The following is a 57671-nucleotide window of genomic DNA, read 5'->3' on the forward strand; positions in this document are numbered from 1 at the left end:
TCCTGAACATCTGCGACATGCCGATCGACCTGGAAGAGAAAATGGCAGATATGTGCGGGCTGTCTTCCAGAAAAGAGATGCAGGTCGGATATTATGGGCTGAACCACTTCGGATGGTGGCATAAGATTTATGACAATAACGGAAATGATCTGATGCCGCAGATTAAAGAGCATATGAAAGCAAACGGTTTTGCGGACGCATTGTCCGATACAAACCAGCATGTGGATGAAAGCTGGGTACATACCTTCCAAAAGGCAAGAGATGTCTACGCAGTAGATCCGGAGACGATCCCGAATACCTACTTAAAATATTATCTGTTCCCTGATTATGTGGTAGAAACCTCTGATCCGGAGTACACAAGGGCCAATGAAGTCATGGACGGACGGGAGAAATTTGTGTTCGGAGAGTGCAGGCGGATTGTAGAAAACGGCACAAGCAAAGGATGTGCGTTTGAGGCGGATGCACATGCAACTTATATCGTTGACCTCGCCTGTGCCATCGCTGAGAATACACAGGAAAGATTCCTCCTGATCGTTCCGAATGAAGGGGCAGTGGAAAACTTTGACCGCACAGCCATGGTTGAGATTCCCTGTATCGTAGGCTGCAACGGATATGAAAAGATCTGCCAGGGAGCAATTCCTCAGTTCCAGAAAGGATTGATGGAACAGCAGGTAAGTGTAGAAAAACTGACAGTGGAAGCGTGGATCGAGGGAAGCTATCAGAAACTGTGGCAGGCGCTGACTCTTTCAAAGACAGTTCCGAGTGCAAGGATTGCAAAACTGATTTTGGATGACCTGATTGAAGCAAACAAAGACTTCTGGCCGGAACTGAAATAAGTCAAATGGGAGGTATGGGATGTTCGGATTTTTAAAGGGAAAAAGTAAAAAAGAGAAGATATTTTATTCCATGGTAACAGGAAAGAGTATTGATCTTTCTGAGGTAGATGATGAAATGTTTGCAGGAAGGGTTCTGGGTGACGGGATTGCTGTCTGGCCGGAGGAGGATGTGTTTTCGGCTCCCTGCACCGGTACAGTGACTACGGTGACGGATACAAAGCATGCCATCGGTCTTGAGAACGGTGACGGTGTTCAGGTGCTCATTCATATCGGACTGGACACGGTAAAACTTGATGGAAAGGGCTTTGAAACTTATGTGGAGCCAGGACAGAAGGTAAAAGTCGGTGATCCCCTTGTAAAGGTGGACCGTCAGATGCTCAGGGAAGAAAAAATTCCGGACGTCTCCATGCTGGTTTTCATAGAACCAAACGGACATAAACTGACTAAATTTTATACACGACAGACAGTGGAGGCGGGAACAAGTCCTCTGGTGGAATACGAGTAGGAAATTTCTCCATTATTGCAAGGCAGGTATCATGAGGATATCTGCCTTCTTGCATCAATGGACAAAATGTGGGAAATAGAGTAAAATTAGGGTAAGATTCAGGAACCAGAAGGCGGCGGAAGCATTTATGAGGTAGATGTCTTTATGAAATTAGATGAACTGGTGAACAAGCATTACGGACAGCTCAATGAAAATGATTTATACATATGGAATTACATATTTTCACACAGGAAAGAGTGTGAAAAGCTTACCATAGACCAGCTGGCTTTTAAGTGCAGTGTGTCGAGGACAACCGTTCTGCGGTTTGCCCAGAAACTGTCCTTAAAAGGTTATGGTGAACTAAAGGTCTTTTTAAAGCTTGATAATCAGGAGGCAAAGGAAAACATCGGGCATGTGGACATGGTCTGTGAGTCTTACCGCCGGGTGATCGACAGCATGAAAGAAAAGGACTGTACAGATATCTTTAGGAAGTTTGATCAGGCAAAGAATATCTACGTGTATGGGATCGGCATGATCCAGTCTTCCATTAAAAAAGAGTTAAAGCGGACCTTCATGATGAGCGGGAGGCTGATCTATGATCTGAGCGGATATGAGGAAGCGGAAAGGCTTCTCAGCATTGTCACGGAGGATGACTTGTTTATCATCATATCTGTTTCAGGAGAGAATGAATTTATCAATAACTTTACTAAAAATCTAAAGATCCGGGGCGTCTCTGTGCTGTCCATCACGAAGCTTCGGGAAAATACGCTGGCACATATGGCGGACTATGCTCTCTACGTTACTGAGACGGTGTTTTCCCAGCCGTTCAGTCACATAGAGTATGATTCTCTCACATCATATTTCATTTTGATTGAGATTTTATTTTTAAAGTACATGGAATATAAGACAAAAAAAGAGGAGATAGCGGATGAGGCTGGAAACCCTGATTGAAGAAAATTATGATAAACTGAATGAAAATGATTTGAGTGTCTGGAACTATATTCTGCGGCATAAGAAGGAGTGTCAGACCATGTCGATCCAGGAGCTGGCAAAACAGTGCCATGTGTCCCACACAACAGTCTCAAGATTTACTCATAAACTGGGGATGGAAGGCTACGGGGAACTGAAGATTTTTTTGAAATGGGACAGCCGGGAGGAGGAATCCTTCGATGTGAGGGAGATCGAGCGGGTCTACCAGGACTACATAAAGACTCTGGATATGATGAAGGACAGGGACTGTTCTGATGTCTCAGAGATGCTTTCCAAGGCCGGAAGCATATATGTATACGGAACAGGAGCGGTCCAGAAAAATGCTGCAAGAGAGTTAAAGAAGAACCTGCTTTTCCTGGACTATTTATGTAATTTGATTGAAGGACGAGATGAAATAAAGATGGTGCTGGAAATCGTAAAAGAGGGAGATGTATTTTTTCTGTTTTCTCTTTCCGGTGAAAATGCCTTTGTCAATGAGCTGACAGGCAGGCTGAAAGCAAAGGGTGTCAAAATCATCTCTGTGACAAAAGTGGGGAATAATGAGCTGTCGCGGCTCAGTGATATCAGCCTTCAGTTCTATGCTCATCCGGTGCTGAAGGGAAGGTGTAATTCCGATGTATATATGACGGCTCAGTTTTTTGTGGTCAATGAGTTTTTACTTTTAAAGGGATTGGAGTATGGAAGAAGTGAAGAGTGAATTCTAAAAGGTACAATAGACGGTCTTTCTCTTTTCTGTTAAAATAAAAAGAAAAATCAGGTGGTGACAGATCATGTTTGTAGAAGAAAGACAGCAAAAGATTCTTGAACTTTTGCATGAAAATCAGAAAGTAAAAGTAAAAGAGCTGAGCCGGATGTTTGAGGTTACAGAAGACTGTATCCGGAAAGATCTGGCCAGTATGGAAGGCCGCGGCCTTTTAAAGCGTGCCTATGGAGGTGCTGTTTTGACGGAAGGCATGCACCCGGGGCACAGCAATGCGGTTTCTTCAAGGAAGGAAACGAACCTGAAAGAAAAACAGAGGATTGCAAAAAAAGCGGTAAAGCTGATCAGCGACGGGGATGTGGTTTTTTTGGACACATCCACAACGAACCTGGAGGTTGCGCGGGAAATCATCCGTTCTAAACGGAAAGTGACGGTCGTAAGCTGTATGCTGGATATCGCAAATCTGTTCGCAGCAGATGTAAACACTGGATTTATACTTTTAGGAGGAGAGTTCAACCGTTCTCAGATTGGGTTCCTGGGTTCGCTGACCCTTTCTATGATGGAGAACTTCAGATTTGATCTCTGCTTTATGGGTGTTGTCGGGGCGGATATAAAAGGAAATGAAGTCACTACCTATGTTCCGGAGGACGGAGCCATGAAGCGGAAGGCCATTGATAAAAGCCGCAGAAGATATCTGGTGATGGAGACAAAAAAGTTTGATTTCCAGGCAAATTATGTCTTCACAGATTTCACACAGGTAGATGGGGTGATCTGTGAGAAGGAGCCTCAGGAAGAGATAAGAGAAGTGCTGAGAGAATATGGAACAGAGATCATAGCATGACAGTTCCTGTATGATCTCCGCTCGATTTTTGAAATGTATGGATAGCAATACAAGGTTAAAATTATTTTTGGATTTGTATCATTCTGTCCACCCAGCCGCGGTAAAAATTCTCTTCATGAGATACAACCAGTACGGTTCCTGTAAAATTTTTCAATGCATTTTTCAATGCTTCTTTAGCCGCTGCATCCAGGTGATTTGTGGGTTCATCCATAATTAAAAAATTACATGGTTTTAGTGTCAGCAGGCATAACTTTACCTTACACTGTTCACCTCCGCTCAATGATCCAATCTCCTGTCCGGCATGACGGCTGGAAATTCCGCACTGCGCAAGATGCTGCCGTACTTTTTTGATTGGGAGAGAGGGATAACAGTCAGACACGATCTGTAGCGGCGTCTTGGTTATATCATCCCATATTAGATCCTGTTCAAAGTATCCGATGGTGACCTGCTCTGAAAATGAGAAACTGCCGTCTAAGGCAGGAATCTGATTCGTCAGAGTTTTCAAAAGGGTGGATTTGCCGATTCCGTTGAAACCTGTGATCACAATTTTCTGTCCTCCTTTTGCTGAAAATTGAAGGCCGGAGAGAAGCGGATATTGATACCCCACAGACAAATGTCTCACGGACAGGTGGTCAGCATTTGTCACCGGAAGCTGTGAAAAATTAAAACACGGTCGGTTCTCAGTTACGTCTGGATTTTCCATGCGTTCCATCCTGTTCAGCTGCTTCTTGCGTCCTCTGGCCATTTTTGACTTTCGCCCGGCCATGTTTTTTCTGATAAATTCTTCTGTTTCTTTGATCTTTTTCTGCTGGAAAGAATACCGTCGGATATATTCTTCCTGAAGAAACGTTTTCTTTTTTAAAAAATCAGAGTAGGTGCCGTAATATTTTGTAAGTCTGCCGTTATGAATATCGCATACGCGGTTGACGCTCTGTTCTAAAAATTCATTGTCGTGGGAGACAACCAGAAAAGCGCTCGGAAGCCCTGAAAGGTAGTCTGCCAGCCAGGAGACGTGCTCCTTATCCAGAAAGTTTGTAGGTTCATCCAGCAGCAGGACAGAAGGCTGTTCCAGCAAAAGTTTAGCGAGGATGACTCTGGCTCTCTGACCTCCGCTGATTTTTTCTACCGGGCATTCAAGACCGATAGTGAGGAGTCCCAGTCCGGCAGCTGCCTGTTCAATCCTGGTGTCAATCTGATAAAAGTCATGGAGCTCTAATTGTTCCTGGAGCCGTGCGGCGGCAGGGAGGGCTTTTTCATCTCCGGCCGCTGCTTTTGAATACAGCAGATTCATTTGCTCCTCTTTTATAAAGAGAGACTGAAAAGCAGATTTTAAGAAATCTGAGATCGTTATATTTTCTTTCATCTGTGCGTATTGATCCAGGCATCCGAAAGAAGCTGCAGGATGTCTGAAGATCTGTCCGCTGTCGGGAGTAATCTGCCCGGTGCAGATTTTGATAAACGTACTTTTTCCTGCACCATTTGGACCGACAATTCCTATATGTTCTCCTTTATTGAGCTGGAATTTTGTTTCTTTAAAAAGCTGTTTATCACCGAATGAATGTGATAAATCTTTAATATCTAATAAACTCATGATGATCTGATCCTTTCATATAAAAAAGACAGAAGACAAAATACATTTCTGTATCTGCCTTCTGCCGTATTGTCAGTATGTTATAGAACAACAGAAGGCCGCGGACAAAACATTGTCCGCAGCCTTTTAGCATGGGATTCTTCGGGAAAACAGGTATCCAAATAAGGACTGCTCATGCAGCCGCAGATGATTCTGGATTTGTCTCCCGATGAAATCTTAAAGCGGATAAAATCCGCCGTACTCTGCACAATGTTTCATCGGTCTGAATTGTACAGAGTTTACTCGCCTTCTCGGCTGGTCTGATCTATATAAGCCCATGCTGGTTGCTCCTTTTGTTTCATAAAATTTTCTGAGTGGTTTTTGAGATTTTATTTTGCACACGCTTGTAGTGAGGCAATTCAAAGCCGAACAGAAATCGTGTGCAAAATGCCCTACATTCCCTCGTGGAACGTTCTTCTTACAACTTCTTCCTGCTGTTCTCTGGAAAGCTTATTAAAGTTTACCGCATATCCGGAAACACGGATCGTCAGTGTCGGATACTTGTCCGGATGTTCCATTGCGTCAATCAATGTCTCGCGGTTGAATACGTTGACATTCAGGTGATGAGCGCCCTGTACAAAGTAACCGTCCAGGATATTTGCAAGATTTTCTTCTCTCTGGCCCTGATCTTTTCCTAAGGCCTCCGGTACAATGGAGAAGGTGTTGGAAACACCATCCTGGCATACGTCGCGGTAAGGGATCTTGGCTACGGAATTTAGAGAAGCCAGAGCGCCGCTGTTGTCCCGTCCGTGCATTGGGTTTGCACCAGGAGCAAGAGGCTCTCCTAATTTTCTTCCGTCCGGTGTGGAGCCCGTTTTCTTTCCATACATAACATTGGATGTGATGGTAAGCGCAGATAATGTATGGATGGCATTTCTATAGATCGGGTGTTTCTTTAATTCCTCAGAGAATAAAGTGACAGTGTTGACAGCCAGGTCGTCTGCCCGGTCATCGTCATTGCCGTATTTCGGGAAGTCTCCTTCAGTCTCAAAATCTACAGCCACACCGTTTTCATTGCGGACCGGTTTTACAGCGGCATATTTGATCGCTGATAAGGAGTCTGCCGCGATGGAAAGACCTGCCACGCCGTATGCTGCGATACGCTCCATATTGGTATCGTGCAGTGCGAACTGGCTCGCCTCGTAGGCATATTTGTCATGCATATAATGGATGATATTTACTGTGTCAACGTATAATTCGGCCACATAAGAAAGAACCTTTTTGTAGTTTGCCCAAACTTTTTCGTAGTCCAATACTTCATCGGTGATCGGCTCGATGCCCGGAATGACTTCAATCCCCTTTTTCTCATCGATGCCGCCGTTGATTGCATACAGCAGGGACTTGGCAAGGTTGCAGCGCGCTCCGAACAGCTGGGTCTGTTTTCCGACTTTCATAGCAGACACACAGCAGGCGATAGCATAATCATCTCCGTAAATCGGTCTCATGACATCGTCATTTTCATACTGGATAGAGTCTGTGTCAATGGAAACTTTGGAGCAGAACTTTTTGAAGTTCGCCGGAAGCTTTTCAGACCAGAGGACAGTCAGGTTCGGCTCCGGAGCTGTTCCCAAATTATAAAGAGTATGGAGATAACGGAAAGAAGTCTTTGTTACAAGCGGTTTGCTGTTGATTCCGATGCCGCCGATGGACTCTGTGATCCAGGTAGGGTCTCCTCCGAATAATTCATCGTATTCCGGTGTCCTTAAATGTCTTACAAGACGAAGCTTGATGATAAACTGGTCGATCAGTTCCTGGGCGTCTTTCTCCGTCAGAACGCCGTTTTCCAGGTCGCGCTGAATATAAATATCAAGGAAAGTGGAAGTACGTCCGAGGGATGTAGCCGCACCGTTGTTTTCTTTTACACCGGCAAGATAAGCCATATATACGGCCTGAACAGCCTCTTTGGCGTTGGATGCGGGTTTAGAGATATCCACTCCGTAGGAAGCAGCCATTTCTTTGATCGCTCCTAAAGCACGGATCTGCTCGGATACTTCCTCTCTTGCACGGATGCGGTCTTCGCTCATCGGTCCGTCTAAGGCATCCAGATCACGTTTCTTTTCTTCAACGAGATAATCAATTCCATAGAGGGCGGCACGGCGGTAGTCTCCGATTACACGTCCTCGTCCGTATGCATCCGGAAGCCCTGTCAAAAGACCGGCAGTCCTTGCAAGTCTTGTGCGCTGCGGATAAGCGTCAAAGACACCTTCGTTGTGTGTCTTGCGGTATTCATTGAAGTGACGGTCAATTTCCGGATTCAGCTTGTATCCGTACTGCTCCAGAGAAGAATGGGCCATTCTCTTTCCGCCGTATAAGTTTACGATACGTTTTAACGGAGCATCTGTCTGAAGACCGACGATGACTTCATTTTCTTTGTCGATATATCCGGGAGCGAAGTTTGTGATGCCGGAGATGATGTCAGTTTCTACATCTAAAACTCCGCCTTTTTTTGTTTCTTCGGAAAGCAGTTCTTCGCATTTGTTCCACACTTTTTCCGTTTTTTCTGAAACACCTGCCAGGAAAGAGTCATCGCCCTCATATAACGTATAATTTTTCTGTATAAAGTCCCTTACGTTGGTTTCCTTTGTCCATTTTCCATCTTTAAAGCCATTCCATTCTTTTAACATTGTTTTCCTCCGTATTGATCAAAATAGGTTTTTTGAAGTTGTTTGGTACGTTCCTTGTCCATTGCCGGAACTCCTTTGAGTGGGTAAGAAAGATTCATTACCTCATATTTGTTGGCACCGAGCAGATGATAGGGAAGAAGCTCTACCTTTTCTACGTTTGGTATGCGGTCTATGTATTCCTTTAATTCCTGCATGTGCTCTTCGCTGTCTGTAAGTCCCGGAACTACGACATGGCGAATCCATAGTTTCGTGCTGTTTTGTTCCAATGCCTTTAGAAATTCGTTGAACCGCTCCATCGGTCTTCCTGTCATAGACTCGTAAGCCAGTTCGGTTATTTCTTTGAGGTCTAAAAGTACCAGATTCGTGTAAGAGAGGATCTCATCATAATCTCCCTGTCCGAAGCCTGCGGTGTCAATGCACGTATGGATACCTTCCTGTCTGCAGAGTTTCAGGGTCTTAAGCAAAAACTCCGGCTGCATCAGCGGCTCTCCGCCCGAAAAGGTCACTCCGCCGTTCTGTTTAAAGTACGGCTTAAAGCGGGAAATCTTTTTCACCAGTGCCTCCGGAGTTATCTCTTCACCGCCCTGAAACTCCCAGGTGTCGGGGTTATGGCAGAACTTACACCGAAGGGCACAGCCCTGGAAAAAGACTACGCTGCGGATGCCCGGGCCGTCCACTAATCCCATGGATTCCATGGAATGGATGTGTCCAACAATCATAGGAACCTCCTGTAAAAATGTTGATTGGCTGCCTGGGATACGAGTATAAGCGGTTTATGGAAGGACAAAGTAGGCAAGCCCACACCTCATCTCCCCAACACCCCACTCTTTGAGGGGCTTGACAACTTTGCGTGCCAGATGCGATTTGCCAAAAGCAAATAATTTCCTTACGCATCTGTGCACAACCCGCGGAGCGTTTTTATTTCATGGGGAAGGTCGTAGAACTTTCCTGTGAAATAAAAAAAGCCGCACGTCCAGGCAGAGTGCCCAGACGGTCGGCTAAAAATTCATTGTCATACTTCCTGTGGTAAACTCCACTTGTCCGTCAGTCATATGACTTATGTCTTTAAAATACTATACCTGGCACCGGAATGTCAACCCCGGAATCGAAATATTTAATGTAAAATTTTTAGCCGGCTCCATCATAACCTGGATGCTTCTGCCTGTCTACCGGGTATCTGATAAAAGTTTTCATGTTTAAAATTCAGAAAATCCGGGCATGTTCATAGTATGAAGAAGAAATCAAACATTTGGATGTTTTTCCTTGCCGCCGCAGTGATCTTCTCTGTGGTCTGGGCAAAAGAGGAAGACGACAAAGCGGATCAGAAAATAAAACAGGGAGTCGTGCGGTTCCATATACGGGCAAATAGTAACAGCAGGAAAGACCAGGCAGAGAAACTCCTGGTCAGGGATCAGGTAGTGGCATATCTGAAGCCCTGTATGGAGCAGGCCAAAACAAAAGAAGATGCAAAGAGAATCCTTGACAGCCGGAAAAAGGATATTGCCAAAGTGGCAAAGGCCACGCTGCAAAAGAGGGGAAGGGATCTTCCGGTCAAAGTCTATCTGACCAGAGAGAAGTTTCCCGAAAAAGACTATGGCAGCTACGTATTTCCCGAGGGAACCTACGATGCACTGAGAATTGATCTCGGAAATGCCAGTGGACATAATTGGTGGTGTGTCATGTTTCCGGACCTTTGCATTACCAAAGAGAGTGAAGCGGCAAAAGACGAAAATACCAGAAAAAAACTGGAGCAGCAGGTAGGAAAAAAAGGAGTGAAAAAGCTGGAAAGGAAGAAAGAGAAGCTGCCCTGGTTTTTGAAATGGCTGGAGTAGAGAGGTAATATTTACTAAATAAATATATAAAAAGTTAACTACTTTTTTCGTTGATATTTGTTGAAAAAACAGGTATAATAAAGTTACAAAGGTTTTAAAAATTTATAAAAATACATTTTATTTCCAACACGGCTGAGAGGGGCAGAAAGTGAAGGAGATGGTATGGATGAAAAAGATTTCAAAGAGGCATACGGTATGGTAGATCAATTATTTTTATAGGTCTCTGCTGCTCATAACAGCAGGGATTCTGATGCTTTTGGCCTTCCTGCTGCTCCTCCGGTAACTGCAGACGATTACATATCAAAATACAAAGAGGGAATTTTACAGGTGTATTCTGTAAACTTTCCTCTTTTATTTCATTTCATAGGAAAGTTCTATGACCTTCCCTATGAAATAAAAACGCTCCGCGGGTTGTGCACAGATGCGTAAGGAAATTATTTGCCTGCGGCAAATTGCATCTGGCACGCAAAGTTGTCAAGCCCCTCAAAGAGTGAGGGGCTGGGGAGATGAGGTGTGGGCTTGCCCACTTTGTCCTTTCTCTGTGAGAAAGCAAAAAACATAAAGAGTGCACTATCTGGGAACCATAAAAACAAATGATGAAACAGGCACAACTTTTATGCTGCCCAAAACGTCTAATTATTAAATACGGATGTAAGGAGAATCTACAAATGAAGAAAAAAATAAAAAAAGATAAACTAAAAGAAATGAAGGATTTTTACCGTTCAGTCCTGCTGATTTCACTTGGCATCACTATGATCCTGATCTTCCAGGCAATGCTCATGTAGACAGAAAATCATGGACGATTCAGCTGATGAAAAAGACACGCCGCTAAAGCGTGTCTTGCGGTATGTATGTTTGGACTGCTTAATCCTCAGGCAAAGGTTTCTTTGCAGAGATCAACAGCAGTTTTTTCAGCTTATGTACACGAAACTTTGTGAGTCCCGCTGCCTTGAACATGCCAAGAATTTCATGAGTGGACGGCCGTTTCACCTTACAGGAAGGAAGAAGCCTGTCCGCCACGTTGCCGGTGATTCTTATTACCTCCGGGAATGCAACGACACCGATGTAAAGCCTTCCGCCAGGAGTCAGGAGATCGGCCGCTTTCTGAATGAACTCCGCCTGGTCGGGGAAGTGATGGAATGCGCTGCACACAGTTATGATGCGAAATGTATTGTCCTCAAAATCCAGGTCATCGCTGCTGCCTACCTGGAAATGCAGGTCGGGATAATCTTCACTGGCCCTGCGGATCATCTCTCCGGAGATGTCGACTCCATATCCTTCAGCGTTTCTCCAGCGTGTGAGTCCGGCGAGCAGCGCTCCGGTCCCGCATCCCACATCCAGAATTTTATCATTGTCGCGGACACATATCTTTTTGATCATCTCCTGTTCCAGAGAAGCCGCCATCTTACCGCTGATGGTCTTTTCATAATTTTCAGCCTTTTTATCGTAAATTTTTGCAGAACGTTCTTTTACATTTTTCATAGGTACGTCCTCTCTTTCTTCATCTTACTCTATTATTCTTTACAATGATTATATCAGATAAACGAAAACATCCGCAACAGATAAACCCAAAATGTGAGGCTGACAGAAGAAAGTACGGTTGCAGCCACCACAATACTGGAAGTCAGTACATGGTCGTTGTCCATGGCCTTCGCCATTACATAGCAGCTCACGGTAGTCGGTGAGCCGAGCATGATCAGAATTGCGATCAGCCCTTCATTCCGGAAACCGAAAAAAACAGCAAACGGAAGAAAGATGAGAGGCAGTATAAAAAGCTTGATGACTGCGGCAGCCATCGTAGGCCGGATTTTTTTCAAAGCCTTTGCGCCCTCAAAACCTGCGCCGACACAGAGCAGTGCCACCGGAGTTGCGGTGACAGAAAGTTCGTTTAAGCATTTATCGATGATCGGCGGAAAATCCACGGACAGATAGGAAAACGGAAGTCCGGCAAGAATTCCCAGAATGATAGGGTTTTTTGCGATATTAATCAGCGCGGATTTCATGCTGCCTGTGCCGGAACCCGATCCCCTGACTGTCAAAACGATGACAGAAAAGATATTATAAAGAGGTACACTGGCAACGATCATCAGCGGTCCCATAGTAGAATGCCCGTAAATATTCTCGATGAAGGCGATTCCCAGGATGGCGGCACTGCCCCGAAAAGAGGCCTGGACAAACGCCCCGGTCATGGACTTGTCCTTTAAGAAAATTTCTGCAAAGATCCAGATGCCGGAAAACATCAGAGTGGTGACGATCATGCAGAAAAAAAAGTATTTAAGATCAAAGGCCTGTTTCAGCGGTGCACCGGAAATATCCCGGAATAAAAGGGCCGGGAGGGCCGCGTTAAAGACAAATTTATTGGCCGTGTTTACAAAGTTTTCGTTAAACCATCCCTTTTCCTTCAGAAACCATCCGAGAAAGATCATAAAAAAGATAGGGACAGTCGAATTTAAGCTGAAAATAAAATCATTCATAAGTATCCTCCGGGTGAGATTATAGCAAATAAAAAAGAACAATTCAAACATGCCAATTTTTCTTGCTAAATGCAAATTGAGGTGATATAGTACCCTTGGATGGTATTCCTTAGAGAAATCATACCAGTGATCGAATCTTATGAAGGACATCACCTCAAGAAGGCAGGTGATTATTCCGTATGAAAGCAGGGTTTATCGGGGCAGGCAAAGCAGGCTGTTCCCTTGGCAGGTATTTCGTACATTACGGCATCCCTCTGGCAGGGTATGCCAGCCGCAGCAAGGCTTCAGCCCAGGCGGCGGCAGACGCAGCACACACACAAAGTTTTGATTCATTTGACAAATTATTATCAATGTGTGATGTTCTTTTCATTACTGTTCCCGACGGTCGGATCAAAGACGTGTGGGAGCAGATCAGAGCTTTTCCGGTCCGGGAAAAGTTTATCTGTCACTGCAGCGGTTCCCTAAGTTCCGCTATTTTCTCTGAAATAACCGAAGCAGGGGCTTACGGCTATTCTATCCATCCAATGTTTCCATTTAACAGTAAGAAAACTTCATATGAAGATCTTTCTGAAGCCTTGTTTACCCTTGAGGGTGACAGGGAGCACAGAGATCAGATGCTCTCATTTTTAAGCGTGTTGCCCAACCCGGTCGTGGAGATCGAGGCGGAGCACAAGGTTCGCTATCATGCGGCCGCGGTCATGGCGTCCAACCAGATGGCGGCGCTGATGAACCGGGCTTTAAGGATTCTTGAAAGCTGCGGATTCAGTGAGCAGGAGGGCCTTATGGCGCTTGCTCCTCTTGTCCGGCCGAATCTTGAAAATATTCTTCGTTCGGGGCCGAAAGTAGCTTTGACAGGACCGGTGGAGCGAAATGATGCAGCTACTGTGGAAAAGAATTTAAATGCTCTTTCCGGAGAAGAGAAGGAGATCTACCTTCCTCTGTGCAGGGAGCTGATAAGGATTGCGAAAAGCAAATATCCGATGAGAAGCTATGAACATATGGAGAGAATATTGGAGGAAGAACATTGAAGAACACAGTAAGTACATTTCAGAAGATGAAAGAAAAGGGAGAGAAGATCTCCATGCTCACAGCATATGACTATTCCACGGCCAGGCTGTTTGACGAGGCCGGCATTCATTCGATCCTAGTGGGAGATTCCCTGGGGATGGTTATGCTCGGCTATGACACGACGATCCCGGTGACTGTGGAGGACATGATCCACCACGGCGCTGCGGTTGTGAGGGGAGCAAAGAATGCGCTTGTCGTAGTGGATATGCCATTTATGTCCTACCAGACGTCTGTATACGATGCAGTGGTCAATGCCGGAAGGATCATGAAAGAGACAGAAGCTACGGCAGTTAAGCTGGAAGGCGGAAAGGACGTGTGTCCGCATATCGAGGCCATTGTCAAGGCTTCCATTCCGGTCGTGGCCCACGTAGGCCTTACTCCGCAGTCCGTAAACGCCTTTGGAGGATTTAAAGTACAGGGCAAAAGCAAAGAAGCGGCGAAGAAGCTTTTGGAGGATGCCCTGGCAGTAGAAGCAGCCGGAGCATTTGCGGTCGTGCTGGAGTGCGTTCCTGCAAAACTTGCAAAGCTTATTTCTGAGAAACTCCGCATTCCGACCATCGGCATCGGCGCAGGGGCAGACTGTGACGGTCAGGTCCTCGTTTACCAGGATATGCTGAATATGTACGGGGATTTTGTACCGAAGTTTGTAAAGCAGTTCGGAAACGCAGGCCCGGTCATGAAAGAGGCAGTGCAGGAGTATGTCAGGGCAGTAGGAGACGGGACATTTCCGGAAGAACAGCATACATTTGCGATCGACGACGATATTATAGAGAAGTTGTATTAAGGAGAGGATCATGAAGATTGTCAGTACAGTAGATGATGTCAGGAAACAGATAAAAGAATGGAAGATGCAGGGGCAGAGCGTCGGATTCGTGCCGACCATGGGGTATCTCCATGAAGGGCATAAAAGTCTGGTAGATTGTGCACGAAAAGAAAACGACAGAGTCGTCGTGAGTATTTTTGTAAATCCGATGCAGTTCGGCCCGGCGGAGGATCTGGCCGATTATCCGAGAGACCTGGAACATGACGCACAGATCTGTGAGAGTGCAGGGGCAGATCTGATCTTTCATCCGGAACCGGAGGAGATGTATGCCGGCGACTTTTGCTCTTTCGTTGATATGAGCGTTTTGACGGAAGGACTCTGTGGGAAAACAAGGCCGGTGCATTTCAGGGGAGTCTGCACGGTTGTCACGAAGCTTTTCAATATTGTCACTCCGGACAGAGCCTATTTCGGACAGAAGGACGGCCAGCAGCTGGCGGTGATCAGACGCATGGTGAGAGATCTGAATATGGATATCCGGATCGTGGGCTGTCCGATCGTAAGAGAAGAAGACGGACTCGCCAAGAGTTCCAGAAATACATATCTTTCACCGGAGGAAAGAAAAGCCGCATTGATTCTGAGTCAGGCGGTGCGGCTGGGAGCAGAGCTTGCAAAGACCGAAAAGGATGCTGAGAAGGTTGTCCTGGCTATGAAGGATAAAATACAGACAGAGCCGCTGGCAAGGATTGATTATGTTGAGGCGGTGGACGCTCTGTCCATGCAGCCGGTGAAGACACTGGAAGGCGGCTGTATGCTGGCTATGGCAGTTTATATCGGAAAAACAAGACTGATCGACAATGTGTTAGTGTAAGGAGAAAGATGATGAAGCTTACGATGTTAAAAGGAAAGATCCACAGGGCCACGGTGAGACAGGCAGAACTGGACTATGTGGGAAGTATCACGGTGGACCCCGAACTTTTGGAGGCAGCAGGCATTCTGGAATATGAAAAGGTGGCCATCGTTGATATCAATAACGGCAGCAGGTTTGAGACATACACCATTGCCGGAGAGCCCGGAAGCGGCATGATCTGTTTAAACGGGGCGGCGGCCCGGTGTGTATCCCAGGGAGACAAGATCATTATAATGTGTTATGCTGAAATGACGCCGGAAGAGGCAAAAGAGCATAAACCAAAAGTAGTGTTTGTAGATGACAATAATAAGATCACCCGTCTGACCAGCTATGAAAAACATGGCCGGCTGGAGGATATGTAGGAGAAGACTATGCTGAGTGGAAAAACAATCGTCTTGGGTGTCACGGGAAGCGTGGCGGCCTATAAGATGGCTAACATGGCGAGCATGCTGATAAAAAGGGGATGCGAAGTCCATGTGATCATGACAGAAAATGCAACCAACTTCATCAATCCCATTGCATTTGAATCACTGACCAATACAAAATGTCTGGTGGAAACCTTTGACCGGAATTTTCAATTTCATGTGGCGCATGTGTCACTGGCAAAGAAAGCAGATGCCATGCTGATCGCTCCGGCTTCCGCCAATGTGATCGGAAAGATCGCAGGCGGAATTGCAGATGACATGCTGACAACCACCGTAATGGCATGCAAAAGTCCCGTCCTGATCGCGCCTGCTATGAATACAAATATGTATGAGAACCCAATCCTTCAGGACAATCTTGAGAAACTCAGAACATACGGTTATACGGTTATCGAGCCGGCCAGCGGACATCTGGCCTGCGGGGATACAGGTGCGGGGAAAATGCCCTCTGAGGAAGTCCTCATGGCTTATATTGAGCGGGCTGTGCACCGGCCGAAGGATCTTGCAGGAAAAAAGGTGCTGATTACTGCTGGACCCACGAGAGAGGCGATTTGTCCTGTGCGGTATATCACCAATCACTCGACAGGGAAGATGGGCTATGCCCTGGCAAAGATGGCAATGCTCCGGGGTGCTGATGTGACCCTGGTTACCGGCCCGGTAGAGCTTGAGCCGCCGATGTTCGTTACCACAGTGCCGGTTGTAAGTGCAGCCGATATGTATGAGGCTGTGATGAGCAGAAAAAAGGAACAGGACATCATCATTAAATCGGCGGCTGTGGCAGATTATACTCCGGCCCGGGTAAGCGATGAGAAGATGAAAAAGACCGATGGGGATATGTCCATTCCTCTAGTCCGGACAAAAGATATTTTACAGGAGCTGGGCCAAACAAAAGAAGAAGGCCAGTTTATCTGCGGATTTTCTATGGAGACCCAGAACATGCTGGAGAATTCCAGAAAGAAGCTTAAGAAAAAGCAGATCGACATGATTGTAGCCAACAATCTGAAGGAGTCCGGAGCGGGATTCGGGACGGATACAAATGTGGTGACGCTGATCACCGATGACCGGGAAAAACAGCTTCCCATCATGTCCAAAGAAGATGTGGCAGATGCCATTTTAGATTTTATTAAAACTTCATAAAACTTTATTCAAATACTCTTTTTCCCACCTTCCTATGATATAATAGAAGTACCAAAAGCAGCAGGAAGGTACGGGGTCATGAAAGTAGTGAACAAAGTAAGAATTATATTTTTGCCAGCGATTATACTGCCGATTTTCTTGATGGTAGTATCAATCGCTGCTTTAAGTGTAGGGTATATCCGCACAACCAACGAAAACATATATTCCAATGGAATCGAAGGATTCGCCAATCCATTGAAAACGATGAACAATGAGACGAAGTCCTGTTTCAACGACTTGAAGAGGAGTGCCATCGAGAATCCCGCGGCCTTTGAGGATACGGATTACCTGAACAGGATCAATCAGAGGTTAAAAGAAAAAGAGTCTTATCTGATCATCAGAAAAGGAAGGACAATCGTATATCGGGGAACAAAAGAAGATCACACCGAGACGGAGAAGAAACTTCCCGGGTTTGGGAGTGAGATCAGCAGCCAGGACAGCGGAGTATTTCTCGGGAAACCGGAAAATTTTCTTGTCAAGCAGCAGGACTTTCAGTATACCGACGGAAGCAAAGGCTCTGCGTTTATTCTGACAGATTTGGAGACAGTCCTGCCTCATTATAAGAATATTATAAGCCAGGTCTTCTTTTCGATTGTGGCGATCCTGATTCTTACCAGTTTTCTGCTTTCCTGGTTTATGTACTCTGAGTTCATAAGGCCGTTAAAGAAACTCAAAGAAGGTGCAGACCGGATCAAGGAGGGCAACTTAGACGACGATGTGGAGATCAACAGCAAGGATGAGATCGGGGAACTCTGTGCTTCCTTTAATGCCATGAGGGCGGAATTAAAAGAGTCTATTGAGGCAAGAATTATCTATGAAAAACAGAACCGTGACCTGATCAGCAACATTTCCCATGACCTGAAGACGCCGATCACAGCCATCAAAGGCTATGTGGAGGGGATCATGGACGGAGTGGCAGACACGCCGGAGAAGATGGACCGGTATATTAAGACGATCTACAACAAGGCCAACGACATGGATGTGCTGATCAATGAGCTGTCCCTGTATTCCAAGATCGATTCCAACATTATTCCTTATAATTTCAGGAAGATCGATATTAACGCCTACTTTAAAGACTGTGTGGATGAGATTGGTTCAGACCTGGAGCAGAAGGGAATGATGTTCTCATACAGCAACTACTGTTACGCAAATGTAGCGGTGATGGCTGATCCTGAACAGTTAAAGCGGGTGATGAACAACATCATTAACAATGCCTGTAAGTATACCAATAAAGCGAAGGGCAAGGTCAGCATTACATTAAAAGAGCTGGACCGCAAGATCCAGGTTGCGATTAAAGACAACGGCATCGGTATTTCCAGGGAGGATCTGCCCAATATTTTCCGCAGAACCTACCGCGCGGATATGTCCAGGAATTCTGCCGGAGGCAGCGGACTGGGACTTTCCATCTGTAAGAAGATCATTGAAGAACATGGGGGAGAGATATGGGCGGAGAGCAAGCTGCGCTCCGGCACCACAATATTTTTTACATTAAATAAAATCGCAGACACCCAGGAGGAAGAGAGTAATGAGTAGAGTTTTAATTGTAGAAGATGAACTGGCCATCGCAGAGCTTGAGAAGGATTATCTGGAGCTGAGTTCTTTTGAAGTAGAGATTGAGACGGACGGAGAGAAAGGTCTGAAACTGGGCCTTACCGAAGATTTTGATATGATTATTCTGGACATTATGCTTCCGGGTGTGGATGGTTTCGAGATCTGCAAGCAGATCCGGGAGAAGAAAGATATTCCAATCCTGATGGTATCCGCCAAGAAGGAGGATATCGATAAGATCCGCGGACTGGGTCTGGGAGCAGATGATTATATCACAAAGCCGTTCAGTCCGAGCGAACTGGTTGCCAGAGTAAAGGCTCATCTAGAGAGATACCGCCGTCTGGTATCCAGCAACACCCAGGAAAATGATGTGGTGGAGATCCGCGGACTCAAAATTGATAAAACCGCAAGAAGAGTCTATCTGAACGGAGAAGAAAAGGCATTTACGACGAAAGAGTTTGACCTTTTAACTTTTCTTGCCAGCCATCCAAACAGGGTATTTACAAAAGAGGAATTATTTAATAAAATTTGGGATATGGAATCTCTCGGAGACATTGCCACGGTCACCGTCCATATTAAAAAGATTCGGGAGAAGATTGAACTTAACACTGCAAAGCCGCAGTATATCGAGACCATATGGGGTGTCGGATACCGGTTTAAGATGTAGGAGCAGTCATGAGAAGAAAAAGAGAAGTAAAGATACTTTACAAAGATCAGGATATTGCCGTCTGTGAAAAGCCGGCGGGGATGCCCACGGCCGATGACAAGAGCGGAGATATGGATGTATTTCACAGTCTTAAAAACCAGCTCTTTTTTGAGGAGAACCTTGACAGGGAACCGGAGCTCTATGTGATCCACCGGCTTGACCGTCCCGTGGGAGGCGTCATGTTGTTTGCCAGGACGAAGGAGGCGGCGGCAGAGCTGAGCCGCCAGATCAGGGAACATATATTTGAGAAGGATTATCAGGCCATTATAAACGGCTGGCTTCCTGAAGAGGACGGGGTATTTACGGATTATCTGTTGAAAGACGATAAGAAAAATACGTCCTGCACCGTGCCGGGGGAAACGCAGGGAGCAAAGAAAGCGGAGCTGTCTTACGAGGTTCTGGATATGGTGGAGACAGGAGAAGGGAAACTTACCTACTGTCTGATTCATCTCATGACCGGGAGACACCACCAGATCCGGGTCCAGTTTGCCGCCAGAGGCTTTGGACTTTACGGTGACACTAAATACAATAAGAAATTCCAAAAGACGAAGAAACAATACGAAGAGATAGGACTCTATGCTACCAGGATCAGTTTTCGGCATCCGGTGACCGGGGAGGCATGTACCTTTAAGGCGGAGCCGAAAGGGAAGGCATTTCTTATGCTGGAAGAGCTGGATGCCTGGTAGAGACACGAAAAGAGGGAAGGCGAAATGAAATTCAGGCCGTGCATTGATATTCATAACGGAAAGATTAAGCAGATTGTGGGAGGCAGCCTGTTAGACAAGGGAGACCATGCAGAAGAAAATTTTGTTTCCATACATGACGGAAGTTTTTATGGTAAACTATACAGAAAGCACCGTTTATCCGGAGGACATATCATCATCCTGAACCCTAAAAGCTCAGAGTATTATGATGCGGATGTACGGGAAGCATTGGCGGCACTGCGTGAATTTCCGGGAGGACTTCAGGTTGGAGGCGGCATCACTGACGAGAACGCTTCCTTTTTTATCAAACAGGGGGCATCCCATGTGATCGTCACTTCCTATGTATTTTCCGGAGGGTTGATCCGGCTTGAGCGCCTGAGACAGCTTTCGAATATCGTCGGGCGGGAGCATCTGGTGCTGGATTTCAGCTGCAGGAAGAAGGGCGGAGAGTATTATATCGTCACAGACCGCTGGCAGAAGTTTACAGATGTCATTCTTACAAAAGAACGCTTAGAGGAGATGGAAGAATACTGCTCGGAATTTCTCGTTCATGGGGTCGATGTGGAGGGAAAGGGACAGGGCATTGACGAGGAACTGGTCCGGATTCTCGGAAGCTACATGGGAAACCCTGTAACATACGCGGGAGGCATAAAGGACTTTGCCGACCTTGAACTGATCAAAAGAGAAGGAAGAAACAGAGTGGATGTGACCGTCGGCAGCGCTCTGGATTTATTCGGCGGGCCTATGGAATTTGAGAGAGTCCTTGGTTATTGTGATTGATATTGGAGGAATATATATGAAACTATGGTATGAAGCCAGCAATTTTACTATACAGCCCCATTGGGTCATTCCGTTTGCAATTCTCGGAGTGATCGGGCTGATCCTTATTTTTGCGTCTAAGAAATCCTTTTTTAAGCTGCTTGGTGGAGTCTGCCTTGTGATCTGTGCCGTGACGGCTCTGAGATTCTGCTATGGGTATGTAAGGATCATCCACGCATATAAACAGGGGAACTATAAAACAATCGAAGGCTACGTAGAGAATTTTATTCCGGCGTCCAAGGGCGGGGAGACAAATGAAGATACGGAGCAGGAGAGCTTCGACATCAAAGGGTTACATTTTTCTTACGGAGACCGCTTTATTAAGAAGTTCGGGTATCATCTGCCTTCTACTCAGGGAGGATACATTAAGAAAGATGGACAGTATTTAAGACTCGGCTACATTGACACCGAAGACCAGGGATATGTCATTGTCAGGATTGAAGAGCGCAGAGCAAAAAAATAGGTGAACAGGAAAGCTGTACTATCCTTTTTGGGTGGCACAGCTTTTTATGTTATGAGGGTTATTTAGCAGTCAGGAGGTGCTTATGAAAAAGGTAGTAGTTGCAGGATACCTTTGTCTGGATATCACGCCTAAATTCCATGGCAGCCGGGAACAGCAAAAAGCTGCATCAGAGTGGTTTCTGCCGGGCAAGCTTCTGCAGGTCGGCGAAGCGTCTATCCATACCGGGGGAGCCTCCTGTGTAACAGAGTATGACTCTTTCAACGGACTGTTGACCATGGAGGAAATGGAACAAAAGATAGACAAAGAATGGAAAAAGCTCTGCATGAAATAACAAAAACGACCGGTCATATTTGATCGGCCGCTTTTGCGGGTATATGTCATATTTTTAATTCTTATGTTTCAATTCTTCCTATTTCCTGCCTGAAACATTACGGGATGCTTCGATCGTTTTCTTCTTAAACTTCTTGAAGAATCCTTTGGGCTCCTGCGGCGGTGCAACGTTGCGCAGATTGTGGATTTCGGTAATATATATGCCGCTGACTTTGGCTTTGATCTCGGTTTTGACAGGCACTTGATCGTAGATCAGTTCATCACATAACAATGGAGTGATCTTCGGCCCGATCTTTACTTTTACCACAGGTACTTTGGCAATCTTGCCGCGCTTTGGAATCTGGTCGATGACCATCTTCGGAAAACCTGCCTCTGTCATCTTCATCTTCTTTTTATCAATGACCAGCATTGAATACATCTGAGCTGCACTCTCCAGCTGTGCCCGCTGGGCTTCCTGCTTCTTCTGAAGTTTGTTTCCTACAAAATACAGAATGGCAAGAACAGCAATAATGACGACAGCAATAATCAATAAAACCATCCATACTTGCATTTCTTTCTTCCTCCTGGCTTTTCACATCTTAAACTTCATGCCCTCGTACGGCATGCCTAAAAAACATTATATCATCTTTTCAGGCCATTGTCTTATGTTTTTTTCTCATTTCGATAATTTCTTCACGAACTGTCGCCCCCAGATGTTTCTGGGCCTGGCGGTCCAGCTGGTCTGGATAGATCGGCCGGCCGAATGTGATATGGACCTCTGCAGGCTTCACAGTGTATTTTTTGTTGTTCTCCAGAATATCCGGCGTACCGGAGATTGCCATGGGAATTACCGGCACCTTTGATTTCAAAGCGGGTCTTAGGCTGCCTTCTTTAAATGTGTGTGGATCTTCATCCTGGCTTCTTGTGCCTTCCGGGAAAATGACCATGGAAAATCCGTCCTTCAGATACTGGGTGCCTTTGTTGATCGTCTTCATACCTTCTTTGATATTTTTTCTGTCCAGAAACAGGCAGTTGATGAATGTCATCCAGTGGCTGAGGCAAGGAATCTTACCCATCTCTTTTTTCGCGAAAAATCCGGCGCCGTGGGGAGTTGCCACGTAGCTGCACAGGATATCGTAATAACTGCTGTGATTCCCTACATAGAGGACCGCGGTATCCTCGGGTATATTCTCGCGTCCTTCTACGATGACTTTAGTGCCTGCAAACCGAAGGCAGATCTTAAATGCATTCATGACCATAGACTGGGCTTTCTTTGCCCTGCGTTGTTCCTGCCCGGTTTTATTCCAATGGTTAAACAGCGGGTACATCGGAAAAGTGAGAGTCAGGAAGAAAAAAAGATATATGATATCAGCAAAAAAACGAATCATAGAGATTCTCCTTTCAATATTCTTTATTTTACGGCTTTTGAGAGAGCAGCTGATTTTTTAAATCATACAGAGGTTTAGAGAGATCCACATAGACATTCTGCGGATTGACTAAACGCCGAGTCTCGTCCCACAGAGTGTTGAGCTCTCCGGTACAGTAATCTCTGATCTCCATAGCCGAAGGATTTTCGTAGACACACTGTCCTTTCAGGAACACGGGAACCAGGAGTTCTCTGAGTGTATAGGTTCCACCTATGATCGTAGATTTTTTCCAGGTAGCGATCGGGTCAAAAATGACCAGGTCCTCTTTGCTGGAATAAGCTTCATCTGTCAGGCAGATCAAATCCGCACGGATCTTGCCTGTGGTCTTGTCATAAATCCGATAAACAGTTTTATTTCCCGGGTTTGTAACCTTGGCAGGATTTTCCGAGATCTTGATCTTTGCCGTAAAGTCTTTTTCACCCTGATGCTTTGCAGCCGCAAGCTTATATACACCGCCGAACGCAGGACAGTCTGAGGAGGTAATAAGCTTGGTGCCGACTCCCCAGGAGGTGATCGGAGCACCCTGGAGTTTTAAACTCTGTATGAGGTTCTCGTCCAGATCGCTGGAGGCGGATATAATAGCCTCGGGAAATCCTGCTTCGTCCAGCATGGCCCTCGCTTTTTTAGAAAGATAGGCAAGATCTCCGCTGTCTAAGCGGATACCGATTTTGCGGGGATGTATGCCCTCTTCCCGCAACTCTTTAAAAACCCGGATGGCGTTGGGGACACCGGATTTTAATGTGTCATATGTGTCTACCAGAAGCATGCATGCATCCGGATACAGAGCGGCATAGGTTTTAAATGCCGTATATTCGTCCGGAAAACTCATGATCCAGCTGTGGGCATGGGTGCCCAGCACCGGAAGGTCAAACATCTTCCCGGCAAGTACATTGGAGGTGCCGTCACATCCGCCGATCACTGCGGCTCTGGCTCCGTATGTCCCGGCATCGGCACCCTGGGCCCGTCTCAGCCCGAATTCCATAACACCGCTTCCGCCTGCTGCATAGACGACGCGGGAGGCTTTCGTGGCAATCAGGCTCTGGTGATTGATGATATTTAATATGGCAGTCTCAATCAGCTGGGCTTCCATCATAGGAGCGATCACCTTTAAGAGCGGCTCCATCGGAAAAACAACAGTGCCTTCCGGAATGGCATAAATATCACCGGTAAAATGGTATCCTGCAAGGTATTCCAGGAAATCTTCATCAAATATGTCAAGGCTTCGCAAGTAGTCAATATCTTCATATGAGAAAGACAGGTTTTTGATATAATCAATAACCAGCTCAAGTCCGCAGGCAATGGCATAGCCGCTGCCGGAAGGATTGTCCCGGTAAAAGACGTCAAAAATCACGGTCTCGTCATTGCCGGACTTGTAATATCCCTGCATCATGGTCAGTTCATAAAGGTCCGTAAGCAATGTAAAATTTCGAGTCATCATCCCCCGATATCTCCTTTGTGTAGTTAGATTTTGATTTATCGTCATTTTTATATATTATATCATAAAATGTAAACTAAAAATCATGAGTTTTTACCGCAGTTTCCGTCGCGGGATGAATTTTAAAGTTCCGTTTCCAGAATATTCAGGAGCTGCTCTCCGACGGATTCTTCATTTGGTCCCTCAACCGTGACAGATATCTCATCCCCGCATCCGGCTCCCAGGGCCATGAGATCAATGGGATTTTCGGCAGCAGCCTCAATACCTCTGCAGGAAAGCACGATAGAGCAGCCGGTATTTCTGGCTAAAGCAATGATAGAGACGCAAGGACGGGCATGGAGTCCGTTCGGTGCCTCAATTTTATAAGAAAGTGTTTTCATGAGATAAAACCTCCAAATGTTACCTGATTTATTTTGGTATTTTGATATAATCTTATTACTATCTATGGTAACATATTGTGAAAGAAAAAATCCATAAATTTGTTTGGAGAAAAAGATTTTTATGTCATTTATTAAGATTTCATAATGCAGAAGAAGACGAGGCCGGTGTTGTTTTATTGTGACTGCAGGTAGGAAGATCCGTTCCATGATTTTACAGATGCGGACCTGCGGTTTTTGTTGTCGGGAACAGAAATTCATGAAGGTGGTTGACATTTATAAATGCCTATACTAAAATAAACACAAATAAACATTTTCAAAGAGCGTTGACAGAGACAGTACTTATGCTGTAAAAGCAGAGAGCGAGTCAGGGGCGGTGGGAGCCTGATGCAAGTAGCACATAAGGAATATCACTCTTGAGCTGCAAGCTGAATAAAGTAAGCTGTGCCGGCATCCTCCGTTATCAGGATAACATATGTCAGTATGTGAAATAGGTGGTATAGAAGCAGCAAGTGTTGTCCTATTTTAGGGCAGCACTTTTTTATTCCATAGGAAAGTTCTACGAACCTCCCTATGAAATAAAAACGCTCCGCGGGTTGTGCACAGATGCGTAAGGAAATTATTTGCCTGTGGCAAATCGCATCTGGCACGCAAAGTTGCCAAGCCCCTCAAAGAGTGAGGGGTTGGGGAGATGAAGTGGGCTTGCCCACTTTGTTCCTTTATTCCATAGCTTATTAATAAAAAAGGAGAAATAGACGATGTACAAGAAAGTATCTTCCGACTTGAATTTTGTTGACCGCGAAAAACAGACAGTAGAGTTCTGGAAAGAACACAAGATTTTTGAAAAGAGTATCGAAGAGAGAAAAGGGGATGACACCTATACTTTTTATGACGGGCCTCCGACAGCAAACGGCAAACCGCATGTCGGCCATGTCCTGTCACGTGTCATCAAGGATATGATCCCGCGCTATCAGACGATGAAAGGACACAAGATCATCCGTAAGGCAGGGTGGGACACCCATGGTCTTCCGGTAGAACTTGAAGTGGAAAAGAAGCTTGGACTGGACGGAAAAGAACAGATCGAAGAATACGGACTGGCTCCTTTCATCAAAGAATGTAAAGAAAGTGTCTGGAAGTATAAAGGCATGTGGGAAGATTTTTCAGGTGTGGTAGGCTTTTGGGCAGATATGGACGATCCATATGTAACTTATCACAACGACTATATCGAATCAGTCTGGTGGGCATTAAAACAGATCTGGGACAAAGGTCTTCTTTATAAAGGATATAAGATCGTTCCTTACTGTCCGCGCTGCGGAACCCCGCTTTCCTCTCACGAGGTTGCCCAGGGGTATAAAGATGTAAAAGAAAAATCAGCTATCGCAAGATTCAAAGTAAAGGGAGAAGACGCCTATATTCTGGCCTGGACCACAACCCCATGGACCCTTCCGTCAAACGTAGCACTCTGTGTGAATCCGAATGAGACTTATGTCAAAGTGGAAAATGACGGATATACTTATTATCTGGCAGAAGCGCTCTGTGACAGTGTTCTCGAAGGCGAATACAAGGTGCTTAAGACATACAAAGGAACAGACCTGGAATACAAGGAGTACGAGCCGCTATTCTCGTTTGTGACACCGAAAGAGAAAGCATATTACGTAACCTGCGACACCTATGTAACGCTGACAGACGGTACGGGAGTGGTACACATCGCCCCTGCATTCGGTGAGGACGATGCTCAGGTCGGCAGAAAGTACGGACTGCCGTTCGTACAGCTGGTGGATGAAAAAGGTGAGATGACAAAAGAGACACCTTGGGCAGGAACGTTTTGTAAAGAAGCGGATAAACTGATCCTTAAAGAACTGGAAGAAAAAGGGCTCTTATTTGCGGCACTTGACTTTGAGCACAGTTATCCTCACTGCTGGAGATGTGATACTCCGCTGATCTACTATGCGAGAGAATCCTGGTTTATTAAGATGACGGATGTAAAAGACCAGCTGATCAAGAACAATAACACCGTCAATTGGATTCCGGAAAACATCGGTAAAGGACGTTTCGGGGACTGGCTGGAAAATGTCCAGGACTGGGGTATTTCCAGAAACCGTTACTGGGGAACTCCGCTGAATGTCTGGGAATGTGAATGCGGACATCAGCACGCCATCGGTTCTATTGAAGAGTTAAAGAGCATGTCTGACAACTGTCCGGATGACATCGAACTGCACCGCCCATATATTGACGATGTGACCGTGAAGTGTCCGGAGTGCGGAAAAGAGATGCACCGGGTGGAAGAAGTCATCGACTGTTGGTTTGACTCAGGCTCCATGCCGTTTGCCCAGTGGCATTATCCGTTTGAAAATAAAGAAATCTTCGAGGAGAATTTCCCGGCGGACTTTATCTCGGAAGCAGTGGACCAGACAAGAGGATGGTTCTATTCTCTCCTGGCGATCTCTACATTGCTGTTTGACAAGGCTCCATATAAAAATGTCATTGTATTAGGCCATGTCCTGGATGAAAACGGACAGAAGATGTCCAAGTCCAAAGGAAATGCAGTCGATCCTATGGAGGCACTGGCAGAGCACGGGGCAGATGCCATCCGCTGGTATTTCTATACAAACAGCGCCCCATGGCTTTCAAACCGATTCCATGGAAAAGCTGTTACTGAGGGTCAGAGAAAGTTCATGGGAACACTGTGGAATACCTATGCATTCTATGTGTTATATGCAGAGATCGATCAGTTTGATCCTACAAAATACAGTCTGGATCATGACAAACTGCCGGTCATGGACCGCTGGCTTTTATCCAAGCTGAATTCTCTGGTGAGGACTGTAGATGAGAATCTGGGCGCTTACAGGATTCCGGAAGCAGCAAGGGCTCTTCAGGAATTTGTCGATGAGATGAGCAACTGGTATGTAAGACGATGCCGTGAGAGATTCTGGGCAAAGGGAATGGAGCAGGATAAGATTAATGCATATATGACCCTTTACACTGCTTTGACGACTGTCTGCAAGGCAGCGGCTCCGATGATTCCGTTCATGACGGAAGAGATTTATCAGAATCTCGTAAAGAGTGTGGATCAGGAGGCTCCTGAGAGTATCCACCTGTGTGACTTCCCGGCTGTGGACGAAAGTCTTTGTGATAAAGAGCTGGAAGAAAATATGGACGCTGTACTGAAGATTGTAGTTCTCGGACGTGCGTGCAGAAACAGTGCAAGCATTAAGAACCGCCAGCCGATCGGGCAGATGTATGTAAAAGCACCTTCAGAGCTGCCGGAATTTTATCAGGATATTATCCGCGAAGAATTAAATGTAAAAGCCATTGAATTTACGGATGATGTTTCAAACTTCACCACTTATAATTTTAAACCGCAGTTAAAGACGGTTGGACCGAAATACGGAAAACTCTTAAACGGTATCCGCAAGCATCTGACAGAGCTGGACGGAAATAAGGCCAAAGCAGAGCTGGATTCCAAGGGAATGCTTGAGTTTACTGTGGATGGTATGCCGGTGGAACTTTCCGAAGAAGATCTCTTGATAGAAGTGGTGAAGCAGGAAGGCTTTGTGACAGAGGCGGACAGTGAATTTACTGTTGTGCTGGATACGAATTTGACAGAAGAACTTCTCGAAGAAGGATTTGTCCGCGAAATCATCAGCAAAGTCCAGTCTATGAGAAAAGAGGCGGGATTTGAAGTGATGGATAAGATCACGATCTTTTATGAAGCAAATGAAAAAGTCAACGAGCTGATCTCAAAAAATGAAAGTACTGTCATGAACGATGTGCTGGCTACGGGGATTGTGTCAGGAGAGGCAGCAGGCTTCACCAAGGAGTGGAATATCAACGGAGAAAAAGTAACTCTTGGGGTGAAAAAGAACGAAGAATAAAAATCATCAGATAAAGATGAAAAAGAGATGGGCGGGATATCATCAGCAGATGGGTATCCCGCCCATCTTTTATAATATAGAATCCTGAGACTGTCAATATTTATTTCTATTTATATACAATTATGATTGACTATGTAAAATAGTTTTTGGAATACATTCTGCCTGTCCTGAATAAAATAATAAGACGGACAGGAAGGGGGATTTTGATGAGAAATAAATTGTCCTACCTTTTCTTTTTACTGTTTCTGTTCTGCAGTGTTCCATATCTGCTGACAGTAGTGCTTTCAGGAAAAGAAGAAGCAAAACCTGTGGATTTTCAGACACACACCAGCGGCTATACTGTGACAGTAAGCGGAAAACCAATGGACTTAGAATCCTATCTGCTGGGTGTATTGCCGACACAGATTTCTATGGATGATGAAAAAGAGGCGCTAAAAGCCCAGGCGGTCATTTTGAGGACAGATATTATACGAAGAATGGGTGACAAAAAGAACATAAGCCAGGATTCTCTTCCATACAAACATGAGTCGGATGACAACCTTCAGGAAAAGCTAGGGGAACAAAAATATAAAATATCCGATCAGTTAAGAAAACAGGCAGTCGGGGAGACGACCGGGGAGGTCATGACATATGAGGGAAAGTACATACAGCCGTATTTCCATGGCATCAGCGTCGGTACTACTTTGAGTGCCAAAGAATGGTTTGGAAAAGAGATCCCTTATCTTCAGGAAAAAGACAGTTTGAAAGATGTGGAATCATCGGAATATATGACTGGTATCCCAGTTACATACGGACAGGTGGTGACTCAGCTAAAAAAGGAGAAAAAGATCAGTCTGTCGGTGGAAGAAGCCAAGAAATCCATACGAATCAAAGAAAAGACGGGAAACGGTTATGTCAAAAAGGTACAGGTAGGAAAATATGTTATGACCGGAGAGGCGTGGGCAAAATGCTTTCAGCTGAATTCTACCAACTTTTATCTGGAGCCATATGACGGCAAACTGAGGATGGTCGCCTTGGGAAAAGGACTTGGACTCGGACTGTCCCAATACGGAGCCAATGAGCTGGCCAAGGACGGAAAAGGCTATAAAAAAATCTTAAAATATTATTACACAGGAATTCAAATTACAAAAATGTCTGATCAGTGAATAAAGCCTCTGAATTCGGTAAAACTATCACTGAGGTGATGAAAATGAAAGGACATAACCGGGACGTCTCTTCCCCATTAAAGAAATACTATGCGGTGATGCTGGTAGGACTGGCCCTTTTTATCGGGATCATGACATATTACAGCATAGAATTTAAAAATAAAAGAGACTTAGCAAAACAGCAGGTAGATTTAAACAAGGATTCTGTCGGTGTCAATAACGGGGCTACCGAGGGAACAACAGAAGCAACGACAACAGAAGCGACAGAGGCAGAGACTGAAAAGACCACAGAGACTATGAACCAGAATACGGTATCATATGATGGAAAAACAAAGCTTGCCTGGCCGCTGACAGGAAACATTCTGATGCCTTACAGCGTAGACTCCACTATTTATTTTGAATCCCTGGATCAGTACCGGGTAAATAAGGGAATCATGATCGAGGCAAAAGAGGGAATGGCAGTAAAAGCTCCGAAAAATGCAAAAGTAGAAGAAATCCGCAAGACCGAAGAATACGGACAGACTGTACTCCTGGATTTAGGAAACGGTTACACCGCTCTCTATGGACAGCTGAAAGATCTTGCTGTGAAAGAAGGAGATATGGTGACCAAGAACCAGATCCTCGGTAAGGTGGCAGCTCCTACTGACTGCTTTACACTGGAGGGTGCAAATGTGTACCTGCAGATGGAAAAGGACAAGAAGACAATTAATCCAACCAGTTATTTAGAATAGTGGAACAAAGATGTAAAAATATCGTATACTATATAAGAAGCAAAAATAACAGTCAATGTACTTTCTACTTTACTTTGCTTTTTAGGGTATTTTACTTTTCACATCTTTGGCTGCTGTAGAAGAAAGGCTGCCGCTTCGGCAGCTTTTTCTTCGAATAAACGAAGGAGAATTATAAATGAAGAGCTATACATATATTTTAAAGTGCAGCGACAAGAGTCTCTACACAGGATGGACCAATGACATTGAAAAACGGCTGAAGTCCCACAACGAGGGCAAAGGCGCCAAGTACACAAGAGGCCGGACGCCGGTTGAACTTGTGTACCTGGAGGAGTTTGATACAAAAGAGGCGGCGATGAAAAGAGAAGCCGCCATAAAAAAGATGAGCCGGGCAGAGAAATTAAAACTGCCCGGCATAAAAGTGTGAGTTTTTCAGCACTATTTCCGTCGCACTTTGTTGTAGAATCGTTGCGAGCTGTAACCGTGAATCCGGAACGGTCTACTGTGTGTGCAGATACTCTTCTGTTCATGACTGCTCCTTCTAGGCCAATTACAATTATCGGAGTAGAAGAAAAAGCTTCGGTAAAATTCACCCTTGCATCTACGGTAGAAGAAGCGTTTACACTGACACTTCCTCGGTTTATCAATATTTTTCTATTTGCAAATTTATCTAGTTGTGAATTGGTATTATCTAAGCTGGTTTTATCTGCTTTTAAAGCCGAAGTTGTATTATTTAAAGCCAAATCTAAATCATCAGCCCTACGATTCACTTCACTGATCGCTTCTGTATGTTCCCGGTAAGCCTCAATATTCACCAACCCGCTGGAATCCAGTACAACTTCAAACGGTACCGTATTGGAAGTATTAAAATAAAAATTCCACGTAACAGAGTACCCCGGGCTTTCTGCTTCAGAAGGAACATGTTTCGCCTGTGATGCCTGTGAAATGCAAAACAATACCTCACCTTCATCCGGATCTTCCGCGAAAAAACCAACCTGCCATAAGTCATAGCTCTCTTTTAAACCTGTGTTTTCCCAAATATTCATTTCTTTCTCCTTTGTAAAAAATGATTTGTTAACTGCAGAAATGAATATAGCATGATGCCCGCGGGCAATGTGGGCAAGTTTGGGTTTGCGCAGAAAAAAAGAAACACAATGCTTCTGTGTTTCTTTTGATATCTCCCCAATATGCTGCCTCCAAACAAAACGTTAAATAAAAAACATCATGATCAAATGGCAGGCGCTTCCTCCCATGACGAACAGATGAAAAATTTCATGCAGTCCGAAATTCTTCCGGTGGTTTTCAAACCATGAAAGCTTCAGGGCGTAGATGATGCCGCCTACGGTGTAAATGATACCGCCGGCCAAAAGGAGTCCGAAGCATACTGCAGACAATTTCTTAAATAACGGAGATATGGCTATGACGCAGAACCAGCCCATGGCGATGTACATGACAGATGACACCCATTTAGGACAAGTCACCCAGAACATTTTAAAAACAATTCCTAAAATAGCGATGATCCAAATGGCGGTCAGCAGCCCGTAGCCCACTTTGCCGCCCAGTACTATGGTGCAGATCGGTGTATAGGAACCCGCTATCAGGATAAAGATCATAGCATGATCGAGTTTTTTCAAGACTTTCATGACATGTTCAGAAGAATAGATGGAGTGGTACGTTGTGCTTGCCCCGTACAGGCCGATCATACTGAGGACAAAAATAGTCAAAGAGGCAATGCGGATATAGTCATGGGTCTTTATACTGCTGACAATCAAAGGAATACCAGCCGCAATGGATAAAACCATGCCTATAAAATGTGTGACAGCACTTCCGGGATCTTTCAGTCTATAATTCATAGTGTATATACCTCCGATAAAAACTTGAGTCATTAATATATTATATGTAGTAATGAAAACTATATTCGGTGTATTTATATACTACTACTACAGTGCAGTCATTTCAAGGATTTTTCCTATATTTATAAAAAGTTAAGATATTAATTGACATATGTCAGAAATGTGGTATCATAATAAATGACATATGTCAGTAAAACCACCAAAGGAGAAAACGGATGCCGAGACCCAGAAAATGCAGAAGAGTCTGTGCCATGCCGGAGAATCAGGGCTTTGAGCCGCTGGGAAAACAGGAAAAATACTGCGGAAACAGAATCGTCAAGATGAGTATTGATGAATACGAAACCATTCGGCTCATTGATTGGGAAAAGCTCACTCAGGTGCAGTGTTCGGAGCAGATGGGGATTGCCAGGACCACGGTTACAGGCATCTACGATTCTGCCAGAACTAAGCTGGCTGATGCTCTCATTCATGGAAAGATGTTAAAGATTCAGGGCGGGGATTATACACTCTGTTCTGGAGATAAAGAAAAATGCAGCGGGCACTGCTGTAAAATAGAAAAGGAGAAAGAAAGATGAAGATAGCAGTAACTTTTGAAAACGGAGATATTTTTCAGCATTTCGGACATACAGAGCAGTTTAAGATTTATGAAACAGCCGACGGAGAAGTGTTAAACAGTGAAGTCGTATCCACCATGGGAAGCGGGCACGGTGCTTTGGCAGGATTTTTACAGGAACACGGGGCAGATACTCTGATCTGCGGCGGAATCGGTGCAGGGGCACAGGAAGCTTTAAAGGAAGCAGGAATTACTCTGTACGGAGGAGTTTCCGGAAGCGCGGATCAGGCTGTTGAGGATCTGCTTAAAAATGAACTATCCTATGACGAAAATGTCATGTGCAGCCATCACGGTGAAGACCACCATCATGACGGAAACTGCGGGGAGCACGGCTGCGGCCGTCACTAATTGTCGAGAGACAGGCACATCGTCTTCTTGACGCGGAACATGAAAATGTGTTATAGTTGATAACGTTGTTGCTCTGGATTGTCAGCATGCCTGACAACCCGGAGCATTATTTTTGATTGAAAGAGAAAGATACAGAGGAATTTATGGACGCAGTAAGATTTGATGAGTTGAATATTAATGATAAAATATTAAAAGCAGTGAAAGAGATGGGCTTTGAGGCTTCCTCTCCGATCCAGGGGGCGGCAATCCCGGTGATTCTTGAGGGAAGGGACATTGTTGGTCAGGCACAGACAGGAACCGGAAAGACCGCTGCATTTGGAATACCGCTTTTGGAAAAGTTGGATACCAAGGTGAAAAAGCCTCAGGCAATGATTTTATGTCCCACAAGAGAACTGGCGATCCAGGTGGCAGATGAGATCCGTAAATTAGCCAAATTTATGCATGGAGCAAAAGTGCTTCCGATCTATGGGGGACAGAACATTACAAATCAGATCCGGTCCCTCAAAGCAGGAGCCAATATTATAGTAGGAACACCGGGCCGTATCATGGACCATATGCGCCGTCATACTTTAAAATTAGAAGATTTGAAAATGGTAGTCCTGGATGAGGCGGACGAGATGCTGAACATGGGATTCAGAGAAGATATTGAAAGCATTTTAAAAGAAGTGCCGGAAGAAAGGCAGACTTTATTATTCTCTGCCACGATGCCAAAGGCGATCCTGGACATTACAAAAAAATATCAGAAGGATTCCAAGCTGATCAAGGTAGTGCGCAAGGAACTGACGGTACCGAATATAGAGCAGTACTACTATGAGGTAAGGCCGAAACAGAAGGTTGAAGTGCTCTGCCGTCTGCTGGATATGCATTCTCCGAAGCTTTCTATCGTATTCTGCAATACAAAACGTATGGTAGACGAAGTTGCGGGAGAGCTGAAAGGCCGGGGATACTTTGCAGAGGGAATTCACGGAGATTTGAAGCAGAGTCAGAGAGACCGTGTCATGAAAAGTTTCAGAGGCGGGCGCGTGGATATCCTTGTGGCAACAGATGTGGCTGCAAGAGGCATCGATGTAGATAACGTAGATGCAGTATTCAATTACGATCTCCCTCAGGATGATGAGTTTTATGTGCACCGGATTGGGCGTACTGGACGCGCAGGCAGGACCGGAAATGCATTTACTTTTGTAGCCGGAAAAGAAATTTATAAGCTGAGAGACGTACAGCGATACTGCAAAACAAAGATTAAGGCAAGACCGATCCCCAGTATAAACGATGTTCAGGCTACCAGAGCAGAAAAGAGCCTGGAAGAGATCACAGGGCTGATCGAAGAAAATAATCTGGATAAATATGTGGATATGTTGGATGAGTTTATTAATGAGACTGACTTCACTGCATTGGAAATCGCCGCGGCATTTTTGAAAAAGCAGATTTCTGAAAACGAAGAGGAAGTTCGCCAGGGTGAAGATTTTGGAGATACCGGTGCCGAAGCCGGTATGGTGCGGCTCTTTATCAATATCGGAAAGAAGAAAGGTGTCAGGCCGGGGGATATCCTTGGGGCGATTGCAGGGGAGTCCAGTATCTCCGGTGATTTGGTAGGTGCCATTGATGTGCATGATCAATATACGTTTGTAGAAGTGCCGAAAGAGGTTGCAAAAGACGTTATGTACGGAATGAGACACGCAAAGATCAAAGGGAAAAGTGTCAGCATGGAGCCGGCAAACAGGAAATAAATACAGAGCACTATGACGGAATGAATTTTCGTCATAGTGCTTTTTTTCGCATATTTCTCAAGTAAGGTCCTTGACAACACAAGTAAGGTGATTTATACTAAAAACAGTAACAATTATTATTATGAGAGGAGACGCCTATGCAGCCTGCGACGAAAAGGAGCAAGCAGAGGGATGCGATCATTAACTTTTTGATGACGAGAAAAGATCATCCGACTGCGGATACCATTTATGTAAATATAAAAGAAGAGTTTCCAAACATCAGCTTAGGTACGGTTTACCGCAATCTGGCACTGCTGTCAAGCCGCGGTGATATCTTAAAACTGAGCTATGACGGCGGGGCAGACAGATATGATGCTAATGTTGGTCCGCACTATCATTTTATATGCAAAGAGTGCGGGGAAGTTATCGATCTTGAGATGGACCCGATCGACTATGTGAATGCGATTGCAAGCGCCCAATTTAAAGGTCGTGTAGACGAGAATGTCACTTACTTCCGTGGGGTATGTGAAAAATGTTTAAAAAAAGATATTGACAATACAAAATAGCGGTGTTATGATTAGATCAGTAAGAAAACAGTAATAGTTACTGATATCTTAACTGGATTTCTTGAACATAGCAAAAACAGTAAAACAAATAAATCAAAAGGAGATGTATAAGTATGAAGAAATGGGTTTGTACAGTATGCGGTTACGTTCACGAGGGAGATACTCCACCAGAAAAATGTCCGACATGCGGAGTTCCGGCAGAAAAGTTTAAAGAGCAGACAGGCGAAAGAGAATGGGCTGCTGAGCATGTAGTCGGAGTGGCACAGGGAGCCAGCGAAGACATCATGGCGGACTTAAGAGCAAACTTTGAAGGAGAATGTTCTGAAGTAGGTATGTACCTTGCGATGAGCCGTGTGGCACACAGAGAAGGATATCCGGAGATCGGATTATACTGGGAAAAAGCTGCACTGGAAGAAGCAGAACATGCAGCAAAATTTGCTGAACTGCTCGGAGAAGTATTGACTGACAGCACAAAGAAAAACCTTGAGATGAGAGTTGATGCAGAGAATGGAGCAACAGCAGGTAAGTTTGATCTTGCAAAGAGAGCGAAGGCAGCAAACTTAGACGCAATCCATGATACTGTACATGAGATGGCAAGGGATGAAGCCCGCCACGGAAAAGCTTTTGAAGGATTATTAAAAAGATATTTCGGATAGAAAACATAGAGAAAAGAGACTGCGGCCGCAGTCTCTTTTCTTCTTGCTTCTCAGTAAAGTGTAAATCTAAGGATTCAGGATATTTTTTACAATATCTGTATCGCTTAAATAGACCATTTTGGAATCTTTCAGCTTCACATAGTAATTTTCTCCACTCTTGTCTTTGGAACCGATATAAAGGGTGAGAGATTTTGTTTTCTTTGTTTCCGTATCCTTGTAAGTAATATCTACTGTGATACGGGATTTACTGTTCAGGCCGTATTTTGCAAGGTCTTTATTTTCTGCAGAGTAGTTCTGACAGTCACCGAATGTGAAAACTCCAAGTCCTCCGGCAATGCTGTCCATATCATTTTTGGATTTAGATGTGTAGGTTTTTACCCTGCTGCCGCTGGTTACAACAACTTTTTTTAGATTCCCGCTGCTCAGTGTGGGAAAGGTATCCGTCTGCATCATATCATTCAGAGAGTAAGATAAACCAGAGAGAAGATCTGCGGATACGGTATAAACAGTTGATTTGTCATCCAGCGTCAGATAATAGTTGTCTCCGGAGGCACTGCCGATATAATAAGTCGTCTGTGTTCCCTTTTTATCTTTCACCCTGATCGTATAGGCGGGGTGTTCCAGCCCATAGTCTTCAAGACTGTCACCGTTTTTTAATTTCCGGACGGCCTCTATCTTTTGAAACTGAGATGCCATGGAGGTGAGATAACTCTGTTCCAGAGGAAATTCGCTGTCCTTTTCATAAAACCATGTACCGTTTCTTTTCACAAAAGACAGGTTCTGTCCGTTGTTATAAGAAATAGAGGTGAGGTCCGACATATTTTTAATGATCAGTTTATCGGAAGAACGTTTTTGTTCAGACTGTTTTTTCTGATACATGCGGATTCCGGCGTACAGGGCCAGAAGGCCCGCAAATACCAGGGTCAGAATGATCAGTGTTTTTTTCTGTCTCATAGAAACCTCCTTACCTTCTTCTTCTGCGGAACCATATGATAAAGCCGCCGGCAATGACCACAGAAGGAATCACGAAGATGATCAGGATACTGAAGATACCCGGATGTGCAATGGTGTTATAAGTTACCTGAAGGCTCTTCGGTGAGATGGAGATATTATCTGCACTGTCCAGATTTGCGGTGACAGAATTCATGAACAGAGTAAGGTTCTCTAAGGTTGAGAAAGACTCTGTTACCTGTGCGTCGATGAGCATATTGCTTCCGTAAACGGTCAGACGGCTGTCTTTCTTTTTTTTCTTTCCTCCGCTGTCTTTTACAGTGACCGATTCTGTGGCCGCTGCTCCCAATATATAGGTTCCCTGCGTCTGTTTTTTCTCTGTCACGGCACAGCCGTTCTCGGAAGTGGTCATAAAAGATTCCACGTTGATTGTGTCCCGGACAGGATCTGTCTGCGTCATGCCTTTCGAGTTGACCACCAGCACAGAATTTGAGGAAATACCGGAAGCCATATCGCCGCTCACAGATAAGTTTGGTATGAGGTAATAATAATTACCCTGATAGCAGCGCTCTGCATCCGCAATATATCCATTGGCGACTTTCATGCCGTAGTCCTCAAAAATGCCATAGAGCCGTGTCATGCTCTTGTTTGTATAGGCCAGGAGGGACATGACGTTTCCTCCTTTTTTCAGATAAGCGGTCAGAACTTTGGCTTCATCTTTTGTGAGATCACTGGTGGGGCCGTTGAGTATAAGAAGGTCACAGTCATCCGGTATGGATGAGGCAGTCAGGAGATTCAGCTCTGACACAGAGATTCTGGATTTTTCCATCAGGCCTGTGACAGAAGATGACAGGGCGGTTTCACCGTGTCCGGCCGTGTAATAAGCCTTGTATTCTTTTGTATTTGTCACATAATCTACTGCACTGGTCAGCTGCCCGTCTCCGTCAAACTTTGTGGCGGAAGAAGATGTATTATAATAGGAAGATTCAGTTACTAAAATATCGTCGAAGGAGATCGAAGTCTGCCGGTCTGTTGCTTTACAGGATACGACGATACTGTTTTTTTCCGTGTCATACTTTGTCAGTGCAGAAGGATGCAGTACGGGGTCGATCCATTCTACTCTGAGGCGGCCGGAGAGAGAGGCATACTTGGTGATAAAGGTCTTGATGCGGTCATCAGTGCTTCCTTTTTCCGCGATTACATAAAGGTTGACGTCATTCTTCAAACTTTTAAGCAGCTTTTGGCTTTTTGACGAGATCTCATATATATTGGTGTCACTGATATCAATTTGCCGGATCTTTTGAGGCAGCTGGGCCACAAGAAGATTAAACAGGATTACGATTCCTATGACAACGGCAGTAACAGCTATGCTGTATGAGCCTCTCCTGGAATCCTTTGTCTGAAATAGTTGTTTTATTTTATCCACTTACAGTCCTCCTAACTCCATCGTCTTTTCTGAAATGTCTGTATCGTCAAGAAAATAAAAAGAATGATGACGGAGAGATAATATAAAAGCCCTCCGATATCAAAAATATAGTTCTGGGCAAAATTATAGAAAACGCCGGTCAGGACGAAATGTTCCAGAATATCATGAATGAAATTTTCAAATACAGACGATTTAATGAAATATACTGCAATACTTATGACCGCTCCGGCAATTTCTACGGTTCCGGCGATAATCTGATTTTTTGTTATATGAAAGATCAGGCCTGCGGCCAGTGACAGGATCAGGATGGTGATGATGACACCGCTGGGTGCGCTGGTCGGAATATAGCTTAAGAGATTATCAAGCATATACAAAAAGAATAAAACCCCGAAGGTGCTGATCGCCGCAATGACCGGACTCTCTGTCAGGGAAGACAGTAACATCCCGATGCCGATAAAAACACAGCCCAGCAGATAAAATGCCAGGATTGAAGAATAGTCCACCAGAAGATGGGCATTTCCGTGAAACTTGATAATCAGAGGAAACAGGCAGTAGATCAGGCAGGGCATGGCAAATACCGTGATCATTGCAAAGTATTTGCCTAAAATGATCTTTGTCAGAGACACAGGCGAGGTCAGAAGCAGCTGGTCTGTCTTGTTTTTTCTCTCCTCAGCGAAGCATTTCATGGACAGAACCGGGACCGTGATCAGAACGGCAAAAATTACACCGGACAGAGAATAAGAAAAATAGGGATATCCGCTCATCAGGTTATATACCATAAAATATACACCCCCGATGACAGTGAGGAATGCCGCAAAGGCACAGCCAATCATAGAGGTAAAATAGGAGCGGAGTTCCCGCTTATAAATTGCTTTCATTTTCTTCGTCTCCTTCCTGTTCCTGAATGTCTGTATCGGTCAATTCCAGGAAAATGTCCTCAAGAGTCGTCCTGGAAATATAAATCCTGGTGACCGGGATTTCTTCTCTTGCAAAAGCAAGGGAAATCTCCCGGCAGATCTTCTGGCTGTCGCCGGAGAATTCCACAGAGATGTCGCAGGAATCTCCCGTGTCTCCTTTCCAGCAGATCGCGTGCATGCCAGAGAGAGAATCCAGGACAGACTGTATACGTGCCGGGTCCGACATGATGGTAAGCTCCACAGTATCCTTTCCGCGGGACATTTCTTCCAGCTGTTTTGGTGTACCCTCGGCTGCCAGGCGCCCTTTTGAAATAATAAGAACATAATCGCAGATCTCCTGGACCTCCGCCAGGATATGAGAGCTGAGGATGATAGTATGGTCTTTGGAGAGCGTGCGGATGAGCTGCCGGATTTCGATGATCTGTTTTGGGTCCAGGCCAACGGTCGGCTCATCCAGAATAATGATATCGGGGAAACCAAGGACTGCGGCCGCGAGACCGGTCCTCTGGCGGTATCCTTTGGAAAGATTGCGGATCAGGCGGCTGGAAACATCGGTAAGCCTGACGAGACTTAGGACTTTATCCACCTGTGCTGCACTGTCTTTTCTGGGAATCTCTTTTAATTCAGATACGAAACTTAAATATTCCCGGACGGTCATATCCGGATAGAGGGGCGGAATTTCCGGCAGATATCCCACGGATCTTTTCGCTTTCTCCGGCTCTTTTAAAATATCGAACCCGTTTATCAGAACTTCTCCGCTGTCTGCACCGATATATCCGGTCATGATGTTCATCGTGGTAGACTTTCCGGCACCGTTAGGTCCGAGGAAACCATAGACCCGGCCTTTCTCGATCGTAAATGACAGGTCATCCAAAGCCGGATGGCTGTCATAGCTCTTTGTAAGGTGTTTTACTTCAATCAATTTACTGCCTCCTTTTATGTTGTCTCTTAACAGAATAAAAGAGAAAGCTAAACAAAATGTGATGAAAGTTTGATTCTTTTGTGTTCTCCTTCTTATCCTCAGTTACAAGTCTTTTTTTTTATTTCCATTTCTGTTATAATCTTAGAAAATAATTTCCATATGACCTGCATTGTGTGAAAAGGGGCGGTGACTATGAAGATAAAAGGCGTCAGACTTTATGGGGTAAAGGACATCAGGATGGAAGAATTTGAACTTCCCGGGATCAAAGAGGACGAGATCCTGCTCAAGATCCTCTGCAATGGAATTGCTATGTCTACTTTAAAAGAGATCACGCTTGCACAGAGGCATCTGAGGGTTCCGAAGAACATACGAAGATATCCGATATTGATCGGACATGAATTCGCCGGGGTCATTGAACAGGTGGGTGAGAAGTGGAAGGATCAGTACCGTCCAGGGGACAAGTATGTAGTTGTTCCCGAGATACCGGGACAAATCGAGTCTCCTGGTTATTCCTATGAGTATTTTGGAGGAGCTGCCACCTACTGCATTGTCCCGGGAGAAGTGATTGAAAAGGGATGTCTGCTTACTTTTGAGGGGGAAAGCTACTATGAGGCAACGGTGGCACAGGCACTGTACAGTATCGTAGGAAGCTTTCACTCCAATTATCACAGCAAACCTGGTTCCCATGACCATATCTCCGGCATTAAAGAAGGCGGCAATACAGTGATCCTCGGGGGATGCGGACCCATGGGGCTGATGGCCATCCGCTATGTCCTGGCTATGGAGAGGAAACCGAAGAGGCTTGTGGTGACGGATATAAACGAAGAACGGATTGCCAAGGCCAGAAGGCTGATACCGGTGCAGGAGGCCCAGAGGACCGGAGTGGAGCTTTACTATATAAATCCGTCCATGATGGTAGACCCTGCTTCCGCGCTGCTGGCGCTGACCAATGAAAAGGGGTATGATGATGTTTTCGTCTATGCCCCGCCGAAAAATGTAGCGGAGACAGGGAACAGGATCATGGCCATGGACGGCTGCATGAATATTTACGCGGCTACTGCGGACAAGAAGTACAGGGCGGGCATGAACATCTACGGCAGCCATTATCTCAAGACAAAGCTTATCGGTTCATCCGGGGGCCTGAGAAGCGATATGGAGGAAGCCCTTGAACTGCTCCGTGACAAAAAGGTTGATCCGGCTATGAATATTACCCATATCGGCGGTCTTAATGCGGTTGTGGATACTACACTGTATTTAAAGAAAATGCCGGGAGAGAAAAAGATCGTGTACACGCACATCTCTATGCCGCTGACGGCGATTGAGGATTTTCGGAAGCTGGGAAAAGAAGACCCTTTATTTAAACGGCTGGCAGATGCATGTGATGAGGCCGGGGGATTCTGGAACAAGAAAGCGGAGGATATTCTGCTGGGTCGGCATTCGGCAGAAGAATAGAGATACAGATTTTTTTACCGTTATTTCCTAATAACTTCCTTGCATATTTGTATGTGAGTTAGTATAATATAGGAGTGAATTTACTTGACAAGTTCGGGTATAAGTAGGTATACTTTGATAATCAAACTATTATGAGGTATGAAGGAGATTAATTATGTTAGAGAAAATGAAGGAAATCATTGCAGAACAGTTAAGCGTTGATGAAAGCGAAATTGCGTTAGAGACATCTTTCAAAGATGACTTAGGAGCTGACTCTCTGGACTTATTTGAATTAGTTATGGCATTAGAAGAAGAGTACGATGTAGAGATTCCGTCTGACGATCTGACAGAGCTTAATACTGTCGAAGATGTAATCAACTACTTAAAGAATAAAGGCGTAGAAGATTAAGATTGACAAAATATTGACTTATAACTGATGATTTGAGGTTATAAGTCAATTTTTTAGAAACAGATATTTTGAAACTCAAAGTAATTGACGAGGTGATAACGATGGGTAAAATTGTTTTTATGTTTCCGGGACAGGGAGCACAGTATGTCGGTATGGGACAAGAGTTCTATGACTCTTTTGAACACAGCAGAGAAGTATTTGAAAAAGCAAATGAAGTGTTGGATATTGATGTGAAGGCATTGTGCTTCGAGGAAAATGAAGACATCAACATTACGGAGTATACACAGGCGGCCATGGTGACAGCCAGTGTGGCCGTCTTAAGAGAGATCGAAGCCATGGGCATAAAAGCGGATATGACAGCTGGTTTAAGTCTCGGGGAATATTGTGCCCTTGTTGCATGCAATGTCATGAGCTTTGAGGATGCAGTCAAAGTAGTCCGCCAGAGAGGAATTCTCATGCAGGACACAGTGCCTGCCGGAGAGGGAGCCATGGCGGCTGTTCTTGGCATGAAGAAAGAAGAGATCGAGGCCGTGCTTCCCGGAGTGAGCGGAGTTGTCTCCATCGCCAATTACAACTGTCCCAGACAGATTGTGATATCAGGTGAGGCCAAAGCCGTCGAGGCAGCGGCAGATGTACTGAAAGAGGCGGGGGCCAAAAGAGTCCTTCCGCTGAAAGTGAGCGGGCCGTTTCATTCTCCTATGTTAAAGACTGCCGGGGAAAAACTGCTTGAGGTCTTAAAAGACGTGGAAGTTCATGATCCGGAGATTCCATATGTGTCAAATACGACTGCAGAATTTGTCACTTCCAAAGATCAGGTGAAAGACCTGCTGGGAAAACAGGTTTATTCTTCTGTCCGTTGGGAACAATCTATACATAAAATGATAGAAGCGGGAGCAGATACTTTTATCGAGATCGGTCCGGGAAGAACTCTGTCCGGATTTATGAGAAAGATCGACCGGAAGATGAAAGTGATCAATATAGAGAAAAAAGAAGATTTGAAAAAGCTTGAGGAGGTCTTATCATGTTAGAAGGAAAAGTAGCTGTTGTCACAGGCGCAAGCCGTGGGATCGGCCGTGAAGTGGCACTGACCCTTGCAGGCTATGGGGCGAAAGTCATCGTCAATTATTGCGGGTCCAAAGAAAAAGCCGAAGGAGTGGTCGCTTCGATCAAAGAAAACGGTGGAGAAGCCAAAGTATATCAGGGAGATGTCTCCGATTTTAATACAGCCAGGGAAATGATGGCTTCCGTGAAAAAGGAATTCGGTTCCATCGACATTTTGGTCAACAATGCAGGAATCACAAAAGATAACCTGGCTATGAAGATGAGCGAGGAAGAGTTCGATCAGGTGATCAATGTCAATCTGAAGGGAACATTTAACTGCATGAAGCATGTGGCAAGGATTATGCTGAAACAGAAGTCCGGCCATATCATCAACATGTCTTCCGTTTCTGGAGTGATCGGAAATGCCGGGCAGATGAATTACTGTGCCTCCAAGGCAGGAGTCATCGGTATGACCAAATCTCTGGCGAGAGAACTTGGGTCCAGAGGGATCACGGTCAATGCGGTGGCACCGGGGTACATAGATACGGAGATGACGGAAGTGCTTCCGGAGGACGTGAAGAAGGGTATTATCGATACGATCCCGTTAAAAAAAGTAGGGACGACAAAGGATATCGCAGAGACAGTAGCATTTTTAGCATCTGACAAGGCGTCCTATATTACTGGGCAGACGATCAGTGTGGATGGCGGAATGGGAATGTAAAGGAGAGCAGTATGAAGAATTTAAAGAGAGTCGTAGTTACCGGAATGGGTGCGATTACTCCGATCGGAAACAGTGTGGAAGAGTTCTGGGACGGAATCAAACAGCAAAAGACTGGATTTGCTCCAATCAGTCATTTTGATGCCAGTGAATACAAAACTCATCTGGCAGCAGAAGTAAAGGATTTTAAAGCGAAAGATTATATAGACCCGCGTTCTGCAAGGAGAATGGAACTGTTCTCCCAGTACGCCGTGGCTGCGGCCAAAGAGGCTATCGAGGATTCCGGACTGGATCTGGAAAAAGAAGATACAGCGAGGATTGGTGTATCTGTCGGGTCGGGAACAGGAAGTCTGCAGATTGTAGAAAAAAACACCGAAGTCATCCGTACAAAGGGTCCTAACAGAGTCAAGCCTCTGGTGGTTCCGATGATGATCTCCAACATGGCTGCGGGAAATGTTTCCCTTGCGTTTGGGTTAAGGGGCAAGAGCATCAATGTAGTTACTGCATGTGCTACAGGCACGCAGTCTATTGGAGAAGCATTCCGCTCGATCCAGTGCGGCGAGGCAGATGTGATGGTGGCAGGAGGAACGGAAGCCTGCATCACGCCGGTAGCTGTGGCGGGATTTGCCTCTCTGACAGCACTGAGCAGTTCAGAAGATCCAAAACGTGCATCGATTCCATTCGATAAAGAGAGAGACGGATTTATTATTGGAGAGGGAGCAGGCGTGGTAGTGCTGGAGACATTGGAGCACGCCAAAGCCAGGGGAGCCAATATCCTTGCGGAAGTTGTGGGATATGGGGCGACCAGCGATGCTTTCCATATCACTTCACCGGCAGAAGATGGAGAGGGAGCAGCGCGTGCGATGCAGTTTGCCATTGACGAGGCGGAGATCCGTCCCGATGAGGTGGATTATATCAACGCCCACGGAACAAGCACACCGGCCAACGACAAGTTTGAGACGAAAGCGATCAAAACTACCTTCGGCGATCACGCCAGAGACTTGAAGATCAGCTCTACAAAATCGATGATCGGTCACGGACTCGGGGCCGCCGGAGCCATTGAGTTTATCACCTGTGTAAAGACTGTTTTGGAAGATTACATTCATCCCACTGTGGGACTTAAGGTGCCGGATGAAGAATGTGACCTGGATTATACATTAGAGCCGGTCACAGACCGCACAGTCAATTATGCTCTGAGCAATTCACTTGGGTTCGGAGGGCATAATGCAACGCTTCTGATCAAAAAGTTTGCGGAATAGGGAGGATAGGCTATGAAATTAGAGGAAATGAAAGAACTGATCCAGGCATTATCAGAGTCAGATGTCGATAAGTTTGAATATAAAGATGATGATTTCTCAGTGAAGCTGTCAAAGAAGAAGGAAAGAGTCTTCGCATCACCGGAATTCGCAGCGCCGCCTGTGCCCGCGGCTGCACCTGCGTCGCAAAGCACGCTGGAAGCTCTGCCGGAAGACGAAGAGGCGGAAGGCAATGCCGTGACTGCTCCTTTGGTGGGTACCTTTTACGCTGCTCCGTCGGAAGGAGCAGAACCGTTCGTGCAGGTAGGCGATACGGTGACAAAGGGACAGATCATTGGAATTGTTGAAGCTATGAAGCTGATGAACGAAGTGGAGAGTGAATTTGAAGGAACCGTAGTGAGCATCCCGGTTAATAACGGGGATATTGTGGAATACGGGGAAACTCTGGTCATTATCCGGTAGGAAAGGGGAAACATATGCTGAATATTAAAGAAATTATGAATATTATCCCGCACAGGAGCCCGTTTCTTCTGGTTGACCGGATTGAGGAAATGGAAGTCGGAAAAAGGGCAGTGGGCAAAAAATGCGTGACATACAACGAACCGTTCTTTGCGGGACATTTTCCGCAGGAACCGGTGATGCCGGGTGTGCTGATCATCGAGGCGCTGGCTCAGGTGGGAGCCGTGTGCTGCCTTTCTGCGGAAGAGAACAAAGGAAAGATCGGATTTTTAGGCGGAGTCAATAAGGCAAAATTCCGCGGCAAAGTCGTACCTGGAGACGTGCTGAATCTGGAAGTAGAGATGATCAGGGTGAAAGGACCGGTAGGCGTCGGCAAGGGAACCGCAACGGTGGACGGAAAGGTCGTCGCGTCCGGCGAAATCACATTCATGATCGGCTAGGAGGAAGCGTTGTATGTTTAAGAAAATTTTAATTGCAAACAGAGGAGAGATCGCGGTGCGCATCATCCGGGCCTGCCGTGAGATGGACATCCTTTCTGTAGCAGTTTGCTCCGAGGCAGATAAAGAAGCTCTGCACGCACAGCTGGCGGATGAGACCGTCTGTATCGGGCCCGCGCCTGCAAAGGACAGCTATCTGGATATGGAGAGGATCATCGGAGCTGCTATGGCAGTAGGGGCGGATGCCATTCATCCGGGATTCGGATTTTTATCGGAGAACAGTAAGTTTGTCCGCATGTGTGAAAAGTGCAACATATCCTTTATCGGGCCTTCCGCAGAAATCATTGACAAAATGGGGGATAAATCTTCTGCCAGAAAGACTATGATGGAGGCTGGTGTTCCGGTTGTGCCGGGGACCAAAGATGCGGTTTACGAAGCCTTGGAGGGCAGGAAGATTGCCGACGAGATGGGATATCCCGTCATGATCAAGGCATCCGCAGGCGGCGGAGGCAAGGGCATGAGGATCTGCGAAGACTCCGCAGAGTTTGAACATATATTTGAAACGGCAAAGCGGGAAGCAGAAAATGCTTTCGGCGACGGCACCATGTATATTGAAAAATATATCCGTGATCCGAGACATATCGAATTTCAGATTTTGGCTGATAAATACGGAAATGCGGTTCATCTGGGTGAGAGGGACTGTTCCATCCAGAGACGTCATCAGAAGCTGATTGAGGAGTCACCGTCACCGGCCATTAACAAAGAGCTCAGAGAGAAGATGGGAGCCATTGCAGTCAAAGCGGCAAAAGTGGTCGGATATTACAGCGCAGGCACCATTGAATTCCTGAAGGACCAGGACGGGAATTTCTATTTCATTGAGATGAACACCAGAATTCAGGTAGAACATCCGGTCACGGAATGGGTCACCGGCATCGACTTAATCCGGGAACAGATTCGTATTGCGGCGGGAAGACATCTGACTTATCAGCAGAAGGATATCCATATCTCCGGACACGCCATTGAGGTAAGGGTAAATGCAGAGGATACGGAACATGATTTCAGGCCGAGTCCGGGAACTGTTACAAATGTACATTTTCCGGGAGGCAAGGGTGTGCGCATTGACTCTGCCCTGTTTACCGGATATCAGATCCCTCCGTTCTATGATTCGATGGTTGCAAAACTGATCGTCTATGACAAAAACCGTGAACTGGCTTTGAGGAAGCTCAGAAATGCTCTGGGAGAGCTGGTACTGGAAGGCATCAAGACGAACATCGATTACCAGTATGACATCATCAATCATCAGGATTTTATTGACGGAAATGTGGATACCGCATTTATTGAAAGGTTCCAGAAGGAACGGGAAGAAGAGACAGAAAGCCAGGGTGAAGCATCATGTTAAAAGAAATGTTTAAGAAAAGAACATTGACACCTCAGGAGAAAAAGCAGGCGGAACGGGTGAAAAAGGCCAAAGATACCCTGCTTGAATATCAGGCGCCGGAAGGACTGTTCCAAAAATGCAGTGACTGCGGAAAGCCGGTCTATAATGAAGATATCATTGAAAATTATTATATCTGCCCCCACTGCGGAAATTATTTCAGAATACGGCCGAGAACAAGGATTGCCATGGTTCTGGACCGCAATACCTTTGAGGAGTGGGACACCGGACTTGTCACGTCCGATCCGCTGGAGTTTCCGGGCTATTTGAAAAAGCTGGAGCACCAGAAATCTGTGACGAATCTGGAAGAAGCGGTGATCACGGGAAAAGGAAAGATCGGCGGCAGTGAAGTGGCCATTGCAGTCATGAGTGCTGATTTCATGATGGGCAGCATGGGCCAGGTCGTCGGTGAAAAGATCACGAGGGCTATCGAGAGAGCCACCGAGCAGAGAATACCAATCATTATTTTTACATGTTCGGGAGGGGCCAGGATGCAGGAAGGCATCATTTCCCTGATGCAGATGGAGAAGACGTCGGCGGCTTTGAGAAGACACGACCAGGCAGGGCTTTTGTACATCAGTGTACTGACAGATCCGACGACCGGAGGAGTGACTGCAAGTTTTGCAATGCTCGGAGATGTGATACTGGCTGAACCGGGAGCGCTGGTCGGATTTGCAGGACCCCGCGTCATCGAGCAGACCATTGGGCAGAAGCTTCCGGATGGTTTCCAGAGATCCGAATTCCTGCTGGAGCACGGATTTGTAGATAAGATCGTTGAGCGGAAGAACCTGCGGAAAGTGCTTGCCACCATTATAAGGAGTTGTTGTTATGAGTCATAATAATTTAACACCATGGGAGAGAGTCGAGATCTCAAGGTCAGCGGAGCGGCCGACCAGTCTGGACTACATTACAACGATCTTTGACCGTTATATGTCCCTGCACGGAGACCGCCTGTTCGGCGATGACGGAGCGATCGTCGGGGGGCTGGCATCCATAGACGGCATTCCGGTCACAGTGGTTGGACAGCAGAAAGGCCGTTCTACAAAGGAAAATATAAAAAGGAACTTCGGAATGCCTTCCCCGGAAGGTTACAGGAAGACGATGCGTCTCATGCGTCAGGCAGAGAAATTCCATCGTCCGGTCATCTGTTTTGTGGATACGCCGGGAGCCTTCTGCGGCATCGAAGCTGAGGAGGGCGGCATCGGTGAGGCGATCGCGAGAAATCTTTATGAGATGTCTTCCCTGAAAGTTCCGATACTTTCGATTATGATCGGAGAAGGCGGCAGCGGCGGAGCTATCGCCATGGCTGTCGGCAATGAGGTGTGGAGCATGGAAAATTCCACTTACTCAGTCCTATCCCCGGAAGGGTTTGCAAGTATCCTGTGGAAAGACGGAAGCAGGGCATCCGAGGCTGCAAAAGTAATGAAGATCACAGCGGCAGATTTAAAGGAACTCGGAGTGATCGAGAGGGTCATCAGAGAACCCGAACCTGCAAGTATTGATAATATTATCGAATTGTCAGAGGAGATCAGAGAGATGATCGTTGATTTCCTGAAACGATATAAGAAGAAAATGCCGGAAGAGATTGTAGAAGAGAGATACCAGCGCTTTAGAAAAATGTAACTGAAAGAAAGACCACGGAGGTAATGGAAGTGAAACCATTGAAGATCGGGGATTTGGTTGCGAAAATCCCTATTATACAGGGGGGAATGGGCGTAGGTGTCAGTTTGAGTTCTCTTGCGGGAGCTGTTGCAAGAGAGGGCGGCATCGGTGTGCTGTCGGCGGCTCAGATTGGATACAACGAGCCGGACTTTGAGCAGGACCCTGAGGGCGCCAATATGCGTGCCATGAAAAAACATATCAGGAAGGCGAGAGAGATCGCACCCGACGGTGTCATTGGCATAAATATCATGGTAGCCACAAGGCTGTATGCCAACTATGTAAAAGAAGCAATTGCAAACGGCATTGACCTGATTATTTCAGGCGCCGGACTTCCTACGGAGCTTCCGGCTCTGGCAAAGGGGAGCAAAACAAAGCTTATCCCGATCGTATCCCCGAAAAAGTCGGCGCGGGTGATTCTCAAGATGTGGGATAAAAAGCATCAGACGGCACCGGATGCCCTGCTGATCGAAGGTCCAAAGGCCGGGGGCCATCTGGGATTTAAATATGAAGAGCTTGTCAGCGATGAGACTTATGAAAATTATGATGACACGATTCAGGAGATCATCGACATGGTAAAAACATATGAAGAAAAATATGAAAAAGACATCCCGGTTATCGTGGCGGGAGGAGTTTCCTCCAAAGAAGACCTGGAACACTGTCTTTCCATGGGAGCTTCCGGAGTGCAGATTGCCACTCCATTTGTCACTACTGAGGAGTGTGACGCGGATATCAAGTATAAAGAGGCTTATATTAACTGCAAAAAAGAAGATATCACGATCGTAAAGAGTCCGGTGGGAATGCCTGGGCGGGCCATCAAAAATAAATTTATGGAAATCGTCCAGAGAGAAGGCAGGATCAAGCCGAAGCACTGCTTTAACTGTATGTCTGCCTGCAGTCCGGCTGAGACCGTTTACTGTATCACGGAACGGCTGATCGAGGCTGTTAAAGGAAATGTGGATGACGGACTGATTTTCTGCGGAGCTGATGCGTGGAAGTGCAATAAGATCACCACTGTGAAAGACGTTATTGGAAGCTATTTAAGATGAGAAGAGAGAGAGAAAAAGCGAAATGGTATCTGTGGATCTTCATAGGTATAGCTGTGCTGATCCATCTGATTCTCCAAAGTGATTTTGGGGATGACTTAATCTTTGGAGCACAGCTGGAACACAAGGCTGTCCTGCCGTGGCTGGTCCACAGGTATCACAGCCTGTCTTCCAGATTCCTGGTTGAAATCTCCATGGCGGCGGCGCTTAAAATGCCGGTTCTGCTCTGGAAGGCTTTAGATATCTTGGTCTGTATCCTGCTGGGTGCAGGACTCAATTATCTGCTGGACAACAAGGGGAAGTGTGCAATTTTCACCGCAGCGCTGCTCTGTGTATATCCATTTATGCATATGGGTTCTGCAGGATGGAGAGTTACCACAGCCAATTATCTCTGGCCTTTGGCCGCAGGGATCGGCTGTCTTGTGCTGTTTAAAAAGTTCCTGGAACAAAAGAAACTGTCAGTGGCTGAGTATGTGCTCTATATGGCCGGCATACTTTACGCGGCGAACCTGGAACAGATGGCTATTGTGCTCGCAGGCAGTCTCTGTCTGCTGATCTTCTGTTTCAGAGATCATAAAAGAGCTGTGGTTTTTCTTGCGGCAGGACTTATCGCTGTCATTGGGAACCTGGTATTTATTTTGAGCAATCCGGGCAATTCTGTCCGAGTGGCAAAAGAGATCCACGACAAAATGCCGGAATTTATTCGTCTGACATTTCTTGACAAGCTGAGACTTGGATTTGTGTCAATCTTCCAACATTTTACCGTTGTGCCAAACTTCATCCTGTTTATCTTTTGTCTTCTGCTCATTCTTCTTGCCGTTGACAGGAAGTTCCGGAAATGGAAGCTTGCCGCAGCACTGGTCCCTATGGGGCTTGATATCATCTACAGCCTGTATTTTCTTGTTGATATCGTCAAGAATCGGTCAGTGGAATACACGGAACCGCGGGTTCTCCCGGAAAATGCAGTACAGTGGGGATTCCAGATCCTTATGGGCGTTGCTTTTCTGATTTTTATCATATGTGTGATCTTTGTCTGTATAGAAGGGCTCAAGGACAGCAGGGACCGGATGCTTGTGATCTCAGGGTTTTTGATCGGAGGAGCTACCAGAATGGCCCTGGCCTTTACCCCGACCATGTTTGCGTCCAGCACCAGGACGTATCTGTTTTTATATATGGCATTCATACTTGGATCGGCGGTCATCTATAAAAGGATTGAGAAGGTCCGTTTTAACTGGCTCCTGAATGCAGCCATTGTTTTTGGGGTTCTCATGAATCTGGGAGGTATCGTCATGCTCCAGATGAAATATTAAAAATTCATAGTAATCTAAAATCTCTGCAGAAGGATCGTTTGCCCTCTGCGGAGATTTTTTAGTGTTTTTTATTCCTAAATTGCTGCATCTTAAAATTTGCAAAGCGAGAGGTCCGCTTAATAAAGGTTCTCCGTTCGGCTATCAGCTTTATGATCTCATTACCGATTCTGTCTATGATTGAACGCATTTCCTCCTAAGCGAGGGGGCAGAGGTTCAAATCCTCCCGGAGACGCGTTTTTAAGAGTGGGAATTGTTAGCAAAAATGCTAAAACAGTTCCCGCTTTTTCGTTCCATAGATTTCCCTTGCAATAACGGTATCCCTTATAAGTTTTGTTATATTTTTCCTTTTTGGGAAATTCAATTTACCTGCAAAGTATAGAACATTTGAATGTAAACTTTCAGAAAATGTCTGCTATAATATTTATATAATATGTTAGAAAATGAGGGATTAGAATGAAAGTGCAAGAATAATATAGCCAATCAGGGCGGTGCAATGATCAGGACACTTTATACGACGTATAATGGGACAAAAGAAAATCATAAGTATCTTGCCCAATACTGTTTCAAGAAAGTATTCCCATGTGATAGGTACTACTCAAATAAAGTGAGGAGTTTGCTAGTTAAGGGATTGAGATTTAGTACGAGATGACGTATCTGATATATTACTACTAGTAACATTGAAAGATATGTATATATCTTGATTTCTACCGGACTAATATGTATTATAATCTAAAATAAAAAGGAATTAATAGGAACGGAATTATGTACGGAATAAATTTAGAACAAAAACGGACACATAGTCTTTCTCAGTCAAATGGATTTGATAGAAGCATGGTGGAAAATTGTGGGATGGAAGAACTGTCTATGCTGGAAGAAATAGGGGAGGATATCGTATTATATATCAAGGAACAGCTGGATTTTAATAAGTATAGTAAAAAAGAGCTGGAAATTATAGAATACCTGACGGAAAATCTGGATGAAAACGGATTTTGCTCAGTGAATGAAGAAGAAGTAGCCGAAACTGTATACATAAAAGATTTGTTTACTTCGGGAGTGAAACAAACGGATGGTCAGATGACTTCAGTGGATGAAATTAAATATATTTTAGAAGAGTTTATTGCAGCTGAGAATAAAGCAAGACCTTATAGTGATAGTAAGTTGGTCGATCTATTTAAAGAAAAAGAGATTTTGATATCAAGACGTACAATAGCGAAGTATAGAAAAGAATTAGGCATAAAGAGTAGTTTTGCCAGAAAGGAACTTGTGGATGAATAAAACTAAAGAAAAAATATACGAAGAAGTCCAAGAAAATACAAAAAAATGGAAAGACAAAGGAATAGAGTGGTTTTCTGCAGGTGAAATAGGTATGCGTTTAGGAATTAGTAGAACTCTTGCAAGTCAGTACCTGAATGAAATGGTAAGAGAAGGAAGACTGGTTAAAACATCTAATCGTCCGGTTGCTTATCTGGAAAAAAAAATTTTGGAAGATTTGTATCCAGATAGAAACATTACAGATACAGTAGAAAAAGAAAGTCTGGAAGATGGAAAACCCGGAGAAAAAGAAGATTGTTTTAAAAAAGTAATCGGAGCGAACGGAAGTATTTCATATATGGTAGATCAGTGCAAAGCGGCGGTCGTTTATCCTCCAAATGGACTTCCTGTATTACTTACGGGACCTACAGGATGTGGAAAAAGTTATATGGTAAAAATACTATATGAGTATTTGAAGAAAGAAAATCTGATTCCAGAACATGCAAAACTTGTAACATTGAACTGCTCAGAATATGCAAATAATCCAGAACTTTTGACAGCTAATTTATTTGGGTATAAAAAGGGAGCATTTACAGGGGCATATCAGGATTGTTCCGGTTTAATCCAGGAGGCTGATCAGGGAGTGCTTTTTCTTGATGAAGTACATAGTCTTCCGGATAAATGTCAGGAAAAATTATTTATATTTCTTGATAAGGGAGAATTTTATCGTTTTGGTGATAATTCAAAAGTGTGTCATGCTTCTGTTAAGATGCTGTTTGCAACATCGGAAGATCCGAATGCAGTGTTGTTAAAGACCCTTTTAAGAAGAATTCCGGTGATTATTCATCTTCCTTCTTTGGAGGAAAGATCAATCGAAGAAAAAAAAGAAATTATTTTAATGACAATCAAAAATGAGGAGGAACGAATAAAAAGAAAGATCAGGATAGGAAGGCAAGTATTTAATGCATTGATGAATTACAGATTTGACGGTAATATCGGTCAGTTAAAAGATTGTATAAGGCTGGGATGTTCCAATGCGTATGCAGAAAATAAAGAAAATACGGTAGATATTAAACTTTTGAATATGCCAAATTATATTATTAGAGAGGCTGGAAAACATATTGATGATACACGGACAGAAGTAGAAATGCTTGATCTCGATAAGATAAAAAATACAAAAGAGCAGAAATATGTTTTGCATTTATATGATGAGATTTTGAAAGGCTATGAAGAGTACTATAAAGATGGACGAGATTTTGAGGATTGTATGAAGATGCTGCTGGAAAAGATAAGTGAATATTATGATTATCTGATCTATCAAAAGCAGTATATGAATACAAGGATAGAGTTGTTAGAAGAAATGGTAAATGATATTCTGAAACAGGCAGAAATCAGATATAGTTTAAAAAGAGATACCAATAAAGAAAGAATCATAGTGAGATTTTTATGTGACTACACACAGAGACTTTCTATGTTCAGACAATGGGAACAGGAACATATCAAAGAAATTAAAAAGTGTAAAGAAACATTTCAGATAAACTGTCCAATCGAATATGAAATTGCAGATAATATCACAAAACAGATTGGGAAAAGAATGGAACTTCAGTTAGGAGAGTTTAATAAGATTCTTATATTATTACATGTTCATTCTGTTCAACAAACAGGAAGCACAAACAATATATTTGGAGTTATTTTGTGCCATGGATGTTCAACTGCAACCAGTATAAAAGATGCTGCAAATAAATTGTTGGGCAGCCAGGTGTTTGAAGCTATAGATATGCCATTGGATATACCCACATCAGAAATCGGGGAGCGTTTAGTGCAATTGCTAGAAAGGGAAAATACATACAGAGATGCAATCTTTTTAGTAGATATGGGATCATTAGAAGGTATTTATGAATATGTGAAAGGAAAATATAGAGGAAATATAGCAATTATCAATGGTGTGACAACAAGAATGGCATTGGAAGTAGGAAGTACCATATTAGAGAAACAGGAATTGAAGAAAATTGCAGAAACGGCGTGTAAGCATAATATTAGTACATATAAGGTTTTTGAAAATAAGGAAAAAGAAGATACGATTCTCTTTATCAATGAATCAGATATCCATGCTGCAAGGAGTATGATGGAGTTGTTTCAAAATAGTCTAATTCAGAATATAAAGTTAAAGTTTATTCCTGTAGATTATTATTCACTTGTGGTTCAAAAAAAGGATGCACCAATCTTTAAAGATTATCATGTGGTTGCAATCGTAGGAAGCCCAGATCCGCAGATACCGGGCACACCATTTATACCGATTGAAGAAATAATTGAAGGAAGTGCAAAATCGGAAATAAATAAGATACTTATCAGATATATTTCTGAACAGGAACTTGAAAAATTTAATCTTGCGGTTTTAAAGAATTTTTCATTACAAAATGTTATTGAAAAGATCACTATTTTGAATGTGAAAATTGTTTTGGATGACGTAGAAAAAGCATTGGAAAAATTTCGAAAAGAATGGAAGATTATGATTCCAAATAAAATTTTGATAGGGTTGTATGTCCATATATGTTATTTGATTGAAAGACTAGTCAAAAAAGCACCAATTTCTACATATGCAGAGTTAGAGACTTTTCAAGTTGAACAACAAGAGTTTATTAGTGTTATAAAAAAATGTTTTAGTGACGTACAAAGACGGTATAGTGTCGAAATTCCAGTGTCGGAAATGGCATATATCTGGGATTACATAAATTTAATATAAAAAAATAAACATAAAAAAGGTTGATATTTCAACCTTTTTTATGTTTTAAATAATTTTTTTTTGCTAATGGGGAAAAGTTGGCATCAGATTTGCGATATAAATATAGTGAAAGAAAAAGAAAGGAGAGAAAGATGAGAAAAATAATTTTAGCATCTCATGGAGAACTGGCTAACGGAATGAAGATGTCGGTGGAAATGATTGCTGGTGAGCAGGATAACCTTTATGCTGTTTCCATGTGCGGAACTATGGGACCTCAGGATGTTCTTCAAAAAGTTAAAGAAATTCTGGCAGAGGATGAAACATGCCAAGCAATCTTAATTACTGATCTGTCGGGCGGAAGCGTGAACACTGCGTTATCTGAATTACTTCGAGAAGAAAGATGTTCTTTAGTGTCAGGAATGAATATTATGCTTGTATTAGATATAGTGATGTCTGATGAAAGTAGTAATATAGACGAAATTCTGGAATCTGCACTGAGAGATGCGAAAAAAACAATTTTAAATGTAGGAGAAATGTTGAATTCACAGGAAGAGGAAGGAGAGATGTTCTATGATTAAAATGATGAGGATTGATGATCGTTTAATTCATGGTCAGGTAGCAGTAGTATGGTCAAAACATCTTGGAGTTAATCGTATTGTTGTTGCGAATGATGAAATTGTAAATAATGAAATGCAGATGATGACAGTAAAAATGGCTGTTCCACAAAATATTAAGGCAATAATTAAGAATGTAGATGATTCTATTAAACTTTTAAATGATCCAAGAGCAGAATCATTAAATATTTTGGTAGTTGTAAGCAATCCCAAAGATGCATACAGAATTGACGAGGCAGTATCGGATATTCCACTGATTAATGTGGGAAATTCTGGAAGAATGGGAACGACAGCAGAAGAAATAAAGAGGAAAGAGCAGATTGATAAAAATATTTATGTAGATGAAGAAGATAAGAAATATTTCAAACTCTTAAACAAAAGTAAAACAAAGGTAAACATTCAGTCAGTACCAACAGAGATGGAAAGATTACTGAGTGATGTATTAAAATAATATGAAAAGAAATACCCTAAAACAGCCTGTTTACGTATTGGCATAGGTATCTGGCTTATCAGGGCATTTCTTAAGATTGATTATACATAATTTCTATATATTAGACAAGAAATAAGGAGGAAATAAGAAATGTTAAAAGAGGCTATAATAATTGCATTGGTTATGTTTGTTGCTGATCTTTCAGATATGGCAATGGGAGACCCAATGCTTAGAAGACCACTTGTTATATCATCAGTAGTGGGATTATTGTTAGGAGATTTAACACAGGGGGTTATAATCGGAGCGTCTTTGGAGGTTATATTCCTTGGAGTTACACAGATTGGTGGAGCACTCCCATCAGATACAATGACAGGAGCTATTTTTGGAACAGCATTTTCAATTTTGTCAGGATCAGGAACAGAAGTTGCATTATCTTTAGCGGTACCAATCAGCATTCTGGCAGTATTTATTAACCAGTTCTGTCTTTTCGTTAGAGGTCTGTTGCTGAAAAAATTTAATGACTATATTGAAGATGATAATCAGAAGGGTATCATTCGTTTGCATATGGCAAGTACCTTTGGTGTACCGTTAGTATACGGAATTATTGGATTTTGCGGAATTTATTTTGGAGCAAATGCGGTACAGTCACTTGTAAATGATATACCGGAATTTCTGATGGATGGATTAACTGTAGCAAGTGGATTATTACCGGCACTTGGACTGGCATTATTATTAAATACTTTATGGGATGCTAAAATTGCAGTATTTCTGCTTTTAGGTTTTGTGTTGATAGCATATATGGATCTTCCATTAATTGCAATTGCATTAATTGGTGTTGTAATTGCAGTGTTTACTGCGGTAATTGAAAAAGAGCGCAAAAGCACAGTAGTCGTTGCACAGACAAATTGTTCAGAAGAGGAGGATTTTTTCAATGAGTAATCAGAAGAATACAATAACTCTGGGAAAAAAGAAAATATTTAGCAAAGTTTTCTGGAGATCATTTACATTATCAGGGACATGGAACTATATTAATGCACAAGGTGTTGCATTTTTATACTGCATGCTGCCATTTATCAATGCTGTATATAAGAAAAAAGAAGACAGAATTGCGGCAATGAAACGTCATATGTCATATTTTAATATTACACCTGCAATTGTAACATTTCCGTTAGGAATTGCAGGGAGTATGGAAGAGGAAAATGCATCAAAACC

Annotated in this window: 56 protein-coding genes, 1 pseudogene and 1 riboswitch (2 of these 58 cut by a window edge); of the genes and pseudogenes, 43 read left to right on the forward strand and 14 right to left on the reverse strand. The window is 44.3% G+C overall.

Going from position 1 to position 57671, the window contains the following annotated elements:
* The 5 genes from CI597_RS06650 to CI597_RS06670 all read left to right on the forward strand — a co-directional run.
* Positions 1 to 836 carry the 3' portion of a 6-phospho-alpha-glucosidase gene (locus CI597_RS06650; RefSeq protein ID WP_024729266.1) on the forward strand. Its footprint begins 499 nt before the window's first position, so the window shows 836 of its 1335 coding nt (coding positions 500-1335); its start codon lies off the left edge, out of view; the stop codon is at positions 834 to 836.
* Positions 837 to 855: 19 nt separating this feature from the next.
* Positions 856 to 1341 carry a PTS sugar transporter subunit IIA gene (locus tag CI597_RS06655; protein WP_024729267.1) on the forward strand — a complete coding sequence of 162 codons (486 nt, stop codon included), beginning with the start codon at positions 856 to 858 and terminating at the stop codon, positions 1339 to 1341.
* Between the two features lie 144 nt (positions 1342 to 1485).
* Positions 1486 to 2271, forward strand: coding sequence for a MurR/RpiR family transcriptional regulator (locus tag CI597_RS06660; RefSeq protein WP_024729268.1), 786 nt, complete (start codon positions 1486 to 1488; stop codon positions 2269 to 2271).
* Positions 2249 to 3007 carry a MurR/RpiR family transcriptional regulator gene (locus CI597_RS06665; protein WP_024729269.1) on the forward strand — a complete coding sequence of 253 codons (759 nt, stop codon included), beginning with the start codon at positions 2249 to 2251 and terminating at the stop codon, positions 3005 to 3007. Before CI597_RS06660 ends, CI597_RS06665 begins: the two co-directional genes overlap by 23 nt.
* A gap of 73 nt (positions 3008 to 3080) precedes the next feature.
* Complete coding sequence (locus CI597_RS06670; protein ID WP_024729270.1) at positions 3081 to 3851, forward strand: DeoR/GlpR family DNA-binding transcription regulator; 771 nt, start codon at positions 3081 to 3083, stop codon at positions 3849 to 3851.
* 61 nt (positions 3852 to 3912) lie between these two features.
* On the opposite strand, the gene CI597_RS06675 is transcribed toward CI597_RS06670, so the two are convergent.
* The 3 genes from CI597_RS06675 to pflA form a co-directional block, all read right to left on the reverse strand.
* On the reverse strand, positions 3913 to 5442 hold the full coding sequence (locus CI597_RS06675; RefSeq protein WP_024729271.1) for an ABC-F family ATP-binding cassette domain-containing protein: 1530 nt from the start codon (positions 5440 to 5442) through the stop codon (positions 3913 to 3915).
* Positions 5443 to 5873: 431 nt separating this feature from the next.
* Positions 5874 to 8105, reverse strand: coding sequence for a formate C-acetyltransferase (gene pflB, locus CI597_RS06680; protein ID WP_024729272.1), 2232 nt, complete (start codon positions 8103 to 8105; stop codon positions 5874 to 5876).
* Positions 8099 to 8824, reverse strand: coding sequence for a pyruvate formate-lyase-activating protein (gene pflA, locus CI597_RS06685; protein ID WP_024729273.1), 726 nt, complete (start codon positions 8822 to 8824; stop codon positions 8099 to 8101). Before pflA ends, pflB begins: the two co-directional genes overlap by 7 nt.
* 258 nt (positions 8825 to 9082) lie before the next feature.
* A riboswitch (ZMP/ZTP riboswitch) is annotated at positions 9083 to 9167 on the reverse strand.
* 167 nt (positions 9168 to 9334) lie between these two features.
* Between pflA and spoIIR the strand changes: the two genes are divergently transcribed.
* A complete protein-coding gene (spoIIR, locus tag CI597_RS06690; protein ID WP_024729274.1) occupies positions 9335 to 9937 on the forward strand; it encodes a stage II sporulation protein R in 603 nt (200 codons plus the stop codon).
* Between the two features lie 864 nt (positions 9938 to 10801).
* On the opposite strand, the gene CI597_RS06700 is transcribed toward spoIIR, so the two are convergent.
* On the reverse strand, positions 10802 to 11419 hold the full coding sequence (locus CI597_RS06700) for a class I SAM-dependent methyltransferase (protein WP_024729275.1): 618 nt from the start codon (positions 11417 to 11419) through the stop codon (positions 10802 to 10804).
* A 53-nt stretch (positions 11420 to 11472) separates the two neighbouring features.
* Positions 11473 to 12411, reverse strand: coding sequence for an AEC family transporter (locus CI597_RS06705; protein ID WP_024729276.1), 939 nt, complete (start codon positions 12409 to 12411; stop codon positions 11473 to 11475).
* Positions 12412 to 12590: 179 nt separating this feature from the next.
* Between CI597_RS06705 and CI597_RS06710 the strand changes: the two genes are divergently transcribed.
* The 11 genes from CI597_RS06710 (at position 12591) to CI597_RS18410 (ending at position 21318) form a co-directional block, all read left to right on the forward strand.
* Positions 12591 to 13439 carry a Rossmann-like and DUF2520 domain-containing protein gene (locus CI597_RS06710; RefSeq protein WP_024729277.1) on the forward strand — a complete coding sequence of 283 codons (849 nt, stop codon included), beginning with the start codon at positions 12591 to 12593 and terminating at the stop codon, positions 13437 to 13439.
* Complete coding sequence (gene panB, locus CI597_RS06715) at positions 13436 to 14263, forward strand: 3-methyl-2-oxobutanoate hydroxymethyltransferase (RefSeq protein WP_024729278.1); 828 nt, start codon at positions 13436 to 13438, stop codon at positions 14261 to 14263. The genes CI597_RS06710 and panB overlap by 4 nt, the downstream gene beginning before the upstream one ends.
* A 10-nt stretch (positions 14264 to 14273) precedes the next feature.
* Complete coding sequence (gene panC, locus CI597_RS06720) at positions 14274 to 15110, forward strand: pantoate--beta-alanine ligase (protein ID WP_024729279.1); 837 nt, start codon at positions 14274 to 14276, stop codon at positions 15108 to 15110.
* Between the two features lie 11 nt (positions 15111 to 15121).
* Positions 15122 to 15511: an aspartate 1-decarboxylase gene (panD, locus tag CI597_RS06725; protein ID WP_024729280.1), complete on the forward strand. Its 390-nt coding sequence runs from the start codon at positions 15122 to 15124 to the stop codon at positions 15509 to 15511.
* A gap of 9 nt (positions 15512 to 15520) precedes the next feature.
* Positions 15521 to 16708 carry a bifunctional phosphopantothenoylcysteine decarboxylase/phosphopantothenate--cysteine ligase CoaBC gene (gene coaBC, locus CI597_RS06730; RefSeq protein ID WP_024729281.1) on the forward strand — a complete coding sequence of 396 codons (1188 nt, stop codon included), beginning with the start codon at positions 15521 to 15523 and terminating at the stop codon, positions 16706 to 16708.
* Positions 16709 to 16786: 78 nt separating this feature from the next.
* Positions 16787 to 18280: a sensor histidine kinase gene (locus tag CI597_RS06735; protein WP_024729282.1), complete on the forward strand. Its 1494-nt coding sequence runs from the start codon at positions 16787 to 16789 to the stop codon at positions 18278 to 18280.
* Positions 18273 to 18962 (forward strand): response regulator transcription factor, encoded by a 690-nt coding sequence (locus CI597_RS06740; protein ID WP_006568425.1) that lies wholly within the window; start codon positions 18273 to 18275, stop codon positions 18960 to 18962. Before CI597_RS06735 ends, CI597_RS06740 begins: the two co-directional genes overlap by 8 nt.
* Positions 18963 to 18970: 8 nt before the next feature.
* The gene (locus tag CI597_RS06745) at positions 18971 to 19687 is read left to right on the forward strand and encodes an RluA family pseudouridine synthase (RefSeq protein WP_024729283.1); all 717 of its coding nucleotides are present in this window, start codon (positions 18971 to 18973) and stop codon (positions 19685 to 19687) included.
* 24 nt (positions 19688 to 19711) lie between these two features.
* A complete protein-coding gene (gene hisA / locus CI597_RS06750; protein WP_024729284.1) occupies positions 19712 to 20485 on the forward strand; it encodes a phosphoribosylformimino-5-aminoimidazole carboxamide ribotide isomerase in 774 nt (257 codons plus the stop codon).
* A 16-nt stretch (positions 20486 to 20501) separates the two neighbouring features.
* The gene (locus CI597_RS06755; protein ID WP_034550680.1) at positions 20502 to 20987 is read left to right on the forward strand and encodes a hypothetical protein; all 486 of its coding nucleotides are present in this window, start codon (positions 20502 to 20504) and stop codon (positions 20985 to 20987) included.
* 82 nt (positions 20988 to 21069) lie between these two features.
* Positions 21070 to 21318, forward strand: coding sequence for a hypothetical protein (locus tag CI597_RS18410; protein WP_024729286.1), 249 nt, complete (start codon positions 21070 to 21072; stop codon positions 21316 to 21318).
* Positions 21319 to 21396: 78 nt separating this feature from the next.
* Here the strand turns inward: CI597_RS18410 and CI597_RS06765 are convergent, their stop codons facing one another.
* The 4 genes from CI597_RS06765 to CI597_RS06780 all read right to left on the reverse strand — a co-directional run bounded on the left by CI597_RS06765 (position 21397) and on the right by CI597_RS06780 (position 24538).
* The gene (locus CI597_RS06765; RefSeq protein WP_024729287.1) at positions 21397 to 21867 is read right to left on the reverse strand and encodes a hypothetical protein; all 471 of its coding nucleotides are present in this window, start codon (positions 21865 to 21867) and stop codon (positions 21397 to 21399) included.
* 79 nt (positions 21868 to 21946) lie between these two features.
* Positions 21947 to 22684 (reverse strand): lysophospholipid acyltransferase family protein, encoded by a 738-nt coding sequence (locus CI597_RS06770; RefSeq protein ID WP_024729288.1) that lies wholly within the window; start codon positions 22682 to 22684, stop codon positions 21947 to 21949.
* Between the two features lie 28 nt (positions 22685 to 22712).
* Entirely contained in the window at positions 22713 to 24161 is a 1449-nt protein-coding gene (locus CI597_RS06775; protein WP_024729289.1) for a nicotinate phosphoribosyltransferase, read from the reverse strand.
* A 119-nt stretch (positions 24162 to 24280) separates the two neighbouring features.
* Positions 24281 to 24538 carry an HPr family phosphocarrier protein gene (locus CI597_RS06780; RefSeq protein WP_024729290.1) on the reverse strand — a complete coding sequence of 86 codons (258 nt, stop codon included), beginning with the start codon at positions 24536 to 24538 and terminating at the stop codon, positions 24281 to 24283.
* A gap of 755 nt (positions 24539 to 25293) precedes the next feature.
* Between CI597_RS06780 and ileS the strand changes: the two genes are divergently transcribed.
* The 4 genes from ileS to CI597_RS19375 all read left to right on the forward strand — a co-directional run bounded on the left by ileS (position 25294) and on the right by CI597_RS19375 (position 30710).
* Positions 25294 to 28410, forward strand: a complete 3117-nt coding sequence (gene ileS / locus CI597_RS06790; protein ID WP_024729291.1) for an isoleucine--tRNA ligase — start codon at positions 25294 to 25296, stop codon at positions 28408 to 28410.
* A 206-nt stretch (positions 28411 to 28616) separates the two neighbouring features.
* Positions 28617 to 29555, forward strand: coding sequence for a SpoIID/LytB domain-containing protein (locus CI597_RS06795; RefSeq protein WP_024729292.1), 939 nt, complete (start codon positions 28617 to 28619; stop codon positions 29553 to 29555).
* A 44-nt stretch (positions 29556 to 29599) separates the two neighbouring features.
* Entirely contained in the window at positions 29600 to 30286 is a 687-nt protein-coding gene (locus tag CI597_RS06800) for a M23 family metallopeptidase (RefSeq protein ID WP_235824567.1), read from the forward strand.
* A gap of 175 nt (positions 30287 to 30461) precedes the next feature.
* Positions 30462 to 30710, forward strand: coding sequence for a GIY-YIG nuclease family protein (locus CI597_RS19375; protein WP_024729294.1), 249 nt, complete (start codon positions 30462 to 30464; stop codon positions 30708 to 30710).
* Between the two features lie 781 nt (positions 30711 to 31491).
* Here the strand turns inward: CI597_RS19375 and trhA are convergent.
* Positions 31492 to 32136, reverse strand: coding sequence for a PAQR family membrane homeostasis protein TrhA (gene trhA / locus CI597_RS06815; RefSeq protein WP_024729295.1), 645 nt, complete (start codon positions 32134 to 32136; stop codon positions 31492 to 31494).
* A 215-nt stretch (positions 32137 to 32351) separates the two neighbouring features.
* Here trhA and CI597_RS06820 point away from each other — a divergent pair, with 215 nt between their 5' ends.
* The 5 genes from CI597_RS06820 to CI597_RS06840 all read left to right on the forward strand — a co-directional run bounded on the left by CI597_RS06820 (position 32352) and on the right by CI597_RS06840 (position 36025).
* A complete protein-coding gene (locus CI597_RS06820) occupies positions 32352 to 32711 on the forward strand; it encodes a DUF134 domain-containing protein (RefSeq protein ID WP_024729296.1) in 360 nt (119 codons plus the stop codon).
* Complete coding sequence (locus CI597_RS06825) at positions 32708 to 33097, forward strand: NifB/NifX family molybdenum-iron cluster-binding protein (RefSeq protein WP_024729297.1); 390 nt, start codon at positions 32708 to 32710, stop codon at positions 33095 to 33097. The genes CI597_RS06820 and CI597_RS06825 overlap by 4 nt, the downstream gene beginning before the upstream one ends.
* Before the next feature lie 143 nt (positions 33098 to 33240).
* Positions 33241 to 34824 carry a DEAD/DEAH box helicase gene (locus CI597_RS06830; protein ID WP_024729298.1) on the forward strand — a complete coding sequence of 528 codons (1584 nt, stop codon included), beginning with the start codon at positions 33241 to 33243 and terminating at the stop codon, positions 34822 to 34824.
* 137 nt (positions 34825 to 34961) lie between these two features.
* Positions 34962 to 35369 carry a Fur family transcriptional regulator gene (locus CI597_RS06835; RefSeq protein WP_024729299.1) on the forward strand — a complete coding sequence of 136 codons (408 nt, stop codon included), beginning with the start codon at positions 34962 to 34964 and terminating at the stop codon, positions 35367 to 35369.
* A 113-nt stretch (positions 35370 to 35482) separates the two neighbouring features.
* On the forward strand, positions 35483 to 36025 hold the full coding sequence (locus tag CI597_RS06840; protein WP_006568456.1) for an NADH peroxidase: 543 nt from the start codon (positions 35483 to 35485) through the stop codon (positions 36023 to 36025).
* Between the two features lie 66 nt (positions 36026 to 36091).
* Here CI597_RS06840 and CI597_RS06845 read toward each other — a convergent pair whose 3' ends face one another.
* From CI597_RS06845 to CI597_RS06860, 4 genes are read right to left on the reverse strand one after another with little or no spacing between them, the layout of a single operon-like run.
* On the reverse strand, positions 36092 to 36979 hold the full coding sequence (locus CI597_RS06845) for a DUF4340 domain-containing protein (protein ID WP_024729300.1): 888 nt from the start codon (positions 36977 to 36979) through the stop codon (positions 36092 to 36094).
* Positions 36980 to 36989: 10 nt separating this feature from the next.
* On the reverse strand, positions 36990 to 38402 hold the full coding sequence (locus tag CI597_RS06850) for a GldG family protein (protein ID WP_024729301.1): 1413 nt from the start codon (positions 38400 to 38402) through the stop codon (positions 36990 to 36992).
* A gap of 11 nt (positions 38403 to 38413) precedes the next feature.
* A complete protein-coding gene (locus CI597_RS06855) occupies positions 38414 to 39280 on the reverse strand; it encodes an ABC transporter permease (RefSeq protein ID WP_024729302.1) in 867 nt (288 codons plus the stop codon).
* Complete coding sequence (locus CI597_RS06860; protein WP_024729303.1) at positions 39264 to 40241, reverse strand: ABC transporter ATP-binding protein; 978 nt, start codon at positions 40239 to 40241, stop codon at positions 39264 to 39266. Before CI597_RS06860 ends, CI597_RS06855 begins: the two co-directional genes overlap by 17 nt.
* A 192-nt stretch (positions 40242 to 40433) precedes the next feature.
* Between CI597_RS06860 and CI597_RS06865 the strand changes: the two genes are divergently transcribed.
* The 17 genes and pseudogenes from CI597_RS06865 to CI597_RS06950 form a co-directional block, all read left to right on the forward strand.
* Positions 40434 to 41693 carry a zinc-binding dehydrogenase gene (locus CI597_RS06865; RefSeq protein ID WP_024729304.1) on the forward strand — a complete coding sequence of 420 codons (1260 nt, stop codon included), beginning with the start codon at positions 40434 to 40436 and terminating at the stop codon, positions 41691 to 41693.
* A 154-nt stretch (positions 41694 to 41847) separates the two neighbouring features.
* Positions 41848 to 42081: an acyl carrier protein gene (acpP, locus tag CI597_RS06870; protein WP_006568462.1), complete on the forward strand. Its 234-nt coding sequence runs from the start codon at positions 41848 to 41850 to the stop codon at positions 42079 to 42081.
* A 101-nt stretch (positions 42082 to 42182) separates the two neighbouring features.
* Positions 42183 to 43109 (forward strand): ACP S-malonyltransferase, encoded by a 927-nt coding sequence (fabD, locus tag CI597_RS06875; RefSeq protein ID WP_024729305.1) that lies wholly within the window; start codon positions 42183 to 42185, stop codon positions 43107 to 43109.
* Positions 43103 to 43843 (forward strand): 3-oxoacyl-[acyl-carrier-protein] reductase, encoded by a 741-nt coding sequence (gene fabG / locus CI597_RS06880; RefSeq protein ID WP_024729306.1) that lies wholly within the window; start codon positions 43103 to 43105, stop codon positions 43841 to 43843. Before fabD ends, fabG begins: the two co-directional genes overlap by 7 nt.
* Positions 43844 to 43854: 11 nt before the next feature.
* A complete protein-coding gene (gene fabF / locus CI597_RS06885; RefSeq protein ID WP_024729307.1) occupies positions 43855 to 45099 on the forward strand; it encodes a beta-ketoacyl-ACP synthase II in 1245 nt (414 codons plus the stop codon).
* 12 nt (positions 45100 to 45111) lie between these two features.
* A complete protein-coding gene (accB, locus tag CI597_RS06890) occupies positions 45112 to 45558 on the forward strand; it encodes an acetyl-CoA carboxylase biotin carboxyl carrier protein (RefSeq protein ID WP_024729308.1) in 447 nt (148 codons plus the stop codon).
* Between the two features lie 14 nt (positions 45559 to 45572).
* Complete coding sequence (gene fabZ, locus CI597_RS06895; RefSeq protein ID WP_024729309.1) at positions 45573 to 45995, forward strand: 3-hydroxyacyl-ACP dehydratase FabZ; 423 nt, start codon at positions 45573 to 45575, stop codon at positions 45993 to 45995.
* Positions 45996 to 46008: 13 nt separating this feature from the next.
* Complete coding sequence (locus tag CI597_RS06900) at positions 46009 to 47391, forward strand: acetyl-CoA carboxylase biotin carboxylase subunit (protein ID WP_024729310.1); 1383 nt, start codon at positions 46009 to 46011, stop codon at positions 47389 to 47391.
* A pseudogene (locus CI597_RS19380) lies at positions 47385 to 49050 on the forward strand (acetyl-CoA carboxylase carboxyltransferase subunit alpha). The gene CI597_RS06900 and the pseudogene CI597_RS19380 overlap by 7 nt, the downstream one beginning before the upstream one ends.
* Positions 49051 to 49073: 23 nt before the next feature.
* Complete coding sequence (locus CI597_RS06915) at positions 49074 to 50135, forward strand: NAD(P)H-dependent flavin oxidoreductase (protein WP_024729313.1); 1062 nt, start codon at positions 49074 to 49076, stop codon at positions 50133 to 50135.
* Positions 50132 to 51442, forward strand: a complete 1311-nt coding sequence (locus CI597_RS06920; RefSeq protein WP_024729314.1) for a DUF6056 family protein — start codon at positions 50132 to 50134, stop codon at positions 51440 to 51442. Before CI597_RS06915 ends, CI597_RS06920 begins: the two co-directional genes overlap by 4 nt.
* 762 nt (positions 51443 to 52204) lie before the next feature.
* Entirely contained in the window at positions 52205 to 52717 is a 513-nt protein-coding gene (locus CI597_RS06925; RefSeq protein WP_024729315.1) for a hypothetical protein, read from the forward strand.
* Positions 52710 to 55436: a sigma 54-interacting transcriptional regulator gene (locus tag CI597_RS06930; protein WP_024729316.1), complete on the forward strand. Its 2727-nt coding sequence runs from the start codon at positions 52710 to 52712 to the stop codon at positions 55434 to 55436. The genes CI597_RS06925 and CI597_RS06930 overlap by 8 nt, the downstream gene beginning before the upstream one ends.
* A 131-nt stretch (positions 55437 to 55567) precedes the next feature.
* A complete protein-coding gene (locus CI597_RS06935; RefSeq protein ID WP_024729317.1) occupies positions 55568 to 55993 on the forward strand; it encodes a PTS sugar transporter subunit IIA in 426 nt (141 codons plus the stop codon).
* Complete coding sequence (locus tag CI597_RS06940; protein WP_024729318.1) at positions 55986 to 56480, forward strand: PTS sugar transporter subunit IIB; 495 nt, start codon at positions 55986 to 55988, stop codon at positions 56478 to 56480. Before CI597_RS06935 ends, CI597_RS06940 begins: the two co-directional genes overlap by 8 nt.
* 129 nt (positions 56481 to 56609) lie before the next feature.
* Positions 56610 to 57398 (forward strand): PTS mannose/fructose/sorbose/N-acetylgalactosamine transporter subunit IIC, encoded by a 789-nt coding sequence (locus tag CI597_RS06945; protein ID WP_024729319.1) that lies wholly within the window; start codon positions 56610 to 56612, stop codon positions 57396 to 57398.
* Positions 57391 to 57671, forward strand: the 5' portion of a protein-coding gene (locus tag CI597_RS06950) for a PTS system mannose/fructose/sorbose family transporter subunit IID (protein WP_024729320.1). The gene runs 541 nt beyond the window's last position; only the first 281 of its 822 coding nucleotides appear in the window; its start codon is at positions 57391 to 57393; the stop codon falls past the right edge of the window. Before CI597_RS06945 ends, CI597_RS06950 begins: the two co-directional genes overlap by 8 nt.

The organism is Anaerostipes hominis (ex Lee et al. 2021) (genome assembly GCF_002270485.1).
GTDB classification, from domain to species: Bacteria; Bacillota; Clostridia; order Lachnospirales; family Lachnospiraceae; genus Anaerostipes; species Anaerostipes hominis.

Coding starts and splice junctions, on each gene's coding strand:
- CI597_RS06700 (WP_024729275.1), bottom strand. CDS start 11,419: ATGAAAAATGTAAAAGAACGTTCTGCAAAAATTTACGATAAAAAGGCT.
- CI597_RS06915 (WP_024729313.1), top strand. CDS start 49,074: ATGGAAGTGAAACCATTGAAGATCGGGGATTTGGTTGCGAAAATCCCT.
- CI597_RS06830 (WP_024729298.1), top strand. CDS start 33,241: ATGGACGCAGTAAGATTTGATGAGTTGAATATTAATGATAAAATATTA.
- fabZ (WP_024729309.1), top strand. CDS start 45,573: ATGCTGAATATTAAAGAAATTATGAATATTATCCCGCACAGGAGCCCG.
- CI597_RS06920 (WP_024729314.1), top strand. CDS start 50,132: ATGAGAAGAGAGAGAGAAAAAGCGAAATGGTATCTGTGGATCTTCATA.
- CI597_RS06855 (WP_024729302.1), bottom strand. CDS start 39,280: ATGAAAGCAATTTATAAGCGGGAACTCCGCTCCTATTTTACCTCTATG.
- CI597_RS06865 (WP_024729304.1), top strand. CDS start 40,434: ATGAAGATAAAAGGCGTCAGACTTTATGGGGTAAAGGACATCAGGATG.
- CI597_RS19375 (WP_024729294.1), top strand. CDS start 30,462: ATGAAGAGCTATACATATATTTTAAAGTGCAGCGACAAGAGTCTCTAC.
- CI597_RS06765 (WP_024729287.1), bottom strand. CDS start 21,867: ATGCAAGTATGGATGGTTTTATTGATTATTGCTGTCGTCATTATTGCT.
- ileS (WP_024729291.1), top strand. CDS start 25,294: ATGTACAAGAAAGTATCTTCCGACTTGAATTTTGTTGACCGCGAAAAA.
- CI597_RS06675 (WP_024729271.1), bottom strand. CDS start 5,442: ATGAGTTTATTAGATATTAAAGATTTATCACATTCATTCGGTGATAAA.
- CI597_RS06705 (WP_024729276.1), bottom strand. CDS start 12,411: ATGAATGATTTTATTTTCAGCTTAAATTCGACTGTCCCTATCTTTTTT.
- CI597_RS06935 (WP_024729317.1), top strand. CDS start 55,568: ATGAGAAAAATAATTTTAGCATCTCATGGAGAACTGGCTAACGGAATG.
- panD (WP_024729280.1), top strand. CDS start 15,122: ATGAAGCTTACGATGTTAAAAGGAAAGATCCACAGGGCCACGGTGAGA.
- CI597_RS06945 (WP_024729319.1), top strand. CDS start 56,610: ATGTTAAAAGAGGCTATAATAATTGCATTGGTTATGTTTGTTGCTGAT.
- CI597_RS06930 (WP_024729316.1), top strand. CDS start 52,710: ATGAATAAAACTAAAGAAAAAATATACGAAGAAGTCCAAGAAAATACA.
- CI597_RS06845 (WP_024729300.1), bottom strand. CDS start 36,979: ATGAGACAGAAAAAAACACTGATCATTCTGACCCTGGTATTTGCGGGC.
- CI597_RS06925 (WP_024729315.1), top strand. CDS start 52,205: ATGTACGGAATAAATTTAGAACAAAAACGGACACATAGTCTTTCTCAG.
- fabG (WP_024729306.1), top strand. CDS start 43,103: ATGTTAGAAGGAAAAGTAGCTGTTGTCACAGGCGCAAGCCGTGGGATC.
- CI597_RS06770 (WP_024729288.1), bottom strand. CDS start 22,684: ATGATTCGTTTTTTTGCTGATATCATATATCTTTTTTTCTTCCTGACT.
- CI597_RS06820 (WP_024729296.1), top strand. CDS start 32,352: ATGCCGAGACCCAGAAAATGCAGAAGAGTCTGTGCCATGCCGGAGAAT.
- acpP (WP_006568462.1), top strand. CDS start 41,848: ATGTTAGAGAAAATGAAGGAAATCATTGCAGAACAGTTAAGCGTTGAT.
- CI597_RS06840 (WP_006568456.1), top strand. CDS start 35,483: ATGAAGAAATGGGTTTGTACAGTATGCGGTTACGTTCACGAGGGAGAT.
- fabD (WP_024729305.1), top strand. CDS start 42,183: ATGGGTAAAATTGTTTTTATGTTTCCGGGACAGGGAGCACAGTATGTC.
- coaBC (WP_024729281.1), top strand. CDS start 15,521: ATGCTGAGTGGAAAAACAATCGTCTTGGGTGTCACGGGAAGCGTGGCG.
- CI597_RS06735 (WP_024729282.1), top strand. CDS start 16,787: ATGAAAGTAGTGAACAAAGTAAGAATTATATTTTTGCCAGCGATTATA.
- CI597_RS06835 (WP_024729299.1), top strand. CDS start 34,962: ATGCAGCCTGCGACGAAAAGGAGCAAGCAGAGGGATGCGATCATTAAC.
- hisA (WP_024729284.1), top strand. CDS start 19,712: ATGAAATTCAGGCCGTGCATTGATATTCATAACGGAAAGATTAAGCAG.
- CI597_RS06710 (WP_024729277.1), top strand. CDS start 12,591: ATGAAAGCAGGGTTTATCGGGGCAGGCAAAGCAGGCTGTTCCCTTGGC.
- CI597_RS06940 (WP_024729318.1), top strand. CDS start 55,986: ATGATTAAAATGATGAGGATTGATGATCGTTTAATTCATGGTCAGGTA.
- trhA (WP_024729295.1), bottom strand. CDS start 32,136: ATGAATTATAGACTGAAAGATCCCGGAAGTGCTGTCACACATTTTATA.
- accB (WP_024729308.1), top strand. CDS start 45,112: ATGAAATTAGAGGAAATGAAAGAACTGATCCAGGCATTATCAGAGTCA.
- CI597_RS06660 (WP_024729268.1), top strand. CDS start 1,486: ATGAAATTAGATGAACTGGTGAACAAGCATTACGGACAGCTCAATGAA.
- CI597_RS06655 (WP_024729267.1), top strand. CDS start 856: ATGTTCGGATTTTTAAAGGGAAAAAGTAAAAAAGAGAAGATATTTTAT.
- pflB (WP_024729272.1), bottom strand. CDS start 8,105: ATGTTAAAAGAATGGAATGGCTTTAAAGATGGAAAATGGACAAAGGAA.
- CI597_RS06755 (WP_034550680.1), top strand. CDS start 20,502: ATGAAACTATGGTATGAAGCCAGCAATTTTACTATACAGCCCCATTGG.
- CI597_RS06795 (WP_024729292.1), top strand. CDS start 28,617: ATGAGAAATAAATTGTCCTACCTTTTCTTTTTACTGTTTCTGTTCTGC.
- CI597_RS06780 (WP_024729290.1), bottom strand. CDS start 24,538: ATGAAAACACTTTCTTATAAAATTGAGGCACCGAACGGACTCCATGCC.
- CI597_RS06740 (WP_006568425.1), top strand. CDS start 18,273: ATGAGTAGAGTTTTAATTGTAGAAGATGAACTGGCCATCGCAGAGCTT.
- spoIIR (WP_024729274.1), top strand. CDS start 9,335: ATGAAGAAGAAATCAAACATTTGGATGTTTTTCCTTGCCGCCGCAGTG.
- CI597_RS06745 (WP_024729283.1), top strand. CDS start 18,971: ATGAGAAGAAAAAGAGAAGTAAAGATACTTTACAAAGATCAGGATATT.
- panC (WP_024729279.1), top strand. CDS start 14,274: ATGAAGATTGTCAGTACAGTAGATGATGTCAGGAAACAGATAAAAGAA.
- CI597_RS06775 (WP_024729289.1), bottom strand. CDS start 24,161: ATGATGACTCGAAATTTTACATTGCTTACGGACCTTTATGAACTGACC.
- CI597_RS06800 (WP_235824567.1), top strand. CDS start 29,600: ATGAAAGGACATAACCGGGACGTCTCTTCCCCATTAAAGAAATACTAT.
- CI597_RS06670 (WP_024729270.1), top strand. CDS start 3,081: ATGTTTGTAGAAGAAAGACAGCAAAAGATTCTTGAACTTTTGCATGAA.
- CI597_RS18410 (WP_024729286.1), top strand. CDS start 21,070: ATGAAAAAGGTAGTAGTTGCAGGATACCTTTGTCTGGATATCACGCCT.
- CI597_RS06900 (WP_024729310.1), top strand. CDS start 46,009: ATGTTTAAGAAAATTTTAATTGCAAACAGAGGAGAGATCGCGGTGCGC.
- pflA (WP_024729273.1), bottom strand. CDS start 8,824: ATGATTGTTGGACACATCCATTCCATGGAATCCATGGGATTAGTGGAC.
- CI597_RS06665 (WP_024729269.1), top strand. CDS start 2,249: ATGAGGCTGGAAACCCTGATTGAAGAAAATTATGATAAACTGAATGAA.
- fabF (WP_024729307.1), top strand. CDS start 43,855: ATGAAGAATTTAAAGAGAGTCGTAGTTACCGGAATGGGTGCGATTACT.
- CI597_RS06825 (WP_024729297.1), top strand. CDS start 32,708: ATGAAGATAGCAGTAACTTTTGAAAACGGAGATATTTTTCAGCATTTC.